The organism is Sphingomonas sp. LHG3443-2 (assembly GCF_049896405.1).
Taxonomy (GTDB): Bacteria; Pseudomonadota; Alphaproteobacteria; order Sphingomonadales; family Sphingomonadaceae; genus Sphingomicrobium.
Genome location: NZ_JAFCUG010000001.1, coordinates 2383483 through 2438437, shown reverse-complemented (window position 1 = coordinate 2438437; position 54955 = coordinate 2383483). Strand labels below are relative to the sequence as shown.

General features: G+C 66.5%; 58 protein-coding genes (2 of these 58 running past the window's edge). 31 read left to right on the top strand and 27 right to left on the bottom strand.

From position 1 onward, the window contains the following. Together ACP69Z_RS12200 and ACP69Z_RS12195 are read left to right on the top strand one after the other, a co-directional pair. On the top strand, positions 1-107 hold the final stretch of the coding sequence (locus ACP69Z_RS12200) for a ribonuclease J (protein WP_426267748.1). The gene continues 1528 nt to the left of window position 1, outside the view; only the last 107 of its 1635 coding nucleotides appear in the window; the start codon falls outside the window, past its left edge; its stop codon occupies positions 105-107. Further along, positions 104-364, top strand: coding sequence for a DUF1467 family protein (locus ACP69Z_RS12195; RefSeq protein ID WP_426267747.1), 261 nt, complete (start codon positions 104-106; stop codon positions 362-364). The genes ACP69Z_RS12200 and ACP69Z_RS12195 overlap by 4 nt, the downstream gene beginning before the upstream one ends. Positions 365-367: 3 nt before the next feature. Here ACP69Z_RS12195 and ACP69Z_RS12190 read toward each other — a convergent pair whose 3' ends face one another. Next, positions 368-2668, bottom strand: a complete 2301-nt coding sequence (locus tag ACP69Z_RS12190; RefSeq protein WP_426267746.1) for a hypothetical protein — start codon at positions 2666-2668, stop codon at positions 368-370. Between the two features lie 72 nt (positions 2669-2740). Between ACP69Z_RS12190 and ACP69Z_RS12185 the strand changes: the two genes are divergently transcribed. From ACP69Z_RS12185 to ACP69Z_RS12175, 3 genes are read left to right on the top strand one after another with little or no spacing between them, the layout of a single operon-like run. Then, positions 2741-3922 carry a hypothetical protein gene (locus ACP69Z_RS12185; RefSeq protein ID WP_426267745.1) on the top strand — a complete coding sequence of 394 codons (1182 nt, stop codon included), beginning with the start codon at positions 2741-2743 and terminating at the stop codon, positions 3920-3922. 13 nt (positions 3923-3935) lie between these two features. Further along, a complete protein-coding gene (locus ACP69Z_RS12180) occupies positions 3936-4982 on the top strand; it encodes a hypothetical protein (protein WP_426267744.1) in 1047 nt (348 codons plus the stop codon). Beyond that, positions 4975-6309 (top strand): ATP-binding protein, encoded by a 1335-nt coding sequence (locus ACP69Z_RS12175; RefSeq protein WP_426267743.1) that lies wholly within the window; start codon positions 4975-4977, stop codon positions 6307-6309. Before ACP69Z_RS12180 ends, ACP69Z_RS12175 begins: the two co-directional genes overlap by 8 nt. Here the strand turns inward: ACP69Z_RS12175 and ACP69Z_RS12170 are convergent. Next, a complete protein-coding gene (locus ACP69Z_RS12170; protein WP_426267742.1) occupies positions 6306-7589 on the bottom strand; it encodes a citrate synthase in 1284 nt (427 codons plus the stop codon). The two genes, ACP69Z_RS12175 and ACP69Z_RS12170, sit on opposite strands and share 4 nt — an antisense overlap. 29 nt (positions 7590-7618) lie before the next feature. Continuing rightward, entirely contained in the window at positions 7619-9076 is a 1458-nt protein-coding gene (gene gltX, locus ACP69Z_RS12165) for a glutamate--tRNA ligase (RefSeq protein WP_426267741.1), read from the bottom strand. Between gltX and ACP69Z_RS12160 the strand changes: the two genes are divergently transcribed. After that, the gene (locus ACP69Z_RS12160) at positions 9075-11183 is read left to right on the top strand and encodes a ComEC/Rec2 family competence protein (protein ID WP_426267740.1); all 2109 of its coding nucleotides are present in this window, start codon (positions 9075-9077) and stop codon (positions 11181-11183) included. The genes gltX and ACP69Z_RS12160 overlap by 2 nt on opposite strands. On the opposite strand, the gene ACP69Z_RS12155 is transcribed toward ACP69Z_RS12160, so the two are convergent. The 12 genes from ACP69Z_RS12155 to ACP69Z_RS12100 form a co-directional block, all read right to left on the bottom strand. After that, positions 11180-11521, bottom strand: a complete 342-nt coding sequence (locus tag ACP69Z_RS12155) for a VOC family protein (RefSeq protein ID WP_426267739.1) — start codon at positions 11519-11521, stop codon at positions 11180-11182. The genes ACP69Z_RS12160 and ACP69Z_RS12155 overlap by 4 nt on opposite strands. Further along, entirely contained in the window at positions 11518-12207 is a 690-nt protein-coding gene (locus ACP69Z_RS12150) for a cytochrome b/b6 domain-containing protein (RefSeq protein ID WP_426267738.1), read from the bottom strand. Before ACP69Z_RS12150 ends, ACP69Z_RS12155 begins: the two co-directional genes overlap by 4 nt. Then, positions 12200-12751, bottom strand: a complete 552-nt coding sequence (locus ACP69Z_RS12145) for a c-type cytochrome (protein WP_426267737.1) — start codon at positions 12749-12751, stop codon at positions 12200-12202. The genes ACP69Z_RS12150 and ACP69Z_RS12145 overlap by 8 nt, the downstream gene beginning before the upstream one ends. A 44-nt stretch (positions 12752-12795) precedes the next feature. Next, the gene (gene mmsB / locus ACP69Z_RS12140) at positions 12796-13698 is read right to left on the bottom strand and encodes a 3-hydroxyisobutyrate dehydrogenase (RefSeq protein ID WP_426267736.1); all 903 of its coding nucleotides are present in this window, start codon (positions 13696-13698) and stop codon (positions 12796-12798) included. 12 nt (positions 13699-13710) lie between these two features. Then, positions 13711-14487, bottom strand: a complete 777-nt coding sequence (locus ACP69Z_RS12135; protein WP_426267735.1) for an enoyl-CoA hydratase — start codon at positions 14485-14487, stop codon at positions 13711-13713. Further along, positions 14484-15539, bottom strand: a complete 1056-nt coding sequence (locus ACP69Z_RS12130; RefSeq protein WP_426267734.1) for an enoyl-CoA hydratase/isomerase family protein — start codon at positions 15537-15539, stop codon at positions 14484-14486. The genes ACP69Z_RS12135 and ACP69Z_RS12130 overlap by 4 nt, the downstream gene beginning before the upstream one ends. Then, on the bottom strand, positions 15536-16678 hold the full coding sequence (locus ACP69Z_RS12125) for an acyl-CoA dehydrogenase family protein (RefSeq protein WP_426267733.1): 1143 nt from the start codon (positions 16676-16678) through the stop codon (positions 15536-15538). The genes ACP69Z_RS12130 and ACP69Z_RS12125 overlap by 4 nt, the downstream gene beginning before the upstream one ends. A gap of 23 nt (positions 16679-16701) precedes the next feature. Then, a complete protein-coding gene (locus ACP69Z_RS12120; protein ID WP_426267732.1) occupies positions 16702-17256 on the bottom strand; it encodes a hypothetical protein in 555 nt (184 codons plus the stop codon). After that, positions 17256-17639 (bottom strand): RidA family protein, encoded by a 384-nt coding sequence (locus ACP69Z_RS12115; RefSeq protein WP_426267731.1) that lies wholly within the window; start codon positions 17637-17639, stop codon positions 17256-17258. The genes ACP69Z_RS12120 and ACP69Z_RS12115 overlap by 1 nt, the downstream gene beginning before the upstream one ends. Continuing rightward, on the bottom strand, positions 17636-18562 hold the full coding sequence (locus ACP69Z_RS12110; RefSeq protein ID WP_426267730.1) for a polysaccharide deacetylase family protein: 927 nt from the start codon (positions 18560-18562) through the stop codon (positions 17636-17638). The genes ACP69Z_RS12115 and ACP69Z_RS12110 overlap by 4 nt, the downstream gene beginning before the upstream one ends. Before the next feature lie 5 nt (positions 18563-18567). Next, complete coding sequence (locus ACP69Z_RS12105; RefSeq protein WP_426267729.1) at positions 18568-20070, bottom strand: CoA-acylating methylmalonate-semialdehyde dehydrogenase; 1503 nt, start codon at positions 20068-20070, stop codon at positions 18568-18570. Positions 20071-20144: 74 nt separating this feature from the next. Continuing rightward, positions 20145-22124: a M3 family metallopeptidase gene (locus ACP69Z_RS12100; RefSeq protein ID WP_426267728.1), complete on the bottom strand. Its 1980-nt coding sequence runs from the start codon at positions 22122-22124 to the stop codon at positions 20145-20147. Between the two features lie 93 nt (positions 22125-22217). On the opposite strand from ACP69Z_RS12100, the gene ACP69Z_RS12095 reads away from it, so the two are divergent. The 5 genes from ACP69Z_RS12095 (at position 22218) to ACP69Z_RS12075 (ending at position 27858) form a co-directional block, all read left to right on the top strand. Then, entirely contained in the window at positions 22218-23657 is a 1440-nt protein-coding gene (locus ACP69Z_RS12095; protein WP_426267727.1) for a M28 family peptidase, read from the top strand. Between the two features lie 19 nt (positions 23658-23676). Then, complete coding sequence (locus ACP69Z_RS12090; protein WP_426267726.1) at positions 23677-24606, top strand: DMT family transporter; 930 nt, start codon at positions 23677-23679, stop codon at positions 24604-24606. 8 nt (positions 24607-24614) lie between these two features. After that, entirely contained in the window at positions 24615-26888 is a 2274-nt protein-coding gene (rnr, locus tag ACP69Z_RS12085; RefSeq protein WP_426267725.1) for a ribonuclease R, read from the top strand. A 14-nt stretch (positions 26889-26902) separates the two neighbouring features. Then, on the top strand, positions 26903-27457 hold the full coding sequence (locus ACP69Z_RS12080) for an NADPH-dependent FMN reductase (RefSeq protein WP_426267724.1): 555 nt from the start codon (positions 26903-26905) through the stop codon (positions 27455-27457). An 83-nt stretch (positions 27458-27540) separates the two neighbouring features. Then, entirely contained in the window at positions 27541-27858 is a 318-nt protein-coding gene (locus ACP69Z_RS12075; RefSeq protein WP_426267723.1) for a hypothetical protein, read from the top strand. A 4-nt stretch (positions 27859-27862) separates the two neighbouring features. Here the strand turns inward: ACP69Z_RS12075 and dcd are convergent, their stop codons facing one another. Then, entirely contained in the window at positions 27863-28417 is a 555-nt protein-coding gene (gene dcd / locus ACP69Z_RS12070; RefSeq protein WP_426267722.1) for a dCTP deaminase, read from the bottom strand. Between the two features lie 127 nt (positions 28418-28544). On the opposite strand from dcd, the gene ACP69Z_RS12065 reads away from it, so the two are divergent. Continuing rightward, positions 28545-30035 carry a replicative DNA helicase gene (locus tag ACP69Z_RS12065; protein WP_426267721.1) on the top strand — a complete coding sequence of 497 codons (1491 nt, stop codon included), beginning with the start codon at positions 28545-28547 and terminating at the stop codon, positions 30033-30035. A 63-nt stretch (positions 30036-30098) separates the two neighbouring features. Here ACP69Z_RS12065 and astD read toward each other — a convergent pair whose 3' ends face one another. Then, positions 30099-31523: a succinylglutamate-semialdehyde dehydrogenase gene (gene astD / locus ACP69Z_RS12060; protein WP_426267720.1), complete on the bottom strand. Its 1425-nt coding sequence runs from the start codon at positions 31521-31523 to the stop codon at positions 30099-30101. Beyond that, positions 31520-32911: a protein adenylyltransferase SelO family protein gene (locus ACP69Z_RS12055; protein WP_426267719.1), complete on the bottom strand. Its 1392-nt coding sequence runs from the start codon at positions 32909-32911 to the stop codon at positions 31520-31522. The genes astD and ACP69Z_RS12055 overlap by 4 nt, the downstream gene beginning before the upstream one ends. Before the next feature lie 41 nt (positions 32912-32952). On the opposite strand from ACP69Z_RS12055, the gene ACP69Z_RS12050 reads away from it, so the two are divergent. Continuing rightward, positions 32953-33816 carry an alpha/beta fold hydrolase gene (locus ACP69Z_RS12050; protein WP_426267718.1) on the top strand — a complete coding sequence of 288 codons (864 nt, stop codon included), beginning with the start codon at positions 32953-32955 and terminating at the stop codon, positions 33814-33816. Between the two features lie 13 nt (positions 33817-33829). After that, entirely contained in the window at positions 33830-34372 is a 543-nt protein-coding gene (locus tag ACP69Z_RS12045) for a demethoxyubiquinone hydroxylase family protein (RefSeq protein ID WP_426267717.1), read from the top strand. Here ACP69Z_RS12045 and ACP69Z_RS12040 read toward each other — a convergent pair. From ACP69Z_RS12040 to ACP69Z_RS12020, 5 genes are read right to left on the bottom strand one after another with little or no spacing between them, the layout of a single operon-like run. Continuing rightward, entirely contained in the window at positions 34369-35010 is a 642-nt protein-coding gene (locus ACP69Z_RS12040) for an SCO family protein (RefSeq protein WP_426267716.1), read from the bottom strand. The genes ACP69Z_RS12045 and ACP69Z_RS12040 overlap by 4 nt on opposite strands. Next, on the bottom strand, positions 35000-35449 hold the full coding sequence (locus tag ACP69Z_RS12035) for a copper chaperone PCu(A)C (protein ID WP_426267715.1): 450 nt from the start codon (positions 35447-35449) through the stop codon (positions 35000-35002). The genes ACP69Z_RS12040 and ACP69Z_RS12035 overlap by 11 nt, the downstream gene beginning before the upstream one ends. A 43-nt stretch (positions 35450-35492) precedes the next feature. Continuing rightward, positions 35493-36071 carry a NifU family protein gene (locus ACP69Z_RS12030; protein ID WP_426268102.1) on the bottom strand — a complete coding sequence of 193 codons (579 nt, stop codon included), beginning with the start codon at positions 36069-36071 and terminating at the stop codon, positions 35493-35495. 46 nt (positions 36072-36117) lie between these two features. Continuing rightward, a complete protein-coding gene (locus ACP69Z_RS12025; RefSeq protein ID WP_426267714.1) occupies positions 36118-36492 on the bottom strand; it encodes an OmpA family protein in 375 nt (124 codons plus the stop codon). A gap of 56 nt (positions 36493-36548) precedes the next feature. Continuing rightward, the gene (locus tag ACP69Z_RS12020) at positions 36549-36710 is read right to left on the bottom strand and encodes a hypothetical protein (RefSeq protein ID WP_426267713.1); all 162 of its coding nucleotides are present in this window, start codon (positions 36708-36710) and stop codon (positions 36549-36551) included. A gap of 211 nt (positions 36711-36921) precedes the next feature. Between ACP69Z_RS12020 and ACP69Z_RS12015 the strand changes: the two genes are divergently transcribed. The 8 genes from ACP69Z_RS12015 to ACP69Z_RS11980 all read left to right on the top strand — a co-directional run bounded on the left by ACP69Z_RS12015 (position 36922) and on the right by ACP69Z_RS11980 (position 45315). Then, positions 36922-37167: a hypothetical protein gene (locus tag ACP69Z_RS12015; RefSeq protein ID WP_426267712.1), complete on the top strand. Its 246-nt coding sequence runs from the start codon at positions 36922-36924 to the stop codon at positions 37165-37167. Between the two features lie 39 nt (positions 37168-37206). Next, on the top strand, positions 37207-37527 hold the full coding sequence (locus ACP69Z_RS12010) for a hypothetical protein (RefSeq protein ID WP_426267711.1): 321 nt from the start codon (positions 37207-37209) through the stop codon (positions 37525-37527). A 430-nt stretch (positions 37528-37957) separates the two neighbouring features. Beyond that, a complete protein-coding gene (gene smpB / locus ACP69Z_RS12005; protein ID WP_338504807.1) occupies positions 37958-38446 on the top strand; it encodes an SsrA-binding protein SmpB in 489 nt (162 codons plus the stop codon). Further along, on the top strand, positions 38439-39011 hold the full coding sequence (locus ACP69Z_RS12000; RefSeq protein WP_426267710.1) for a DUF2062 domain-containing protein: 573 nt from the start codon (positions 38439-38441) through the stop codon (positions 39009-39011). Before smpB ends, ACP69Z_RS12000 begins: the two co-directional genes overlap by 8 nt. A gap of 19 nt (positions 39012-39030) precedes the next feature. Then, a complete protein-coding gene (locus tag ACP69Z_RS11995; RefSeq protein ID WP_426267709.1) occupies positions 39031-41106 on the top strand; it encodes a M13 family metallopeptidase in 2076 nt (691 codons plus the stop codon). Positions 41107-41110: 4 nt separating this feature from the next. Then, entirely contained in the window at positions 41111-43492 is a 2382-nt protein-coding gene (locus tag ACP69Z_RS11990) for a response regulator (protein WP_426267708.1), read from the top strand. A gap of 41 nt (positions 43493-43533) precedes the next feature. After that, positions 43534-43899, top strand: coding sequence for a response regulator (locus ACP69Z_RS11985; RefSeq protein WP_426267707.1), 366 nt, complete (start codon positions 43534-43536; stop codon positions 43897-43899). An 84-nt stretch (positions 43900-43983) separates the two neighbouring features. Further along, entirely contained in the window at positions 43984-45315 is a 1332-nt protein-coding gene (locus tag ACP69Z_RS11980; protein ID WP_426267706.1) for a L,D-transpeptidase family protein, read from the top strand. A gap of 197 nt (positions 45316-45512) precedes the next feature. On the opposite strand, the gene ACP69Z_RS11975 is transcribed toward ACP69Z_RS11980, so the two are convergent. Further along, positions 45513-46340, bottom strand: coding sequence for an outer membrane protein (locus ACP69Z_RS11975; RefSeq protein WP_426267705.1), 828 nt, complete (start codon positions 46338-46340; stop codon positions 45513-45515). A 402-nt stretch (positions 46341-46742) separates the two neighbouring features. Here ACP69Z_RS11975 and ACP69Z_RS11970 point away from each other — a divergent pair, with 402 nt between their 5' ends. Beyond that, the gene (locus tag ACP69Z_RS11970) at positions 46743-47288 is read left to right on the top strand and encodes a LuxR C-terminal-related transcriptional regulator (protein WP_426267704.1); all 546 of its coding nucleotides are present in this window, start codon (positions 46743-46745) and stop codon (positions 47286-47288) included. A 205-nt stretch (positions 47289-47493) separates the two neighbouring features. Here ACP69Z_RS11970 and ACP69Z_RS11965 read toward each other — a convergent pair whose 3' ends face one another. From ACP69Z_RS11965 to ACP69Z_RS11955, 3 genes are read right to left on the bottom strand one after another with little or no spacing between them, the layout of a single operon-like run. Beyond that, positions 47494-48678, bottom strand: a complete 1185-nt coding sequence (locus ACP69Z_RS11965; protein ID WP_426267703.1) for a CCA tRNA nucleotidyltransferase — start codon at positions 48676-48678, stop codon at positions 47494-47496. After that, positions 48675-49259, bottom strand: a complete 585-nt coding sequence (locus tag ACP69Z_RS11960) for a CoA pyrophosphatase (protein WP_426267702.1) — start codon at positions 49257-49259, stop codon at positions 48675-48677. The genes ACP69Z_RS11965 and ACP69Z_RS11960 overlap by 4 nt, the downstream gene beginning before the upstream one ends. Beyond that, positions 49256-49810 carry a DUF1285 domain-containing protein gene (locus tag ACP69Z_RS11955; protein ID WP_426267701.1) on the bottom strand — a complete coding sequence of 185 codons (555 nt, stop codon included), beginning with the start codon at positions 49808-49810 and terminating at the stop codon, positions 49256-49258. The genes ACP69Z_RS11960 and ACP69Z_RS11955 overlap by 4 nt, the downstream gene beginning before the upstream one ends. Positions 49811-49862: 52 nt before the next feature. Between ACP69Z_RS11955 and ACP69Z_RS11950 the strand changes: the two genes are divergently transcribed. From ACP69Z_RS11950 to ACP69Z_RS11915, 8 genes are all read left to right on the top strand, one after another. Continuing rightward, the gene (locus tag ACP69Z_RS11950; RefSeq protein WP_426267700.1) at positions 49863-50588 is read left to right on the top strand and encodes an SDR family oxidoreductase; all 726 of its coding nucleotides are present in this window, start codon (positions 49863-49865) and stop codon (positions 50586-50588) included. Then, positions 50588-51016: a dihydroneopterin aldolase gene (locus ACP69Z_RS11945; protein ID WP_426267699.1), complete on the top strand. Its 429-nt coding sequence runs from the start codon at positions 50588-50590 to the stop codon at positions 51014-51016. Before ACP69Z_RS11950 ends, ACP69Z_RS11945 begins: the two co-directional genes overlap by 1 nt. A 183-nt stretch (positions 51017-51199) precedes the next feature. After that, positions 51200-51892, top strand: coding sequence for a TonB family protein (locus tag ACP69Z_RS11940; protein WP_426267698.1), 693 nt, complete (start codon positions 51200-51202; stop codon positions 51890-51892). 65 nt (positions 51893-51957) lie between these two features. After that, entirely contained in the window at positions 51958-52818 is an 861-nt protein-coding gene (locus ACP69Z_RS11935; RefSeq protein ID WP_426268101.1) for a MotA/TolQ/ExbB proton channel family protein, read from the top strand. 93 nt (positions 52819-52911) lie between these two features. Further along, positions 52912-53400, top strand: a complete 489-nt coding sequence (locus tag ACP69Z_RS11930) for an ExbD/TolR family protein (protein WP_426267697.1) — start codon at positions 52912-52914, stop codon at positions 53398-53400. Between the two features lie 23 nt (positions 53401-53423). After that, complete coding sequence (locus tag ACP69Z_RS11925; RefSeq protein WP_426268100.1) at positions 53424-53849, top strand: ExbD/TolR family protein; 426 nt, start codon at positions 53424-53426, stop codon at positions 53847-53849. 135 nt (positions 53850-53984) lie between these two features. Beyond that, complete coding sequence (locus ACP69Z_RS11920; RefSeq protein WP_426267696.1) at positions 53985-54509, top strand: superoxide dismutase family protein; 525 nt, start codon at positions 53985-53987, stop codon at positions 54507-54509. Between the two features lie 125 nt (positions 54510-54634). Continuing rightward, a protein-coding gene (locus ACP69Z_RS11915; RefSeq protein WP_426267695.1) for a hypothetical protein crosses the window boundary here: on the top strand, positions 54635-54955 show its 5' portion. Its footprint extends 3 nt past the window's final position; the window shows 321 of its 324 coding nt (coding positions 1-321); its start codon is at positions 54635-54637; its stop codon lies beyond the right edge, outside the window.

Genomic DNA, 54955 nt, shown 5'->3' with positions numbered 1-54955 from the left:
GCGACGAGGACAAATTGCGCGAGACCATCCGCCTCGCCGTTCGCCGCTGCGCCACCCTGTGGACCGGCAAGAAGCCCAACGTGGAAGTGCTGGTAACCCGCCTGTGAACCCCGGAAGCGCTCTTGCCGTCTTCTTCCTGATCTTCGTCTTCACGGCGTTTCTGATGCTGCCGTTCGGGATGCGGACCGATGAAGAGGTAGGGGCGCCCCGGATCGCGGGGCAGGCGGACAGTGCCCCGCATCGCTTCGACCTGAAGCGGCACCTGCTGCGCGCGGGCCTGATCTCGCTCCTGTTGTTCGCCCTTTTCTACGCCAACTGGACGCAGGGGTGGATCACGGCCGAGACGCTGGACTTCTACAATTAGGTCCTAGCGCCGCCGCTCCAGCACCTGCGCGAGTGCGGTATAAAGCCGGCCCATGTCGCTCGACAGCAGGGTGACGGACATCATGCCGCCTTCCTGTTCGGCCGAGGCGCGGCGAAGCATTGCCTCGAAATCCTGGACGTAGCGGGTCACTGAGGCGGCGAAGTCCCGATCGTTGGCGACCTGCTGCTCGACAAGCCGAAGTTCGCCCGGATTGAGCAGCCGCACGGCCTTGCGTGTGAAGACGCCGCGATCGCCTTTGAGGTAGGCGGCCCAAGCCCTGTCGTCGACTTCGTCGCTGAGGATGCGCCCCACGTCGATCGAGGCGTTGTGCAGCGAATCGATCAGCGTTGCGGCGCGGCGGGCGAAAGCCTCGCTGTCCGCCAGCCGATCGTCCTCGCGGGTTTTGATGAGGTGCTGTTCGAGCGCCGTCGCGGTGCGGCCGATGTTGAGCATCTGCTGCGACAGCCCGCTCGACGCCGTTCGAGCTGCCTCCAGTGCACGGGCAGCGACCCGTTCGACTTCGCCCAGCTGCCCTGCGACGCTTTCCTCCACCGCCCGGGCGAGCGCCGTGCGCGCCTCGGTCGATAGTTGTTGCGTCGTCTCCGGCACGACTGCGGCAAGAGCCTCCCGCGCCCGCGTCGCGGCCTGCGAAGCGGCCTCACGGATCTGGACCATGGCCTGCACCAGGGCAGGACCGGTTTCGGCCTGCAGCCGGGTTGCCTCGTCACCCGCTTGCGCCAAGGCAGAACGAAGGTCGGCAAGCCGCTGCTCGGCGCCGCCGACGCCGCTCTCCACGCTCGCCAGAAGCCCTGCCAGGCGCTCCTGTTGCCCGGCGATCCCGGCCGTGCCCTGCTCGAGCCGCGCGGTCATGCCGGTTGCAGCCTCGCTCATCCATTCGACGTCCGGGCGGGCGGCCTGCACTGCGGCCAGCAGCCGCTCGGCACCTCCTTCGGCATGACCCAGCGCACCACTCAGTTCCTCACCGCACTCGCGCTGCAAGGAGGCGACCGTGTGACGAAGCTGCTCGGTACGGGAGCTGAGATCATCCAGCGTGCCGCCGCTCGCCGCCTGCTGCGCGCCAAGTCCGTCGAGCTCTCGCCGGACCCGGTCGATCGCGGCTGCCACCGCCTGCGCCCGCATGTCGCCTTCGGCTGCCAGGTCGACAAAGCGCTGGTCCACTTCGGCGAGCTGCCGCTCCAGGCCCGCCACCAGCGCAGTTACCGCGCGGTCCTGCTCCGCGACGCGCGCGGCAAGGCCGTCGAGCGCCTGTCCCGCGGTGCTGAGGCGTGAACCGAGCTGGATGGCAGCCTCCTGACCGGCCACGCCGAGCGCCGCCGCGCTCTGTTCGACCAGCCCGCGCACCGCCGAAGCCTGTTCGTCGACACCGGAGCGGATCAGCCCCAGCGCCTCCCCGGTGCGCTCCAGCAAGGCATCGACCTGCGCCGACGCCGTGGTGCCGGTCTCGCTGACCCGCATCGCGGCGGCTGCGCCTGCGCTCTCGATCTGGGTGAGATGGGCGACCAGCCGCTGCGACGCGCCGCCGACCTGATCCTCCGCTTCGCGCGCCCGCCCGCTGATCGCCGCCAGTTGCGCTTCCAGCGCAGCCGATTGCGCGCTCGCCTCGCGCCCGGCCGAACGCAGTTCCTCGCCCATGGCGCGGCTGCTTGCCTCAGCCCGCGGCAGATCTTCCATCAATACGCCGACATCGATCCGCGCGCTCTCCGCCGCGCGGTCGAGCGCAGCGGCGTGACGGGTCAGTGTTTCGCTTCCGGCAGCCAGCTCGCGCGTTACGGTGCCGAGCCGGTGACCGGCTTCGTCGCCCAGCCGCATCAGCCGCTCGGCGTGACCCGACAGCGCTGCTTGCTCTTCGTCCAGGCGCTGGCGAAGCACGCCCAGCAGCTGCTCCAGGCTGCGCGCTTCGGAACGCATTGCAGCCACGCTTTGAGTAAAGCGCTCCGCTTCGCGGCGACGGGTCCGGCCGAAGATCAGCCACGCAAGGCCCAGCAGCACCAGCGGCGCAGCGGCGATCGCCAGCCACTCGGCGAGCAACGCCGGCGAGGCCTGACCGCGAACCGATCCGCCCGCGCTCCACCCTGCAAACCCGATCCAGACGAGTGCCAGTACCGCCAGCGTCCAGCCGAGCACCTGGCGCCCGTCCGCTCCGGTTTCGGGCTGCTGCTCGGGCACATCCACCCACACGGGCTCTGGTCGCTGAATCTCGGCAGGAGCGGCACCGACCTGTTCCGTAAGATCGAGTGGTTCGTCGAAGTCGTCATGCGACGAGCGGGGGAGGGACGGCGTCATGGCACCATGTTTATCACCTTTGCTCGCCTACGGAAGCGTGCAAGAGGAAGTGGCCATGAGGAAGGGGTGGGAATGGCGCTCGGCGCGTTGATCGCTGCGCAGGATGAGGATGACCAGGGCGGACTTCACGCGCTGGCGCCGCTCGCGGGACGCACACTCATCGAATATCAGGCACGCTGTGCGGCGGCGATCGGCGCAGCGCCGATCGTTGTCATGGTCGAGCGCGTTCCGCCGACCCTTCAAACCGCGTTTGAACGGCTGCGCGCCGAAGGCATCTCCGTCGTGCCCGTGACCGACGCGATGGAGGCGGCGGCGCGGTTCGATCCTGAAATCGCCGTGCTGCAAATGGCTGACGGGGTCGCCCCCGCCGCATCCGTGCTGGCCGAGCTGGCGGAGGAGCCCCCCCCGGCGATCCTCACCGTTCCCGACGACGAACAGCACCGCTCGTTCGAGCGCATCGACAATGAGCGGCGCTGGGCCGGTCTCGCCATCATCTCCTCGGGCCTGCTGTCCGACACCGCACGAATGCTGGGCGACTGGGATCTTCATTCGACCCTCCTCCGCCGCGCCGTCCAGGAAGGCGCCAGGCTGGTGCCCGCACCCGAGGGGATGCGGCCGTTCCTCGCGGCGAGCGAGACCAGCGCCGCCGCGTTCGACCGGCACCTTGTCGACAGCAGCCGCCATCGCCGCCGCGACTGGCCGAGCCGCTTCATCCTGCCACCGGTCGAGGATTTCCTCACCCGCCAGCTGATGGGCGCCCCGATACGGCCGACCGCCCTGCTGTGGGCCGCTCTTGCCCTGGTACTTGGCGCCGCGCTGCTGTTCACTCGCGGCGAGCCGCTTTGGGCGGTGGGCCTGCTCATCGCGGCAAGCCCGCTCGACCGGCTGGCGGAACGGCTCGCAACCGTCCGGCTGCGGCCGTTCTCGCGTCATTCGGCGCTGTACCGCTTGCTGACGCCCGCGCACGGCCTCGCCCTGCTCGGACTCGCCTGGTACGAAACCTGGCATGGCGGCGGCTGGGGTGCCCTGGTCGCCGCTGCCGGCGCCATCGCCTTTGGTGAAGCAACCCGGGTCGAGCGGCGCGGGCGCGAGCTTGGGCCCGACCTGTGGCTGCTGAGCCCACGCAGCGCGGTGTTCCTGTCGCTGCCCTTTGCCCTGTTCGGAGCGTGGAGCCTGCTCACCGTTGCCCTCGCCGTTTATGCCGCGGCGAGCTTCTTCATCGTCCAGCAGCTGGTGCGGCCGGAACGCGATTGACGCGGCGTTAACGGTGGCTTTGCTAACACACAGCGACATGCCCGCCGAATGGCCCATCACCGCCGCCCCCTCGGGAGGGCGCGACAAGCAAGCTTCGACCGCCTTTGCCGCGGCCGGAGGGAGCCGGCTTGCGGCCATCGTGCAGGACTTGTTTCTCTCGCCGGACGCCCGGCTGACCGAGCAGGAACGCTCGCTGATGACGGCCATGCTCCACGGCCTGATCGAGCGCATTGCCGTCGAGATCCGCGCCCGCCTGTTGCCGGAAGCCGCGGCAAGCTGCGATGCCGGCGCGCCCGAGCTGATCGCCGACCTCACTCGCGCCGGGCTGGTGCAGGACCAGGCGCTCGTTGCGCTGCTGCTGCGGCGCGCCGACGTGCAGCGGATTGCCTCGTCGGGACGGGGCGGCCGCTCCACGCTGCAAGGGTGGACGGCCAGCCAGGATGCCGATGTAGCCGCTGCCGCCATGACCCTTGTCGCCGGGCGCGGGCGCGGACGCGATCGCTTTGGCCGTGTCTCGCTCGATCTGTCCGACTTGTCGGCCCCACTCGCGCATGGCCTCGTGGTCGCCGTTGCCGCTGCCCTTGGCCGCCGCTGCCAGGAACCGAGCGACGCCGAAGTCGCCGATGCTGCGCACGACCTGCTTAGCACGCTGGCCGAACTCTCCTCTCCAGAAGAGATGGAAATGGCGCTGGTGGAAGCGCTTGGCGCCGAGGGTCGTCGCGCGCCCGGACTGCTGGTCAGCCTCGCCGAGGAAGGCGATGCGCCGGTATTAGCTGCCGTTCTCGCCGCAGAAGCCTGTATCCCGTCCGGCGAGGCATGGGATGCTCTGCTTGGCGGCGCAGAGTCGCTGGCGCTGCTGCTGCGGCTTGCCGGGGTGCCTCGAGGAGAAGCGGCCGCGTTGCTTGCGTCGGCCGGGCCGGCACTCGGCATTGGCGATCCGGTGCGCGCGATCGAAGCTTTCGACGCGATGAGCGCGGAGCGGGTCGAGGAAGCCCGTGCAGAGCTTGTCCTTCCTTCAGCTTACCGCAACGCGCGGCGGATCATCGCACGTCATGGCTAGCTTGCCGATCCAGCCGCCGATCACGGCCCGCGTCGACCAGGCCGGCCGGCTGGTTGCCGCCGACCCGCCGCTCCTTGCCCTGCAGGAGCAGGCCGGGGCCAGGCTCGGCAGCGCCTTGCTCGTGCCGCAACTCGCCGGGCTGGCCCGTCTTGCGGCACGGCTAGGGGTTGGGATCACCCGCCCGGTCATGGCTGCGAGCGAAGAGGAAGACCTTGATCTTCTCGTCCGTGCCGAGCCCGACGGCGATGGCGTGACGCTGTCGATCGAGCGCTGGACTGCCCGTCCGCCTGCGCGATCCCGTTGGCTCGCCACCGGCAGGGGCGGCGAGGAAGCGGAAGCCGAGGCGCGGGCGGCAGCCGAGGATCTCGTCACCGACCAGACGCTCCGGATCACCACCATCAGTCTTGGCCTCGAACGCCGTCTCGGCAGCGCCGCGGCGGACATCATCGGCCAGCCGCTCGTCCGCCTGCTTCGTCCAGTGGAAGATGGCGACGGCAATCTTCCGCTCATCGAGGCGCTGGCCGGGCGCACCGCCTTCGCCGCGCAAGCCGCCGTGTTGCGCGCGGACGATGCCGCGGTGCTGCTCGACGGGATGCCGCGGACTGAGGATGGGCAATTCGTCGGCTATGCCATTCGCGTCCGCAATCCAGATAGCGTTGCGGCGGCCGAGCGACCGGCGCTTCCGCCGCTTGATGACCTGCTGCGCGAGCCGCTCGCCTCCATCATCGACCAAGCCGATGAGATTGCCGGGCGCAGCCAGGGGCCGCTCAAGACCGATTACGCCGGCTACGGGACCGACATTGCGGCTGCGGCACGCCACCTGCTGGAACTGCTTACCGCGCTTGGCGGCGGGGAGGGCGGCGAGAACGGCGGGTCTACCGGCGGCGAGGTGCTCGACCTTGCCGAACTGGTGCTCGACGCCGCCGGCCTCGTCCAGGCGGAAGCCTCGACCCGGGGCATCCTTCTCGACGTGGGCGGGGAAGGGAGCCTCCAGGTTCGCGGGCAATCGCGCTCGATCACCCAGATCCTGGTCAACCTGATCGGCAATGCTGTGCGCTTCTCCCCCGAGGGCGGCACGGTCGCGATCACACTCGAACGCGGCGACAAAGCTGCGGTGACGGTCTCCGACCAAGGACCTGGTGTTGCGCAGGCCGATCGTGCCCGCATCTTCGAGCGGTTCGAGCAGGGCGCGGAGTCCCGCGGCGGAAGCGCAGGCCTTGGCCTCGCCATCTCGCGCCGCTTGGCCCGCGACATGGGCGGAGAGGTCGAACTGCTCGACCCCTCCGGCTCTGGCGCCGCCTTCCGGCTGAACGTTCCGCTCGCTTAGCGGGCGCCGACGCCCACGTAATCGCGCTGCGTCGCGCCGGTATAGAGCTGGCGCGGACGGCCGATCTTCTGCTCGGGATCGGCGATCATCTCGTTCCACTGCGCGACCCAGCCGACGGTGCGGGCGAGGGCGAAGAGGGCCGTGAACATCTCGGTCGGGAAGCCGATCGCGTTCAGGATGACGCCCGAATAGAAATCGACGTTCGGATACAGCTTCTTCTCCACGAAATAGCTGTCGCTGAGCGCAATCCGCTCCAGCTCCTTGGCGACGTCGAGCACCGGATCGGAGATATTGAGCTCGCGCAGCACTTCGTCCGCGGTTTCCTTCATCACCTTCGCCCGCGGGTCGAAGTTCTTGTACACGCGGTGGCCGAAGCCCATCAGGCGGAAGGGGTCGTCCTTGTCCTTGGCGCGGGCGATATATTCCGGGATGCGGTCGACGTGCCCGATCTCGCGCAGCATGTTGAGCGCCGCTTCGTTGGCGCCGCCATGCGCCGGGCCCCACAGGCAGGCGATGCCCGCGGCGATGCAGGCGAACGGATTGGCGCCCGACGAACCGGCCAGGCGCACGGTCGAGGTCGACGCATTCTGCTCATGATCGGCGTGGAGGATGAAGATCCGGTCCATCGCCTTTTCGATGATCGGGTTCACCACATAATCCTCGGCCGGAACGCCGAAGGTCATGCGAAGGAAGTTGCCGGTGTAGGACAGCGAATTGTCCGGATACAGGAACGGCTGCCCAATGCTGTACTTGTAGGCCATCGCGGCGATGGTCGGCATCTTGGCGATCAGGCGGTGCGAAGCGATCTCGCGCTGCTTGGGATCGGTGATGTCGGTGCTGTCGTGATAGAAGGACGACAGGGCGCCAACGACGCCGCACATGATCGCCATCGGGTGCGCGTCACGGCGGAACCCGCGGAAGAAGGTCGCCAGCTGCTCGTGGAGCATGGTGTGGCGGCTGATCGTGTAGGTGAACTTGTCCAGCTCGTCCTTGTTAGGAAGCTCGCCGTGCAGAAGCAGCGCCGCGACTTCCATGAAGGTCGATTTCTCGGCCAGCTGATCGATCGGGTAGCCGCGGTGAAGCAGGATACCCTCTTCGCCATCGATATAGGTGATGGCGCTGCGGCAGCTGGCGGTCGAAGTGAACCCCGGATCGTAGGTGAACATGTCGGTCGCGCCGTACAGCTTGCGGATGTCGACCACGTCGGGTCCGACACTGCCGCTCAGAACCGGGAGTTCGAGGGCCTTGTCGTCCGTGGTCAGCTTGGCATTCGACATCAATTGCGCTCCTTGAGGTGCAACTTCTTGAGTTAGTGGTTCGACATCTGGTCGGCGATCCGGGCAAGGCTTTCCTCCTGCCCGAGCAGCACCAGCACGTCAAAGATGCCCGGGCTGGTGGCCCGCCCGGTCAGCGCCGCGCGAAGCGGCTGGGCAAGCTTGCCGAGCTTCAGCCCTTCCGCCTCGGCCAGCGCCTTGACCATGGCTTCGGTCCCGTCGTGCGTCCATTCGGCGCTTGCCAGCGCCGCATGGACCCGCCCGAGCAGCGCGCGCGCATCGTCGTCGAGCAGGCTCGCCGCCTTCTCGTCCAACGGCAGCGGCCGCGCCACGAACAGGAAATCGGCGTTGGCATTGAGCTCGTTCAGGTCCTTGGCGCGCGCCTTGAGCTCGGGCATCGCTCGCTCGAGCAGCGCCAATTCCTCCGCTTCCAGCCCGCCCCGCCGCGCCGCGACCAGCACTGCCAGCCGGCTGTCTTCCGCGTGCCGGAGGTAATGGCCGTTGACGTTCTCAAGCTTCTTCAGGTCCATCCGGCTCGGGCTCTTGCCGACATGGTCGATGTCGAACCATTCGATCGCCTGCTCGCGGCTGATGATCTCGTCGTCGCCATGGCCCCAGCCGAGGCGGAGGAGATAGTTGAAGAGGGCTTCGGGGAGGATTCCCATCTCGTCGCGATAGGCATCGACGCCGAGCGCGCCGTGGCGCTTGGACAGCTTGGCGCCGTCAGCGCCGTGGATCAGCGGAATGTGGCCGTAGGTCGGTTCGGGCCAATCCATCGCCTTGATGATCGCCAGCTGGCGGAAGGCGTTGTTGAGGTGGTCGTCGCCGCGGATGACGTGGGTGACGCCCATGTCATGGTCGTCGACCACCACCGCCAGCATATAGGTCGGCGTGCCGTCCGAACGGAGCAGGACGAAGTCGTCGAGCTCCTCGTTACGGACCACGACCCGGCCCTGGACCATGTCCTCGATCACCGTCTCACCTTGGCGCGGTGCCTTCAGGCGAACCACGAACGCCGCGTCGGGAGAAGGGGCGTCACCGCCGTCGCGCCACTCGCTGACGATGCGGAACGGCTTCTTCGCCGCCTGCGCTTCCTCGCGGCGGCGGGCGAGTTCTTCCGGGCTGAGATAGCAGCGATACGCCGCACCGCGCTCGATCAGCTGGTGCGCCACCTCGGCATGACGCGCTTCATATTGCGACTGGAAATGCGGCTCGCCGTCGCCCGCGATGTCGAGCCAGGCAAGGCCATCGAGGATTGCGTCGATCGCCTCCGGCGTCGAGCGGGCCCGATCGGTGTCTTCGATGCGAAGCAGATACTTGCCGCCGTGATGCCGCGCGAACAGCCAGTTGAACAAGGCCGTCCGCGCTCCCCCGATATGGAGATAGCCCGTCGGGCTCGGCGCAAAGCGCGTGACAATGGTGCTTGCGCTCAACCGCGCTTTCCTCTTTCCTCGGTCCGCCGGATCGCGCCTCTTGTTGGAAGGAGGCAGCATGAATGTTGCCGTTTCCACAGGCAGCGCGCCGGCAGCGCCGCACTGGCAAGCCAGAGCGTTCTTCGCAAGTGCGGAAAAACGCCTTGAGGCCGAACGTTCCCAGCTTGCGCCGTGGGCGGTGGTCGCTTTCGGCAGCGGAATTGCGCTTTGGCTGGTGCTCGCCGACCCCTTGGCGTGGGTGTCGCTGTTGTTGTTCACCGCCGGGTTGGGACTGCTGGGGCTCGTTCTCGGGGGGCGCTTGGGGCAGGTCGTCGGCACCGCCGCCCTGTGCGCGGCGGTCGGCTGCGCGCTCATCTGGTGGCGAAGCGAGGACGTTGCCGCACCGCGCCTCGACAAGCCTGGCATCGCTGCCTTCGAGGGCGAGGTGCTCCGGGCCGAACGACTGGTGGCAAAGGACAGCCTGCGCCTGACGCTGGCCCCGTCCGATCCGCTGTTACCGCCAAAGGTCAGGGTCTCGTTCCCACTTGCCGATGCCGAGTCGCTGGGGCTGACACTCGGGGTCGGCGCGGTGGTGAAGCTGCGTGCCCGGCTTGCTCCACCGATGACGATGGCCTTGCCAGGCACGCACGACTTCGCCCGCGATGCCTGGTTCATGGGGCTCGGCGCTACGGGCCGGGCGCTCGGCGACGTGACGGTCGTCAGCCCGGCCAAGGCCAGCGGGCTCGACCAGATCCGGAGCGGGCTCGACACCCACATCCGTGGACAACTCGACCCCTCTGCAGGCGGCATTGCCTCGGCGCTGGTCACCGGGGATCAAGGTTCGATCCCGGAAGCGGACGCCGAAGCGATGCGCCGTTCCGGCCTTGCCCACCTCCTTTCGGTCAGCGGCCTCCACATCGCGGCGGCGGTCGGGTTCTTCTACCTGCTGGTGTTGCGGATCCTTGGCCTGTTTCCGGCACTCGCTCTGCGCTGGAACCTGGTCGCAGTGGGCTTCGCCGCGGGCGCACTGGCGGGGATCGGCTACACGGTTCTCACCGGGATGCAGGTGCCGACCGTCAGAAGCTGCATTGCCGCGCTGCTGGTGCTCGTCGGCACCCTGCTGGGCCGCGAAGCCCTCAGCATTCGCCTGATCGCGACCGGCGGGCTCCTCGTGCTGCTGATCCGGCCCGAGTCGCTTGCAGGGGCGAGCTTCCAGCTGAGTTTCGCCGCCGTGACGACCCTTGTCACGCTCTACTCACTCCCCGCCTACAAGCGCTGGTTCGAGCGGCGGGAGGAAAGCTGGACAAGTGCGCGGCTGCGCTCGTTCGGCGCCATGATCGCAACCGGGCTTGCGATCGAGATCGCGCTGATGCCCTTCGCGCTGTACCATTTCCATCGTAGCGGCCTCTATGGCGTCGCCGCCAACCTCATCGCCATCCCGCTGACGACCTTCGTGATCATGCCGCTGGAGGCGAGCGCCCTGCTGCTCGACCTCATCGGCCTCGGTGCGCCCTTGTGGACGCTGACGGGCTGGTCGATCGGCTTCCTCCTCGACGTCGCGCACACCGTGGCCGCTGCGCCGGGCGCCACCGCCATCCTCCCCTCCATGCCGCGCACCGCTTTCGCGCTGATCGTCGGGGGTGGCTTGTGGTTCTGCCTGTGGACAGGACGCTGGCGACACTGGGGCATCGCACCCATCGTCGCGGGCGTCCTCCTCACGCTGGCCGAGCCGCTGCCCGACCTCCTTATCACCGGGGATGGAAAGCATCTGGCGGTTATCGACGAGGCAGGCACGCCGTGGCTGCTCCGCGATCGCGCTGGCGACTTCGTGCGCGACCTAATGGCCGAGAACGCCGGTTTCGACGGCGATCCGCCGCCGCTTGCCGCCTATCAGGCGCGGTGCAGCGCGGATGCGTGCGTCGCGAACCTCGGCAATAGCGGGCGCACCCTGCTGGCCTTGCGCTCGACCCAGTGGCTCGATTGGGGGGAGCTGACCCGCGCCTGTGCCGCTGCCGACATTGTGGTTGCCGACCGCCGCCTGCCGCGTGGTTGCCGGGCACGCTGGCTGACGCTCGACGCGCCGCGGCTGCGGGACACCGGCGGCCTCGTCATCGATGCGGAAGCGGGCAAGGTGGCAAGCGTCGCCGAGCGGCTGAAGCGGCTACCCTGGGCCGGCGGTGGGCCTTAGGCCGCCACCCAGACCGCGATCTCATTGCCGCCGGGATCGATGAAGTGGAATCGCCGGCCGCCCGGAAAGGCGAAGATCGGCTTGGCGATGTGCCCGCCTGCCTTGGTCACGGCATCGAACGCCGCATCAAGGTCATCGACCCGGACCACCGGCAGCGGCGCCGACAATGCTTCGTCCGGATCGCCCTGCAAGCCGACACTCACCGCGCCTTCAACCGCGCTGTAGGTCGGGCCGTAATCGGCGAAGGTCCAGCCGAACGCCTTCTGGTAGAAGGCCCGGGTCAGCTCGTGCGCGCTTGCGCTTGGCAGTTCGACATAATCGATATGGGCTCCGCTCACAGTCCCGGTACTCCATTTGCTATCCACCAAGTCAGCCCAGCGGCGATCGCCAGGCTGATCACCAGCCGGCCGATGCCGGCCTTGACCAACCCTTGCGTACCCGCCGGATAATCGTTGCTCGACCCCGTGACCATCGCCCGGACAAGGCGCCTGCCTTTCCAGCGATAATAGAGGATCGCGGCCACGTGCAGCACGATCAGCGCGAGCAAGATATTGAACAGCAACTCGTGAACCTCGTGCGCCCATTCGGCGAAGGCGAAGCTGACCAGCCGGTTGAGCGGTCCGGAGACGATACCGTCCTCATCCGATAGCGGCAGGCCGAAGGCGACCTGAAAGACGAGCACAAAGAGCAGCGCCACCACGCTCAAGGCACCGAGGGGCGTATGGCCGACCCTTGTCCAGCCGGCAGGATCACGAAGATAGCCGGCGATACGGGAAGGGCCCGCGACAAAGGCGCTGAAGCGGGCTGTGGAGCTGCCGAGGACTCCCCACACCAGCCGGAACAGCAGCAGGAACAGGATCGTGAGTCCGCTCCGGATATGCCACTCGATCTTCTCATTCTCCGCCGACCACCAGGAAAAAGCGACCAGCAGCGCAATGCTCCAGTGAACCAGCCGTACCGGCAAGTCCCATACAGGTACGGTCACCCCGGCTTCCGCCGCTGCCGCCTGCGCGTCGTCAATCATCCTTGAGACGGAAGCGGTCGTGGCAGGCAGCGCAGGTCTTGCCGAGATTGGCTTGCGCTTCCTTGATCGCGCCGAAATCACCGCCGCCGGTGGTCGCCTGGAACACCTTGGCGGCCTCGTTGAAGCGGGTCATGCCCTTGTCGAACTCGGCCTTCTGCTGCCAGATCTCGGCCTTGGCGTGGGTCTTGCCGGTGTCAGGGCCGGTGCCAGCGGGGAACCAGCCGATCGCCTGCGGAGCAAGGGTCGCGATCTGGTCGGCGGAGGCCCGGACGGCGTTCAGGTCCTGCTTGTCGATCGCCTGCTTGGCCGCGCGCATCGCCTTGCCGATCTTCTCATAGCCTTCGTGCCGCTCCTTCATCTTGGCAAGGGCGGCCTCGCGCTCGAGCGGGGTGTCGGCGGCGGCCATCGCGGTGTTGGTCACCGTAGCGCTGGCTTCAGCCCCGGTCGCATTGGCTTCGTTGAGAGCGGCGTTGGTATCCTCGCCGCCGCGGTTGCAGGCGGAAAGCGAAAGAACGGCGGCGGTCAGCAGAAAGAACGAACGCATCGGCAACTCCCTCGTGTCCGGGTCAGAACGCGGCTGGAACGAGCTTAATTGCTGCCGGCGGGCGGCGTCCAGCTATCGTCGATCATCTTGATCAGCGCCGAAAAATCCTTGGGACCGCCACCACGCTCGACGAACCGCTGGTAAAGCTCGGCCGCTTCGCCGCCCATCGGCGTGTAGGCTCCGGCGGCTTGCGCCGCTTCCATGGCTAGCGTCAGGTCCTTCAGCATCAGTTGCGCGGCAAAGCCGCCGTCATAGCCGCGATCCGCGGGCGTCTCGGGTCCGACGCCCGGCACCGGGCAATAAGAGGTCATCGACCAGCTTTGCCCGCTCGCCTTGCTGGAGATGTCGAAGAAGACCTGCGGATCGAGCCCGAGCTTTTGCGCCAGCACAAAGGCTTCGCAGGTGCCGGCCATGGTAACGCCGAGCAGCATGTTGTTGACGATCTTCGCCGCTTGGCCCGAGCCCGAGCCACCGGCATGAATGACCGCCTTGCCCATCTTGTCGAGGATCGGTCGGGCGCGCTCGAAGCCTGCGTCGGACCCACCGACCATGAAGGTCAGCGTCCCGCCTTCGGCAGCGGCGATGCCGCCGGATACCGGCGCATCGACCATCTCGTAACCTGCCGCGCGGGCTTCTTCCTCGACCGCGCGAGCCGTGGCGACGTCGATGGTCGAGCAATCAAGGAGGATGGCGCTGGTCGGCGCCTTGCCGAACACGGCCGAGCGGTAAACCTCGGCAACGTGCTTGCCCGCCGGAAGCATGGTGACAACCGCTTCCGCACCCTCGACCGCCGACGCCGCATCCGCCGCGCGGCTGCAGCCGCGCTCCTCAGCCTTGGCCAGCGCCGCTTCGCTAAGGTCGAAGGCGTGTACCTCATGCCCCGCCTTGGCCAGGTTCGCGGCCATTCCGCCGCCCATGTTGCCAAGCCCGATGAACGCGATCCGCATGCCCTTACGCTCCTACTTGCCCGTCCACTTGCCGGGACGCTTCTCGACAAAGGCGCTCATGCCTTCCTTCTGGTCCTCGGTCCCGAACAGGCCGTGGAACAGCCGCCGCTCGAAGCGGACGCCCTGCGCCAGCGGAAGCTCGAAGGCGGCATTGACCATTTCCTTGGCGGCAATCGCGGCAAGCGGAGGCATGGCGGCGATCTCGGCGGCGGTCTTCAGCGCTTCTTCGACCAGGCTTGCTGCGGGCACCACGCGGGCAACGAGACCGGCCTTTTCGGCTTCCTCGGCACCCATCATCCGCCCGGTCAGGCACATCTCCATCGCCTTGGCCTTGCCGACCGCGGCCGCAAGGCGCTGCGATCCGCCCATGCCGGGCGTCACGCCCAGCTTGATCTCCGGCTGGCCGAACTTCGCATTGTCGCCGGCGATGATGAAGTCCGCCATCATCGCCACTTCGCACCCGCCGCCCAGCGCAAAGCCGCTGACCGCCGCGATCCACGGCTTGCGGGTGTCGGTGACCCGCTCCCAGCCGGCGAAGAAATTGGCCGAATACATGTCGGCAAAGCCTTGGCTCTGCATCTCCTTGATGTCGGCGCCTGCGGCGAACGCCTTTTCGCTGCCGGTCAGCACCAGGCAATGCTGGCTGGCGTCCGCGTCGTAAGCGGCGAAAGCATCGATCAGCTCGGCCAGCACCTGGCTGTTCAGCGCATTCAGCGCCTGTGGGCGATTGAGGCGGACAAGCGTGACCGCGTCATGCTTTTCGACGAGGATGGTGGTGTAGTCGGTCATTTGGCCTCCGGAAACGGGGTCCACGCCTCTTCGGGCGGAAGGTCGACGAACAATTGATCGACGGTCTCGTCCAGCACCGCTTCAGGCACGGCCGGTTTCCAGTCGGGTCTGTTGTCCTTGTCGATCAGCAGCGCGCGGACGCCTTCGACGAAATCATGCGTCTGCACGACTCGGCACGCCAATGCATATTCGGCGCGCATTTCGTCTTCGAAACTCTCCCGCTCGGCGCCTTCGCGAAGGAGGCGCAACGAGACCTTGCACGACAGCGGGCTCTTGCTGCGGATGGTCGCAAGCTCGGAGCGCGCCCAATCACTGTCTTCGGCCTCAAGCCCTGCGATCACCTCTTCCAGCGTATCGGGCGCGAACAGGCGGGCGATGTCGATAAGGTTCTGCTCGATCCGTGCGGTCGGCGGAACACCCGCGAAATTGCCCGCCGCGCCTGCAGCCCGGCCCGGCGCGGCGGCAAGCCGCTCGATCAGATCAGGCAGCGCGGCTTGCGGCACATAGTGGGTCGCAAGGCCAAGGTAGCGGCATTCCGCACCGTCCAGGCGGGCACCGGTCAGGGCCATGAACTGGCCAACCCGTCCTTCCAAACGCGACAGATGCCAGCCGCCGCCGACGTCGGGGAAAAGGCCGATGCCTGTTTCCGGCATGGCGAGCCTGGTCGCCTCGGTAGCGACGCGGACCTGGCAGGGGAGGGCGATGCCGACACCGCCACCCATGGTGATCCCGTCCATGATGGCGATGGTCGGCTTGGGATAGGTGAAGAGCAGGTGGTTGAGGCGATATTCGGCGTGGAAAAAGGCGGCAGCCTCCGACCCGTCGCCCGCGCCCGAACGAGCCAGCGCAACGACGTCTCCGCCGGCGCAGAAGCCGCGACCCTCGGCATGGTCGATCAACACCGCATCAACGGCGGGATCGTCGCGCCACGCAAGCAGCGCAGCACTCATCGCTTCGCACATCTCGCGGTTCAGCGCATGGATCGCCCGGGGCCGATTGAGCCGGATGCGGCCAAGCCGCCCTTCAAGCGAGATCAGGACGTCGCTAGTCACTGGCGCAGCATTTCGCGTGCGGTGATCATGCGCATGACCTGATTGGTCCCCTCGAGAATCGAATGGACCCGAAGATCGCGCCAGAAACGCTCGATCGGATAATCCATCAGATAGCCGTAGCCACCATGCAGCTGCAACGCGCGGTCGGCGATGGTGGAGCCTGTGTCGGTCGCAAGCCGCTTGGCCATGGCGGCAAAGCGCGTCTTGTCGGGCGCGTTATCGGTGACCTTCACTGCGGCGAGATAAAGCAGCGCGCGCGCCGCCTCCAGTTCGGTCGCCATGTCGGCCAGCATGAACTGGGTGTTCTGGAAGTCGGCGATGGCCGTGCCGAATTGCTTGCGCTCCTTGGTATAGGCGACCGCTTCGTCCAGGCAGCGCTGCGCCCCGCCGAGGCTGCACGCGCCGATGTTGAGGCGCCCGCCATCAAGGCCCATCATCGCGATGCGGAAGCCTTCGCCCTCGCCGCCGACACGGTTCTCGATTGGCACGCGGACCTCGTCAAAATTGACCTGTGCGGTCGGCTGGCTGTGCCACCCAAGCTTGCGCTCCTGCGCGCCAAAGCTGACGCCGGGCATGTCCTTTTCGATCACCAGGCAGCTGATGCCCTTAGGCCCGTCCTCGCCGGTGCGGACCATGGTGACGTAGATCTCGTTCTCGCCGCCGCCCGAAATGAAGGCCTTGGAGCCCGACACGACATAATGATCGCCGTCCCGCACCGCGCGGGTCTTGAGCGCCGAAGCATCCGATCCGCTAGACGGTTCGGTCAGGCAATAGGAGCCCAATCGTTCCATCCCGATCATGCTCGGCAGATACTTGTCCTTGACCACCTGACTGCCGAAGCGATCGATCATCCACGCCGCCATGTTGTGGATCGAAATAAACGCGCTGGTCGACGGGCAGCCATAGCTCATCGCTTCGAAGATCAGCGCCGATTCGAGCCGGCCGAGCCCGATCCCACCGCTTTCTTCCGAAACATAGATGGCGCCGAAGCCGAGCTCGGCCGCCTTTTGCACGGTGGCCCGGGGGAAGTGATGCTTCTCGTCCCACTCGGCAGCGTTGGGCGTGATTTCGGCGGCGGTGAACTGGCGTGCCAGATCCTGGATCTGACGCTGGTCGTCGGTGAGGTCGAACTGGGACATGCCGCGCCGTTAGCGCAGGCGTATCAGGCCGGGCAAGCGGTGTAGGTGAGGTCGACCGGACCTTCATCGCCGCCCTTCTCCGTGCGGCGCAGCTTGGAGCCGTTGCGCTCCAGCGTGATTACCCGTTCCCAGGTCATGCCCTCGCCCGAAAAGCCGTAATTGGCGGTGAACCGATTGGCCGGGGTCCAGGCGTCGACCCGGGCGAGCGTCCCGCGGCTTTCATAGAAGGTCAGACGGCTGTCGTTGACCGTCATCAGTCCCTTGGCGGCGCTGGCGAACTCAGGCTTGCAGTCGTTGGCGGTAAGCGCCCAGCGGCCGTGAAACTGGTCCGGAATGGACGTCGGCTTGGCTACGGTCGCCGGCGCCGCCGCGTTGGTGACCGGCTCGACACCCTCGTCGATATTTTCGGGTATCGGTCCCTTCTCGGCACCCTTGGCGACGGGCTTGCCGACCCGGCCGGTCGGACCGGCTCCGACCCCGGCGCCGCGAGCAATCGTCTCGCCGGTGTCGGCCTTGTCCGCGGCGGGGGTGCAGGCGAGGAGGGGGAGGGCGGCAAACAGGGCAAGAATAATACGCATCACCGCACCAACGCCTCGGCCTCGATTTCGACCAACCATTCGCAGCGCAGCAGCGCTTTCACGACCACCATGGTCGCCGCCGGCCGCACCGCGCCGAAGATCTCGCCATGCACCTGGCCCACCGCATCGGCGTCGGCTGGGTCGACGATATACATGCGGGTGCGCACCACATCCGCCGTCGACCCGCCGAGCTCCTCGATCGCCTTGAGGATGATTGCAAAGCACCGCCGCGCCTGCGCCGCCGCATCACCGGGCGTGGACGAGCCGTCTGCTTCGACCGGCGCCGTGCCGGAAACGAGAATGCGTTTCCCCGCCCGGACGGCGCGAGAGAAGCCGTAGAGGTTCTCGTAGGGCGACGAGCCACTGGCTCGCTGACCGGTCATCGTTCGTGCAGCACCCGGGCGCGGAAGAGGGGATCGGCGACCTTGTTGTCGGCGCGCTCGTACCAACGCGGGGCGGGCAAGCCCTTATCCCAGGCCAGCGCCTCGGTCAGCGTGCCCTGCGCGGAAGGGACGTCGGGCTGAAGCTTGCCGATCGGGTCGGCGTAGGCCTCGTCGGCGGTGACGATTGTCCAGCCAGCCTTCTTGAGCGCCTTGACCAGGTCGGGGATGTAGAGGGCGGCGAGGTCGGTCTCATGCAGCAAGAGGACGTGCGGCGGGGAGCGGCCGATGGTGCGCCGCATCAGCGCCTCGTTATACTCCGCCGCGCCGACCATCGTCTCCACGTAAAGGTCGCGCAGCGCCTTCATGTCGATCGTCTTGCCGGCCTCCCGCGCGGACTTGGTCAGTCCCTCGATGTTCCAGTCGTAGCCGTCGGCGGTGACATAGCCGTTGCGAAGGCCGCGTTCGTCCAGCGCCCGGCGCACGGCATCGCGCTTGGCTTTGTCGGCACGGCCCTCGTTCAGATAGGGAAAGCGGAACCACGGGCGGTGCCCCGGCTGAGCTTTCAGCCACGCCTCGGCCCGGTCGATGTTGGCGATGTACTCAGTTGCCGACACCTCGGTCAGTGCCGGATGGCTCCAGCTATGATTGGCGATGACGTGCCCGGCCCGCACGTAGGCCGCGACCCGCTGCTCGCCGCCGACCCCATCGTTCTTCCCGAAGTTGCCGGGAATGACGAAGAAGGCGGCTTGCCGGACCTTGGCTTTGCGCAGGCCGGCAATCAGCCGTTTCGTCCGCTCGTCCGGGGTGAAGAACGCTCCGCGGTGCCGCGGCGCATCGTCGAAGGTGAGCGCGATGCGCTTCTCCGCCGCGGCCGCGGGCGCGCCCAGCAGGAGCAGCGCCAGCAGCAGCGAGACGGAGCGCAACGGCCTTAGCCCATGGTCGGGATGATGAAGGCGTTGCCGCCGTCACCGACGCCGCCGTCGGGCCAACGTGCGGTCACCGTCTTGACCTTGGTCCAGAACTTCACGCCTTCCATGCCGTGCTGGTTGGTGTCGCCGAAGCCCGACCGCTTCCACCCGCCGAAGGTGTGGTAGGCGACCGGCACCGGGATCGGCACGTTGATGCCGACCATGCCGACATTCACGCGCGCCGCAAATTCGCGGGCGGCATGGCCGTTGCGAGTGAAGATGGCGACGCCGTTGCCATATTGATGCTCGCTCGGCAGGCGCACCGCTTCGTTGAAGTCGGCAGCGCGGACGATCTGCAGGACGGGCCCGAAGATCTCCTCCTGGTATGAGCGGAAGTGCGGCTTCACATGGTCGAACAGGGTCGGGCCGACGAAATAGCCTTTCTCGTGACCTTGCAGGGTGAAGCCGCGGCCATCCACCACCAGTTCTCCGCCTTCGTCGACGCAGGTCTGGATCCAGTCCTCAACGCGCTTCTTGTGCGCTTCGTTGACGACCGGGCCATAATGCGCCTCGGGATCGGTCGACACGCCGACCCGCAGCGCCTCGATCGCCGGGATCAGCTTCTCGCGCAGCGCGTCGGCGGTCTTCTCGCCGACCGGCACGACGACCGGCAGCGCCATGCAGCGCTCGCCCGCCGAACCGAACGCCGCGCCGGTCAGATCGCTCACCACCTGGTCGAGGTCGGCGTCGGGCATGACGATGCCGTGGTTCTTGGCCCCGCCGAACGCCTGCACCCGCTTCCCGTTCGCGGTGCCGCGAGAGTAGATATACTGCGCGATATCGGAGGAGCCGACGAAGCTGATCGCCTTGACGTCGGGGTGGTCGAGGATCGCGTCGACCATTTCCTTGTCACCGTGGATGACGTTGAGGATGCCGTCGGGCAGGCCCGCTTCCTTCATCAGCTCGGCAAGGCGCACCGGCACGCTCGGATCGCGCTCGGAGGGCTTCAGGATAAATGCATTGCCGCAAGCGATGGCGACGCCGAACATCCACATCGGGATCATCGCCGGGAAGTTGAAGGGGGTGATGCCCACCCCGATGCCGAGCGGCTGGCGCATGGAATAAACGTCGATGCCGGGGCCGGCGCCTTGGGTGTACTCGCCCTTCAGCGCGTGGGGGATGCCGCAGGCGAACTCGATCACTTCGAGCCCCCGCTGGATGTCGCCCTTGGCGTCGGCAATCACCTTGCCATGCTCGCTGGCGAGCGTTGCGGCGAGCTCGTCCATGTTCTTCTCGACCAGGGCCTTGAAGTTGAACATGACGCGGGCGCGGCGCTGCGGGTTGGTGGCGGCCCAGCCGGGCAGGGCGGCGTTGGCAGCATCCACTGCCTTCTGGAGGTCGGCGGCGGTGCCGAGGCGAACGTTAGCCTGCACTTCACCCGCGGACGGGTTGAACACCTCGCCGCTGCGCTCCCCGGCCGCAACCGAGGTTCCTCCGATGAAATGGTCGATCTGACGAAGCATGGGCACGCGTCCTGACTAGGGAAGGGGGTTGCCGCTCCCCTAGACCCGGTCCGCGCCCCTTGCCAATGGGTCGGTCAGCGCGCGGCCTTGGCCATCTCCGCCTTGTAGGCGTCTGTGCTGATCGGTCGGCCGAGGAAATCCTGCACCAGCTCGGCCGCCGGCTTGGTGCCGCCGGGCGCCAGCACCAGCCGGCGGTAATCCGCCGCGGTCTTCTTGTTGCGCAGCCCTTCTTTGGCGAAGCGGGTGAACAGGTCGTCCGCGATCACCTTGGACCAGCGATAGGTGTAATAGCTCGCGCCATAACCGGCTAGGTGGGTGAAGCTCGCCTGTCCCTGCGACCAGTCGGCGACGGGGATCGGATCATAGGTGTTGCGAAGCTTGCGGTACGCGGCGCCGAGGTCGGCGGGGGCTGGCCCCTGGTACAAGCGCAACGCCACCTCGCTGAGCCCGAGCTGGCGCATGTCCTGCATGCCGACGTCGAAGTACCGGGCCCGGTTCATCTGGTCGACAAGCGCTTTCGGGATCGGCTTGCCCGCTTCGTCTGTCGCGAACTTGGCCAGCGTGTCATAGTCGAAGACCCATTCCTCCAGCATCTGGCTGGGGGCCTCTCCGAAATCGGACTCGGTTGCGATCCCGCTCTGCCCCGCCCAGCGCTGGTTCTGGCCGCCGAAGATGGCGTGCAGCAGATGGCCATATTCGTGGAGAAAGGTGACGACATCCTCATGCTCCATCAGGCCGTCGGGCGCGTTCATCACCAGCGCGGTCACCGGCACCTGCCGGCCGATACCCTGCCGCACCGGAACCACGTTGGCATGCTCGTACTTGCCCGCGCGTGGGTGCATGTCGAGGTAGAAGCGGCCGATCAGCTTGCCGCCTTCGAACATCTCGTAAGCTTCGGCTTTGGGATGCCACAGTGACGTCTGCCACGGCTTGATCTCGACCCCGAACAGATCCTCGCTCAGCTGCAACAGCCCGTCGCGCACCTTGGGATAGCTGAAGTAGCGCCGCGCTTCCTGCCGGTCGAAACCATAGGATTGTTTCTGCACGATCGGCGTCAGGTAGCTGTTGTCCCACGGCCGCAGCGCCGTTGCCTGCGGATCAATCTGGCGCAGCACGGCGAGCTTCTTGGCATAATCGCCGGCCGACGCGGGCCGGGCCGCCGCTGCCATCTCGCTCAGCAGCGCTTCGACCTTGGCCGGCGTATTGAGCATACGGCTTTCGAAATCGACCGTGGCGTAATCGGGCCGCCCGATCAGTCGCGCAAAAGCCAGCCGGGTATCGATCAGCTCGCGCAGCACAGGATCGTTGGCCGGGTGGCCCACCTGCCCATAAAGTCGCATGTAACGTTCCCGCAGGGCAGCGTTCTTGGCGTAGGTCATGACCGGGAAGTAATCGGGCCCATCGGTGCTGAGCGTGATCCGCCCGTCCGCGCCCGGCTTGTGAGCGGCAAGGTAGTCGGACGGAAGGCCGTCGAGCTCGGCCGGGGTGACCGAGATCGTCCGTCGGTCCTTCGGAATGTTGGCCTGGAAGGTGGTGGACAGCTCCGAAATGCGATCAGCGAGCTTGCGCGCTTCCGCCCTGTTGTCTCCGTCCAGTGCGACGCCTGACAGCTCAAAGGATTGAAGCGTGCGCTGCAGGAAAAAAGCGCTCGACCGGTCGTTAGGCTGCGGCAATGCCTTGAGCTTGTCGTATATCGGACGCGACAGGCTGACCGCGTTGAATTCCGTTCCGACCTTGACCTCGCAATCCTGCGCGGCGTTGCGGGCAGCGTCGTCGACCAGCACCTCGCGGTAGAGCCCGGCTTCGCCCGATGCTCCGATCAGCACCTCGAGCAGCTTGTCGAATTGCTGAAGGGCGGTGGCAGTCTGGCCCGGAGCCTCGAGCTGCTTGCGCAGGCCTGCGCTCAGCGTCAGCAGCTCGTTGCAGCGGGTGGTTACCGCCGCGGCGGTCGGTGCCCCGGTGAGGATCGGCGGCAGGGTCTGCGCACCGGCTGTCGCCGCCATGATCACGCTCAGCGACGCACCTGCCGCGAACGCCCACCGCACCTTTGTCATGTTACTGCCCCCAGTTATGAACCGCGGCAGCCTAGACCGGGTTCAGGTAAACACCTAATCCCTCCGCCGACCGCATGATCTTGGGAGTTTTCGATGCTGAAGCCGCTGGCGCTGACCGTCTCCACCTTCCTGCTTTGCACCGCGGCATCAGCTGCCACGCCCGAGCAGCAGATGATGGCCGCTGCCGGTAAGGTCAGCGAAGCGCGCCTGCGTGCCGACGTCGCCAAGCTGGTCAGCTTCGGCACGCGCCATACCCTGTCGAGCCAGACCGATCCCAGACGCGGGATCGGCGCGTCGGTGCGCTGGGCGGAAGCGGAGCTGAAGAAGCTTGGCCTTGAAACGCTGCAGACCTGCGACACGGTGACAGGTCGCCGCGTGCCGAGCCCGACCCGTGTCTGTAACGCGGTCGGTATCCAGCGTGGGACCGAGCGGCCCAACGACGTGGTGATCATCACCGGGCACATCGACAGCCGCGTCACCGACGTCATGGACGCGACCAGCGATGCGCCAGGTGCCAATGACGACGGGTCGGGCACCACCGCGGTCCTCGAAGCCGCCCGCGCGCTGCGTGGCGGCAAGTTCGGCGGGACCATCGTCTACGGCGTGCTGTCGGGCGAGGAACAGGGCCTGCTCGGCGGCAAGATCCTGTCCGACTATGCCAAGGCGCAGGGCTGGAACGTCGTCGCCAACTTGAACAACGACATCATCGGCAACAGCTGCGGCTCCGACGGCGTGTGCGACGCAAAAACCGTTCGCGTCTTCTCCGAAGGGCCGCGCTGGCAGGGCCGCGAGGCGCTCGCCGCTGCGCAGCGCAGCCTTGGCGGGGAGAACGACAGCCCGAGCCGCAACATCAGCCGCTTCCTTGATCGCCTCGCCGAACGGCTGCCGCAGATCGGGCTCGACGTTCGGCAGGTGTGGCGCAACGATCGCTTCGGCCGCGGCGGCGACCATACCGAATTCCTCAATGCCGGCTTCCCCGCCGTGCGCTTTTCGGTCTCGGTCGAGGATTACGATCACCAGCACCAGGACCTGCGCACCGAGAACGGCAAGAAGTATGGCGACACCATCGACGAGATGGATTTCCCCTATCTCGCCAAGATCGTCCGCCTTAACGTCGCCGCGCTGATGGCGATCGCCAATGCACCGCCGCCACCCGCGCCGGTCGCACAGGGCGCGGTGAGCACCGACACAACCATCAACTGGGCGCCGCTCGCCGGCGTGCCCACCTACAAGGTGCATTGGCGGCGGACCGACGAGAACAACTGGACCAAGAGCGGGGGCACGGTGACGGATGCCGTGATCGCTCCCGAGCAGCCGGCCGCCGGCGCGGCGTCCAACCCCAATCGCCCGTCGAACAATGCCACCATGGGCCGGGTTGAAGGGGCGCAGAAGCAATCGGTGCTGAAGGGCATCCGGGTCGACGACTGGGTGTTCGGCGTTTCTTCCGTCAGCAAGGATGGGTGGGAAAGCCCGGTCGCCAGTGCGGTGCCGGGCGGCGCGTTCAAGCCCTACGTCGCGCCGGAAACCAGGTGATCCACCCGCACCCGCCCGCATGAGGGCCCAGCAGACCGACCGTCCGGCAGCGCAGCGCCCGCTGGCCGGCGTGCTGCTGCGCCTGCTGACGGCGCTGCTGCTGGCGGTCATGTTCGCGCTGGTGAAGCTTGCCGGAACGCGCGGCGTGGGGGTGATCGAATCGCTCTTCTACCGGCAAATCGGTTCGGTGGTCTGTGCCGCCGGGCTGGTCATGGCCGGACCGGGGCTCGCCTCGCTGCGCACCAAGCGGGTGGGCGCGCATGTGGGACGAATGGCGCTCGGCCTCACGGCCATGGGAATGAACTTCCTCGCCATCCTGCTCTTGCCGCTCGCTGAAGCCACAGCGATCGGCTTCACCGTTCCGATCTTCTCCACCGTGCTGGCGGCGCTGGTGCTGGGCGAAGCGACCGGCCGCTGGCGCTGGAGCGCGGTCGTGGCCGGCTTCATCGGTGTGCTGCTGATCGTGCACCCGGGGACCAGCGCCGTTCCGCTTAACGGTGCCGCAGTGGCGCTGGTTGCCGCCGGCCTCACCGCGGCCGTCACCATTGTCATTCGCCAGCTTGGACGGACCGAGCGTGCGTCCACCACCGTTTTCTGGTTTGCCGCCAGCAGCCTGGTCCCACTCGGCCTCTTAATGCTCCACTTCGGGCGGCCGCATGACGCTGGGACCGTTGCGATCCTTGCCGGCATGGCGCTGGCCGGCGGCCTGGCACAGCTGACCCTCACCGCGAGCCTTCGCCTCGCACCCGTCGCGCTGGTGATGCCGATGGATTATACCAGCCTGCTCTGGGCGACCCTGCTTGGGCTGTGGCTCTTTGCCGAACTCCCGTCCGCTGCCGTCTGGCTCGGCGCGCCGATCATCATCGGAAGCGGCCTCGTCATCGTCTGGCGGGAACATCATCTCGCCCGGCGCGCTGCTCTTGCGGCTGAGGCCGCTACTTCCGCCTAAGGACCCGAATGCCCCGCAAGCCAGCCTCTACCGGCCTCCCGAGCCCCAAGCAGATCCTCGACTTCATCCAGCAGTCGGGCCAGCCCGCGGGAAAGCGCGAGATCGCCCGCGCCTTCGGTCTTCACGGCCATGACAAGATCGCGCTGAAAGCCTTGCTCAAGGACATGGCCGACGAAGGCCTGATCGACAGCGCCCCCGGACGCGCCTTCCACAAGGCGGGCGGCGTGCCGCGTGTCACCGTGCTGCGCATCGTCGCGGTCGAGGAGCAGGCGGTTGCCGTTCCCGACAACTGGCAGGGCGACGGACCACCTCCCAAGCTGCGCGTAATCGAGAAAGGCCGCCGCTCGGCGCTGGCGCTCAACGACCGCATCCTCGCCCGCACAGAGGAGCGGGGGCAGGGCCATGTCGCGCACCTGATGAAGAAGCTGCAGCGCTCAGCCGACCTCATCCTGGGCGTCGTCCACGAGGACGAGGACGGCAAGAAGTGGCTGAAGCCCGTCGACAAGCGCGAACGCCGCCAGCTTCCCTTGTCCGAACTTGGCGAGGCTGAGGTCGGCGACCTCGTGCTGGCCGAACCCTCCGGCCGTCCGCCGCGTGTCTCGGCGAAGGTCGATGCCGTTCTCGGCGACCCGTTCGCCCCGCGCAGCTTCAGCCTGATCGCCATCCACAAGCACGGGCTTCCCCACGAATTCGCCGCCGAGGTGATCGAGGAAGCGCAGGAGGTGTCGAAGACGCCGCTCGGAACCGACCGCGAAGACCTCCGCCACCTGCCGATCGTCGCCATCGACCCCGCCGATGCACGCGACCATGACGATGCCATCTGGGCCAGCCCGCGCGAGGATGGTGGGTGGGACGCCATCGTCGCCATTGCCGACGTCAGCTTCTACGTCCGCCCCGGCAGCGCGCTCGATCGCGAAGCTCGCCGCCGCGGCAACAGCGTCTATTTTCCCGATCGCGTCGTGCCGATGCTGCCGCACGAGCTCTCGTCGGACATCTGCTCGCTGAAGGAAGGGCAAGACCGCGCTGCGCTCGCCTGCCACCTCCACGTCGGGGCCGATGGCACGCTCAAGGCGCACCGCTTCACCCGCGCCTTGATCCGCGTCGCCGCCAACATCGCCTACGAGGACGCCCAGCGTGCGATCGACGCTACCAGTGAAGAGCGGGTCGAGGTTGCGTCCTCGCCCTGTTCGATGCCCGAGATCGAGGGTCCGGTCGCCGCCGAGCTGGTCGAGCAAGCGCTAAAGCCGCTGTGGAACTGCTGGGCCGCGCTCTACGCCGCCCGCCAGAAGCGCGAACCGCTCGAGCTCGACCTGCCCGAGCGGCAGGTCGTCCTCGACGAGAAGGGCCGCATCATGTCGGTCGCTCCGCGCGAACGCCTCGACGCGCACAAGCTGGTCGAAGACTTCATGATCGCGGCCAACGTTGCGGCGGCCAAGGCGCTGGAAGCCAGGAAGGCGCCCGTCATGTACCGCGTCCATGAGACGCCGGGCCGTGAGAAGTTGACCGCGCTCAAGGATTACCTCGCCACCTTCGATCTCGAATTTGCGCTGGGGCAGGTGGTGAAGCCGTCGACCTTCAACCGCATCATCGAGCGGGTGGGGGACAGCGACTTCCTGCCCGAGATCACCGAACAGATCCTCCGCACCCAGACCCAGGCGCGCTATTCGCCCGATCCGCTTGGTCACTTCGGGCTGGCGCTGCCCTCCTACGCCCACTTCACATCGCCGATCCGTCGCTACGCCGATCTTCTCGTCCACCGCGCTTTGGTCAGTCATTACTGGCTGGGGGACGGCGGCCTGCCACCCGAAGATGCGACGCGCTTTACCGAGATCGGCGAGCTCATCTCGATGCTCGAACGACGGGCGATGGAGGCCGAACGCGAGACCATCGATCGTTATGTCGCGGCCTATCTTGCAGACCACGTCGGGCAGCTGCTCGACTGCCGCATTTCGGGCGTCCAGCCGTTCGGCTTCTTCGCCACGGTGGAGGGACTCGGCGGCGACGGCCTGGTCCCGGCCGGGGAGCTCGGAAACGAATATTTCCGCTACGACGAAGCCTCACGGCAGCTGATCGGCGATGAGACCGGAGAAAGCTACCGCGTCGGTCAGCGCCTCAAGTTGCGCCTGACCGAAGCCAATCCGGTCAGCGGGGCGCTTCGCTTCGAGCTTCCGGAAGGCAGCTACAGCCGCGGCCCGACCGAACGCCGCGACCGGGTCCGCAAGCCGGTGATGGGCCGCCGTGGCCGCCCGTCCAACATCCGTCATCAATCCCGCAAGCGCTAGGAAGCCAGAATCCCATGCCCAAGACCATTGCCGTACTCCGCGGTTCGCCTCGCGCCGACAGCCTGACACAGAAACTCGCCCGCGGGATCGAGCTGGCGGTCGGCGATCGGCTGACCTTCAACGACATCGCGATCCACGACCTGCCGCTTTACAATCCCGACCTCGAGAAGCACGCGGCACATCCTGACTGGGACGCCTTCCGCGCGGCGGTGAAGGCCTGCGACGGGCTGCTGTTCGTCAGCCCCGAATGGAACCGCTCGGTGCCGGGCGGGCTCAAGAGCGCCATCGACATCGGCTCGCGGCCTTACGGAAAAGGCGTGTTCCAGAAGAAGGCTACCGCCGTGGTGACCCAGTCGACCGGCGGCACCGGCGGCTTCGGGTGCAACCACCACCTCCGCCAGAGCCTAGTCCACCTCGACGCCATCGTGCTCGGGCAGCCCGAAATGTATGTCGGCAACCTCTCGGCCGATAAGTTCGGGGAAGACGGCCGGGTCAGCGACAAGGGGCTTGCGAAGCTGATTGACGGATTCGCCGATACGTTCGTGGCGTGGGTTGACAAGCAGTCCTGATCCGCGTGCGGCTGGCGCTTGCATAACCGCCAATTCCGATTCACTCTCCCGTAGCCACTAGGCGCGCGGGGAAGGGAGCGGACATGGCAACGCCAGCAGCAGCCTTGGCAGCGCGGGCACGGCGCCACATCCAGCATAGCTTCTTCGCGGCCGAAGCGGTCCGGCCCGACCGCTCCATCGCGTTCCGGCCGGCCAATCGCTTCGAGGAACGGCAGTTCGCCCGCCTTCACGCCGCCGGAGCCATCCACGAGGAGCAGCCGGGCCACTATTGCATCGACCTGCCGGCCTATGACCAGCTGCTCCACCAGCGCTTCGAGCGGCTTCGCAACTTGCTGCTAGTCTTTGTTCTCGCCTTGGCCGCGATTGCACTGATCGGAGGCCTCAGCGGCTTTTTCAACTAAGCGGCTACAGCCGCGGGAGCGTGACGCCCTTCTGCCCCTGATACTTGCCCGCACGGTCGGCATAGCTGACCTCGCAGGGCTCGTTGCCCTGCAGAAACAGGAACTGGCAGGCGCCTTCATTGGCATAGATCTTGGCGGGCAGGGGCGTCGTGTTGCTGAATTCCAGCGTGACATGGCCTTCCCAACCGGGCTCCAGCGGGGTCACGTTCACGATGATCCCGCACCGGGCGTAGGTCGATTTGCCGAGGCAGATCACCAGCACGTCGCGCGGCACCCTGAAATATTCCACCGTGCGGGCCAGCGCGAAACTGTTGGGCGGGATGATGCACACGTCGGTCTTGCGGTCGACAAAGCTGTTGGCGGCGAAATCCTTGGGGTCGACCACTGCCGAATCGACGTTGGTGAAAATCTTGAAGTCGTCGGCGACGCGGGCGTCATAACCGTAGCTCGACAAGCCATAGCTGATGCACCCGTCGCGGCGCTGTGCCTCGACGAAGGGTTCGATCATGCGGTGGCTCTGTGCCTGCTCGCGGATCCAGCGGTCGGATAGGATGCTCATGGGTAACGGCTTAGCCGTGCGCCCAACGGTTCGTCGATTCCCGCCGCGCGGTTTTCCGCGGACCCCACGATATCCACGTTATCCACAGCTTGGCGGCATCACGGAAAGGCGTATCAGCGGCTGCGACATGGCCGAAATCCTTCTCCACCCTGGCGCAGGCGCCCCGGAAGCGCCGGTGCAGCAGCTACCACACAACGTTGAGGCCGAAGCCGCGCTGCTGGGCGCGCTGCTGATGGACAACCGGCTGGTCGAGGACGTGCAGCTGAAGCTCCGTGCGGACCACTTCTTCGAGCCGCTGCATGGCCGCATCTACGAAGCGATCCTTCGCCTGACCGACCGCAACATGGTCGCCAACCCGGTCACGCTGAAGCCCCTGTTCGAGGCCGACGAGGCGATGCGGCAGGTTGGCGGTCCGTCCTATCTCGCGCAGCTGACCGGCTCGGGCGCGGCGCTGATCGCGGCGCGCGATTTTGCCGCTCAGATCTACGACCTTGCGCTGCTCCGCAGCCTGGTCGCGGTCGGCCGCGATCTCGTCACCGGCGCGCTTGATACGTCGGAGGACGTCAAGCCGCTCGAACAGATCGAACGGGCGGAAACCGAGCTCTACAAGGTCGCGGAGCAGGGCGGGGGCGAAGGCAAGGTCAAGACCTTCGCCGATGCGTCCAAGGAAGCGCTGCTGATCGCCGAGGCCGCGCTCAATTCGGGCGGCGCGCTGTCGGGCATCACCACCGGCTTCACCGACGTCAATGCGCGGATGGGCGGTATGCATCGCTCCGACCTCATCATCCTCGCCGGGCGGCCGGGCATGGGCAAGACCTCGCTTGCCACCAACATCGCCTTCAACGCCGCACGGCGGATGTTGCAGGATCTCGCCGACGGAATCGCGCCCGAGCGTTCGGCCGGCGCTGCGGTCGCCTTCTTCAGCCTCGAAATGTCGGCCGACCAGCTCGCCACCCGCGTGCTTGCCGAGCAGAGCAACATTCCCGGCACGCAGATCCGTACCGGCAACATGAACATCAACGAGTTTCGCGAATTCGCGCGGGTCGCGGCGGAACTGAACAGCCTGCCGCTCTACATCGACGATACGCCCGGCCTGACCATCGCCGCTCTTCGCGCCCGCGCTCGGCGCTTGAAGCGGCAGAAGAACATCGGCCTGGTCATCGTCGACTATCTCCAGCTGCTGTCGGGTGGCGGCAAGTCGAACGACGGCAATCGCGTGCAGGAAATTTCCGAGATCAGCCGCGGCCTCAAGAGCCTGGCCAAGGAGCTTCACGTGCCCGTTGTCGCGCTGTCGCAGCTCAGCCGTGCGGTCGAGCAGCGCGAGGACAAGCGCCCGCAGCTTTCCGACCTTCGCGAATCGGGCTCGATCGAGCAGGACGCCGACATGGTGTGGTTCATCTATCGCGGCGACTATTATCTGATGGCCAAGCAGCCGCCCGACGACCATCCAGACCTGCCGTCGTGGCAGGAGGAGATGGCCAAGATCTACGGCACGGCCGAGCTGATCATCGCCAAGCAGCGCCACGGCGCGACCGGCAAGGTGAAGCTCAAGTTCGACGCGCGCATCACCAAGTTCACCGATTTGGTGGAAGAGGGCCACGCGCCCGAATTCCACTGATCGCCGCCCGGGGGTGGGCCGCGGGCCGGACGCGCTTGCTTGCGCTCCGGCCCGCCTGGGCCTTTAGTCTTCCAGCATGTTGGGGTCGCTCAGACCCTCGGTGATGGACGCGCGGGCAATCTCGCTTTCGCTGCTGGTCACCGGATAAGCGCAGTAATCGGCCGCATACGCCGCGCTCGGCCGGTGGTTTCCGCTAAGACCGACGCCGCCGAAGGGAGCATTGGACGGCGCCCCGTTGGTGGGCTTGTTCCAGTTGATGACCCCGGCGCGCACCTCGTTCCAGAAGCGGTCGAACTGCGACGGCGATCCGCCGACCAGGCTCGCAGCAAGGCCAAAACGCGTGTTGTTGGCTTCGGCAATCGCCTCCTCGAAGCTGCCGACCCGGATCAGCTGCAGCGCCGGCCCGAAGATTTCCTCGTCTGGGCGGCCCGACACGTCGGTCACGTCGATCAGCGCCGGCGTCAGGAATGGCTTGTCCTCCTGCGGGCGGTCTAGGCGCCGGATCACCCGCCCGCCCTTGATCATCAGGTCAAGGAATTGAGACTGCACATGATCGGCGGCGGCATTGTCGATGACCGGACCCATGAACGGCTGCGGCGTGGCGAAGGGCTCGCCAACGATCAACCGATTGATCAGCTTCAGCATCGCCTTGACCAACGCGTCGCCGGCGACGCCGTCGCGAACGATCAGCCGCCGGGCCGCGGTGCAGCGCTGGCCGGCTGAAAGATAGGCGGACTGCACCGCGATGGTCGCGGCCGCCTGGACATCGGCCGCGTCCCACACGACCAGTGGATTGTTCCCGCCAAGCTCCAGCGCAAGGATCTTGTGCGGCATGTCGGCAAACTGCCGGTGCAACGCCTGACCCGCCCGGGCCGAACCGGTGAACAGCAGCCCATCGATGCCCTCCTGTCCGGCGAGCGCACGGCCTTCCTCCGGGCCCCCTACCAGCAGCCGCACAGCGGCCTCGGGCACGCCGGCTTCATGGTAGAGCCGGACCAGCATCTCGCCGACGGCGGGCGTCTTTTCGGATGGCTTGAACACAACGGTATTGCCGGCCAGCAACGCCGGCACGATGTGCCCGTTCGGCAGATGCGCCGGGAAGTTGTAGGGGCCTAGCACCGCCAGCACTCCGTGCGGCTTGTGCCGAACCGCGATCTTGGAACCCAGCGCCGCTTCCTGCCGCGTGGTGCCGGTGCGGTCCATATACGCGTTGATCGAAATCTCGACCTTGTTCACCACCGCGCCGACTTCCGTCTTCGCTTCCCACAAGGGCTTGCCGGTTTCCGCCGCGATCAGCCGGGCGAACTCCGCTTCTCGCGCCCGCACCGCATTGGCGAAGCGGCGCAGGGTCTCCGCGCGATACGTGATCGGCTGCGCGGCCCAGGCAGGAAAGGTCTCGCGGGCGGCGGCGACTTCCGCCGCGGCATCGCCGGGCTCGCCGGTCCAGAGGGCGGTTCCGGTGGCCGGCTCGAAGGATGTGAGTGTCATGCGGGGTGGGAAGAAGCCGAGGGCGCGTTCGCCGTCAAGGCGTCGCCCATTCGCCGTATTGCGGCAATCTTGGTTTCGTACAGCTCCCAATCGTCCTTTTCGGCGATGGCGGCCCAGATGTCTTCCACCTCGTCGATCAGCATCGAACAGGGCTCCGCATCCGACCAGTAGGCATGACTGCGATCACCGCGCCGCGCGCCGATCGCATGCTCCAGCGCATCGAAGGCAGGACCGGCATAGGCGTCCCCCGCCGGCCTCCCGCCTCCGCGCCAGTCGAAGAAGAAGCGGTCGATGCTGACTTGCCGGGTGGCCACGGCCTTCACCGCCGCCCGCGCGATGGCGCGATCCTCGTCTTCGCCGACCGGTGGCAGCCCCAGCCGCCGCACCATTCCCGCCGCCAGCGCAGCATGGAAGTGCCCGGCAAAGCCCTCCAGGCTCGACTGCAAGGCCTCGTGCCCGTCTGTCAGCAGCGCCAGACAGCCGGCAAGCTGCGCTACATTCCACTGGATGGCCTCTGGCTGCCGCCCGAACGCGTACAGCCCCGCATGGTCGAAGTAGGCGGCGGTGAACGCTGGATCCCACTCCGGTGCGAACCGCCATGGGCCGTAGTCGAAGCTTTCGCCCGTGATGTTGATGTTGTCGGTGTTGAGCACCCCGTGCACGAAGCCCGCCACCATATAGCTCGCCGCAAGCTTGGCAGTTCGCTCGACCACAAGCGCGAACAAGCGCTCCGGCCCGGCATCGGCTGGCTCGCCGTAAAGATGCTTGAGGCAGTAGCGGACCAGCTTCTCCAGCCCTTCCACGTCTTCGCCGAACGCCAGCCGCTGAAAGGTGCCGATCCGGATATGGCCGTGGCTGAGCCGTGTCAGCACTGCCGACCGGGTAGGGGAGGGCTCATCGTTGCGCTCCAGTTCCTCGCCCGTTTCGAACAGAGCGAAACTACGGCTCGTCGCCACGCCCAGTGCCTGCAGCATCTCGGTTGCCAGCACCTCGCGCACCCCGCCTTTCAAGGTCAGCCGACCGTCGCCGAAGCGGCTCCACGGGGTCTGACCTGACCCTTTGGTGCCGAGGTCCATCAGCCGCCCACGTGCGTCGCGCAGTTGCGCGAGGAGGAATCCGCGACCGTCGCCGAGATCCGGATTGTACGAACGGAACTGATGCCCGTGGTACCGTAGCGCCAAGGGCTGATCGAGATTGCCCTCGAGCGGCTCGAACCGGCAGAAATGCCGCGCCCAGTCCGTCTCCTCCAGCCCTACTTCCGCAGCCGCGCGTGTATTCAGGAATCGCGCTGTGCACGCCGGAAAGTTTGCCGCGCGCACAGGATCATAGAAGCTTGTTCCCAGTTCCAAGATGCGAGGATCGGGTCGGTAGGGTTGCACAGGCGTCATCTTGTCCGGATAGAGGCAGGCGAAAAGATAGGGAGCGGCGAGTGGCTCGGTACGAGGACCGGAACTACAACAGCACGGACGGCCTTCGGCTCCATTACCGCGATTATGCGGGGGGAGATCCCGACCAGCCGCCGATCCTGTGCCTCCCGGGCCTGACCCGCAATGCCCGCGATTTCGAGCCGGTGGCCGAACGCTTCGCCGGCGAATGGCGCGTCCTCGCGCTCGATTTCCGCGGCCGCGGTGGCAGCGCGCCCGATCCCGATCCCTCGCGCTATATGCCGGCAACTTACGCTCGCGACGTGATCAAGCTGCTCGATCAGCTTGGCATTGCCGATGCGGTGTTCATCGGCACCTCGCTCGGTGGTCTTGTCACCATGCTGATCGCGGCGATGGAGAATGAACGGATCGCCGGCGCGCTTCTCAACGACATCGGGCCGGAGGTCTCTCCAGAAGGGATCGAGCGCATCCGCACCTATGTCGGTAAGCCCGTCACTTGGGGAAGCTTTGCCGAGGCCGGCACCGCGATGATGAGCCGCATGGGCGACGTCTACCCGCGCTGGGGCGCCGAAGAGTGGGAGCGTTTCGCCCGCCGCTGCTGCCGCGAGGAAGGCGCTCACGTGGTCTACGACTATGACATGCGCATCGCCGAGCCGTTCGCTGAAGCCAATGACGCGACGCAGCCCAACCTGTGGCCGTGGCTCGATCACCTGAAGGGCCGGCCGGTCACGATTCTGCGTGGAGCATCCAGCGATCTCTTCTCCGCTGAAACTGCCGACCGCATGCTCCGCGAGCTTGGCGACAATGCCGAGCTGGTGACGATCGAAGACGTCGGTCACGCGCCGAGCTTCGACGAACCCGAGAGCATCGCCGCGGTTGAGCGATTGCTTGCGCGGGTAGGGCGCTAGAGCAGAGACGTCCTTGGCAGTCGCGGCGCGCCTCAAGCTTGGCGAAAGCCTCGCCGACCGGGTGATGAAGGTCGATCATGCCGGCGAGCATGGCGCGGTCTGCATCTATTCCGCCCAGATCGCAGCCGCCCGCTGGCGCGCGCCGGACCTCGTCGACGAACTCCGGCACTTCCGCGACCATGAGCGGGGCCACCGGACCCGCTTTCTCGCCGAGCTCGAGGCACGGGGTGTCGCCCGGTGCCGCAGCTATCACCTGTGCGGGACGGGAGGAGCGATCCTGGGGTTCGTCACCGGCTTGCTCGGCCGCCATGCCATCGCGGCGACAACCGTCGCGGTCGAGCGAGTGGTTCTGCGCCACCTCCACGAGCAGGTTGCGGCGCTCGACGGCAAGGATGCCGCCGCGCTGGCCGCGCTGCGGTTCATCCTCGCGGAAGAGCAGGAGCACCACGACACTTCCGCCGGGCATCTGGTGGCGGGATCGTGGTGGACCCGGATCATCGATCCCGTTGTCGCCGCGTCGACCGAAGCGGTGATCTGGCTCGGGATGCGCCTCTAGGCGGTGATCCGCCGCAGCTTGTCGAGCGCGACCGCGTCGCCTTCTTCCTGCGCGATGGTCGAGACGAACTTGCCGTCCTTCCCGAACAGCAACACCTGGCTGCCGTGATCCACGGTATAGCCGCCCGGCGCTTCCTTGTTGGGCGTGCGGGCCTGGTAGATGGCGTGGCTCTTCGCCACTGCCGCAACCTGTTCCTCGCTTCCGGTCAGGCCGATCATTGGGGTTCCAAACAGGCCGACATAGTCGCGCACCACCGCCGGCGTATCCCGCTTGGGGTCGACCGACACGAACACGATGTCGAACGCCTTGTCGCCTTGGCCGAGCTCGCCGCGCAGCTTGGCAAGCTTGCCGAGCGTGTTGGGACACACATCCGGGCAGTTGGTGAAGCCGAAGAACATCGCATAGGGCCGCCCCGCCAGCGCCTGCGCGCTGCTGAACGGCTTGCCGTCCGTGCCCGTCAGTGTGAAGGGGGCGCCGATGGTGAAGCCCGGCATGCCGGGATCGGCCCTGCTTGACGTTTGCGGCCCCTCAGGACGCATCAGCAGCAGCCCGGCAAAGCCCAGCGCCGCCAAACCGACCAGCGACCACAGGATCAGGCGAAGCATCTTCACCCGCGACGCAGGCGCTTCAGTGGCCATGATGACCTCCGGCCGCCGGACCCTGCGCGCCCGGCGGCAGCACCGGGAGGCTTGCCCGCACCAGGCCGGCTTTCTCGAACCGCATGGTAAGCGGAAGCGTGGTGCCGGGCTTGAGCGGCGCCTTAAGGCCGCTCAGCATTATGTGAAGACCGCCCGGCTTCATGGCGATCATCCCGCCGCTAGCGACAGAAACCGCACCTGCCGCGCGCATCCGCATCACGCCGCCGCTGTTCTGGCTGTCATGGATCGTCACACTCGCCGCAGCCGGGCTGCTCGCGCCGATCAGCCGGTCCGCCGCGCCGCTATTGTGCACGCTGACATAAGCGGCGCTGCTGCCGACGCCCGCGCGGGCCCACCCGCTGACGTGGAGGGCAGGAGCCTTGGCCGCGGCCGGAGCGACAAGCGCAAGCGAAGCGACAAGAAAGGAGAAGCTCTTCATCCGCGGCCATTTAGAGCGCGGCGGCGGCTTCCACAACGCCGGCCTAGACCGCTTCCACCGTCTCCACCTCGGGCACGTAATGGCGAATGAGGTTCTCGACCCCCCGCTTCAGCGTGACCGCCGAGCTCGGGCAGCCGGCGCAGGCGCCCTGCATGGCAAGGAACAGGGTGCCGCCCTTGTAGCCGCGGTAGACGATGTCGCCGCCGTCCTGCGCCACCGCAGGCCGGACCCGGGTCTCGAGCAGGTCCTTGATCTGGGCGACGATCTCGGCATCGGCCGGATCTTCGTCGAAGGTCGCATTCTCGTCCGCGGCAACATAAATGCCGCCCGCGCTGCCGGCGCGGAACAGCGGCGCGCCTGAAACGAAATGATCGAGCAGGATCTGCACGACGTCGATTTCCAGCCCGGCCCAGTCGACGTCGGCCGCGGCCGTCACCGACACGAAATCGCGCCCGAAGAACACGCCCTCGACGTCGCCGGTGGCGAACAGCGCTTCGGCCAGCGGGCTCGCCGCCGCGCTTTCGGCATCGGGAAAGTCGCGGCTGCCCGCTTCCATGACGGTGGAGCCCGGCAGGAACTTGCGGGTCGACGGATTGGGGGTCTGTTCGGTGGTGATCAGCATGGGGGTCATGTGGCGCAGGACCCGCCTGGCTTCAACCGCAGGTGCGTCACTCAGGACGGATATCAACCCGCCGGTTCTGGATTTCGCGAACACCATCGGCGGTCGGAACGAACGGATTGTCCTCACCCTCGCTGTCGACCGTCAGCGATGATCGGGGAACCCCGCGCGCGACCAGCGCGTCAGCGACGACCTGCGCCCGGCCAAGCGCGAAGCGGCGATTGACTGCGGCGCTACCCGGACGATCGCTATGCCCGGTGACCCGCAGGCGAGTGCCGCCTGCCGCAGCCTTGGCCGCCTCGTCGAGCACCGGTTCCCATTCATGGCGGATTTCCCGCCCTCCACTGTCGAAGAAGATCATCATCGGCGCCGGAGCGGCGCTCGCCTGCGCGGAAGCCAGAAAGACGGAAAGCGTAATCAGCATGGCCGGGGTGTATGTCAGACCCGAAACGGCCTTGCTATCGGAAAGGTGAGGGCGCCTCAGGCGGCGGTTGCAGTGGCGTCGCAAGCGGCGGCGGCACGGGCGGCAAACTGGAGCGCGAGCTTGGCATGCCACTCGCGCGCCGCGGCCGTCATCGAGCGGCTCGCAGCAGCCCGCTCTTCCGCTGCCCGCCGGGCATAATAGCGCTGGTTCGACTCCATTCTTCTGGCTCCACGAACAGGGCAGACCGCCTTTCACGTGAGAGTGGCGGGAGAATGGTGGAGAAAGGGTTAATATCCACAATCGTGCCATCACGGAACAAGTCGTTGCAGATGGGTGACAGGTTCCGTGGTTTCGCGGATCATCGCTGAAACCGAACGACTCGCCGCTCGTTACTCACCTGAACTTAACTTTTGGAGCGAGGGGGCAGCCATGCTGACTTCGAGCATTTCGACGATGAGAAACTACAATCCCACCCTTCGCGGCTACCACGCCGTTTACCGCGAGAATGCGGTCAATCATTGCCCCGGCTGCGGCCGAACGCACTGGCTGATCGGTCGAATGCTGGCCGAATGCGGCTTCTGCGGCACCGCGTTGCCGCTTTCCGAAAGCTATTCGCGTAGCGCCGCGGCACCGATGTTCCGTCATGGGACGGGAGGCCTCAGCCGCGCTGCCTGATCACTCGCGACTCCGGCCGGTTTCTGCTAAGGGGAAACCATGGTCGGAGCCGCACTCCTGCTTGCCGCCGCGCTCAGCACGCCCGGCCCCTTCGCGCTGGTGAACGGCACCGGCACTACCCTCACGACATTGTCGATCCGTGCCGCCGATGGGCGAGGCAACTGGCGCGCTCTGGGCGGTCCGCTCGTCTCTGGCCAGCGCAGCGCCATGCCAGCTCAAGGTGGTGAGCTCTGTGCGTTCGATATTCGCGGCCGCGTCGACGGCGCCGAATTCACCTGGTCGTCGGTCAATCTGTGCGACGTGCGAAGCGTAACCCTGAACCGGCGTCCCGACGGAACGCTCTGGGTCGACTACGACTGATTGGCCGCAGCCGCCGCTGAGTGGTTGTCCGAGCAGGAGCGGGGCGCAGCTTGGCCGACGCCTTGGGCGTCGCGTCGAGCAGCTTGGCGCCCGCTACGAACACGACCAGGCAGCAAATCCCGAAGAACATCCACCCAATCGCACCGGGGTAGAGCGTAAGGTAATGCTTGCCACGCTCGGCGGCGCCCAACGCAATCGCCCAGGTGACGGCCCAGGCCTCCCATCGTGTCTTGATCACGAACAAGCGGCCAACCCGCTGTGCAAAGCCATCCGCCTTCATGCTCATGGTTAAGCAACGGGCGTGCCACCCGCCATGTTCCGCCCTTTTTCCGTTAAGGATGATAGTTACCTGTCAATTAACCCGACTCTTTTGGGCTGGGGTGGCTTTCACCCGGCGGGCGCAGCGCCTAGATGCGGCTTGGAACAATCCATGTCCAAGACCGCACCGCCCTCTCCAGAGTTCGACAAGAAGAAGATCGTGGCTGAAAACCGCCGCGTTCGCTTCGACTATTTCATCGAGCAGAAGTTCGAAGCAGGGATCGCGCTCCAGGGAACCGAGGTGAAGGCACTTCGCAACGGCGAAGGCTCCATCGCGGAAAGCTATGCCACCGTCGAGGACGAGGAAGTGGTGCTGATCAACAGCCACATCCCCGAATACAAAAACGGCAGCTGGATGAACCACGAGCCGCGTCGCAAACGCCGGCTCCTGCTCAAGAAGCGCGAGATCGGGCGGCTGATGGGCGCGATCAACCGGCAGGGCCTGACCCTCGTGCCCTTGTCGATCTACTTCAACGGCAAGGGCAAGGCGAAGGTCGAACTCGCGCTCGCCCGCGGCAAGAAGGTCCACGACAAGCGCGAGACGATCAAGGAGCGCGACTGGAAGCGTGAGCAGCAGCGGCTGATGAAGTCGAATGGCTAATCCGCCCGGCTTCTTCCGCCGGCTCGCCGATAAGGCGACGCCCAGCCGCGAGGAAGTGCTGGAAAGCCGCTGGCTGAAGCCCTTCGGATCGCGGGTCCGCCAGTCCGACCTGTGGCGCTTCACCCGCCGTTCGGTCCCTCGCGGAGTGGCCGCCGGACTGTTTGTCGGTATCTTCCTGATGGTTCCAGGGCTCCAGATCGTCGGGGCTGCCCTGCTGTCGGTGCCGCTACGTGCCAACATTCCGATCGCTGCGGCAATGACCTTCCTCTCCAACCCGGCGACGACGCCCTTCTTCCTCGTCGCGGCCATCGCGCTTGGAAACGAGCTCGGCTTTCATGCCGACCTCGCCGCCTTCAACGCCCTTTACAGTAGCGGCGCCGGTCTTAGCCAGTGGACGACCTGGCTGCTATCCGATGCGGCCCCTGCAATGATCACCGGCCTGTTCTTTATCGCCGTGGCATGTGCGTTCGTCGGCTATGGAGTGTCGATTGTCGTCTGGCGCTGGTGGATCGGCCGCAAGTGGCGCAGGCGCGTGCGTCCCGAGTTATTTCATCGCCAATCCTGAGCTGAAAGAGCGTAAGTCCATGAAGCAATTGCTTGTTTGCCTTGCCGCCACCACCGCCCTCGCTGGATGCGCCGTCACTCCGGTGTCGGTCGAATCCGCCGCCGTTGATCCCGCGCCGACTGCCGTTGCTGTCGCCGCCACCCCGGACCGTCCCAAGCCGGAGCTGGGCACGTACGGCTTCGACGCCGCCGGCATGGACAATGCGGTCAAGCCCGGTGACAATTTCTTCGAGTATGCCAACGGCACCTGGCTGCGCGACACGGCGATCCCGGCCGACAAGAGCGGATACGGCATGTTCGCCAAGCTTGACGATATTTCCAAGCAGCGCACCCGTGAGCTGATCGAGGAAGCCGCCAAGGATCCGAACAGCCGGATCGGCGCGGTCTACGCCAGCTTCACCGACCAGGCGGCGATCGACGCCAAGGGCCTGGCTCCGATCCAGCCCTGGCTTGCCCAGATCAAGGCGCTCAACAACCGCGCCGCCCTGCCGGCGCTCTACGCCGCCGCTGCTCGCAACGGCGTCCGCACCCCGTTGGGCGCCGGAGTTGGTCAGGACGACAAGAACCCCGACAGTTATATCTTCTCGATGTATCAGGGCGGCCTCGGGCTCCCGGACCGCGATTATTACCTCAAGGACGACGCCAAGATCACCGAGATCCGGGCCAAGTACCTTCAGCACCTGACCAACATGCTGACGCTGGCCGGCGAATCGAACGCCGCCGCCCGCGCCCAGGCGATCCTCGCGTTCGAGACGGACATCGCCAAGGTTCACTGGACCCGCGTCGACAGCCGCGACGCGACCAAGACCTATAACAAGATGACGGTGGCTGAGCTCACCCGCAGCGCGCCCGGCTTCGACTTCGCCCGCATGATCCGCGAAAGCGGCGCCAACGGGGTCACCGACATCCTCGTCGCGCAGCCGAGCGCGATCACCGGTGAAGCCCGGATCCTCGGCCGTGCGCCGCTGGCCGTGATCCGCGATCAGCTCATCGTGCGGTCGCTCAGCGCCTATGCGCCGGTCCTGCCGACCGCGATCGACAAGGAACAGTTCGCTTTCTACGGCACCGCCTTGAGCGGCACGCCCGAGCAGGAAGTGCGCTGGAAGCGCGGCGTGTCCTTCACCACCGGCGTGCTGCAGGACGACGTCAGTAAGCTTTATGTCGCCAAATACTTCCCGCCGGAAACCAAGGCTGCGGCCGACGAACTGGTGAAGAACGTCGTCGAAGCAATGGGCCGCCGGATCGACGGTCTGACCTGGATGGCGCCCGCCACCAAGCAGCGCGCGCGCGCCAAGCTGGCGAATTTCACCACCAAGATCGGTTACCCCGATCAGTGGCGTGACATGAGCGGGCTGGAAGTGTCGCGCGACGACGCGTTCGGCAATGCGCTGCGCTCAAACCAGTTCGACTACGCCTACAACATCAACAAGCTCGGCAAGCCGATCTACCGCTGGGAATGGGGCATGACCCCCATGACCATCAATGCTTATGCGAACTTCTCGATGAGCGAGATCGTGTTCCCGGCCGCGATCCTGCAGCCGCCGTTCTTCGATCCCAACGCCGATCCGGCGCTCAACTATGGCGGCATCGGCGCCGTCATTGGGCACGAGATCAGCCACCACTTCGACGATCAGGGCTCGAAGTATGACGAGAACGGCCGTCTCGCCGACTGGTGGACGCCGGCCGACGTGACCGCGTTCAAGGCGGCGACCGACAAGCTCGTCGCGCAGTACGACGCTTACGAACCGTTCCCGGGAACCAAGGTCAACGGCCGCCTGACGCTCGGCGAGAACATCGGCGATCTCGCCGGTCTCACGGTTGCTTACGACGCTTACAAGCACTCGCTGAACGGCGCGCAGGCGCCGGTGCTCGACGGCACCACCGGCGACCAGCGCTTCTATCTTGGCTGGGCGCAGGTGTGGCGGGCCAAGTATCGCGAAGCGGCCGCTCGCCAGCGCCTGCTGACCGATCCGCACAGCCCGTCCGAACAGCGCGTGTCGGTGGTTCGCAACCTCGACCCCTGGTACCAGGCGTACAACGTGCAGGCTGGCCAGAAGCTTTATCTGGCGCCCGAGCAGCGCGTCCGCGTATGGTAAGCTGATGCTCCACGCCAGGCTCGCCGCGATCGACGCTGAACCCGTCCCTCGCGGCGAGCCCTGGCTAGTGCCGCTCATCCTTGCCGCTCTGCTGAGTGGTCTGGCGCTTGTTGCCACAACCACCGCCATGCCGATTGCAGCCATCCCGCTCGGGATCGCGGCGGCCGCGCTGGCGCTGGTCGGCGCTTTCCGCAAGCCGCGCGCGTTCCCTGCTGCCGAGCTTGCCGCTGCGACCACGCCCGACTTCGCCTTGATCTCGGCCGGGCTGAACCTGTGCCATGATCCGGCCGTCCTGACCGATGCGGACGGTGAGGTTCTCAGCGTCAATCGCTCCTATCGGCACCGCTTCCCGACGCTGGCCAATCCGCTTGCCCTTGGGCTTGGTGACGAGGCGACTGCTGCGCTTTCCGAAGCACGGGCCACCGCGTTGCGCGACGGGGCAGGGCACGTGGTCGATCTTCCCGCCGACGGCGCTCCGCTCACCGTATCGGTCGAGCGCGTAGGCGTCGGACGCGATCTCCTGCTTTGGCGGTTCCCACGGCCGCGCCGTTCCCCCATCGGCGTACTCGCCGCGCGGGTCTCCGGCACGGAAGGAGAGGTGTTGGGCGAGGCCGGCGTCCTTGCCGCGGTGGTCGATTCCGATGGCTTGGTAATCGCGGCCAACCCCTTATTCACTCGTCGCACGCAAGCCACGATCGACGGTGGCCAAAGCCTCGAAAGCCTGCTTGCAGGCGCTGGCGACGGGAGGGTGCGCCTCGCCTCCGAAGGTGCCGCCGGTCCGCTACTGCGCCTTCTCCACATTCCGGCCGAACCCGGCACCGGCCAACCAGCTGGCCTCGCGCTTCTCTTCGCCACCGGGGAGTCGCCGGGCATCGCCGAGCCGGCGAGCCTGCAGGCCCTGCTCGACCTCATGCCGCTCGGCCTCGCCCTGGTCGATCGGGACGGCCGCTTTCTCACCAGCAACGGGGCTTTCCGCCGTGCCGCGTCGCTGGACGAGGACAAGGTGCTGCCCGCCTTCCCGAGCGACCTTGTGGTCAAGGAAGACAAGGCGGCCGTCGCCGATGCTGTCCGCCGCAACAGCCGTGGCCCTGCGATGTCGGGCGACCTTGCCGTGCGCCTTCCGCACCAGCCGACGGAGCCGGTCGCGCTGACCATCGCGGGCCTCCGCAACCTCGGCGAAGCCAGCGTCCTCCTCCTGCTCAAGGACAATAGCGAGGAAGCCAAACTCAAGCGCCAGGTCGCACAGGCGACGAAGATGCAGGCGGTCGGCCAGCTCGCCGGCGGCGTTGCGCATGATTTCAACAACATCCTGACAGCGATCATCGGCCACTGCGACCTCATGCTGATGCGCCACACGCCGGGTGACAGCGATTACGATGACATCCAGCAGATCAAGTCCAATTCAAACCGTGCCGCGGGTCTGACCCGGCAGCTGCTCGCCTTCTCGCGCCAGCAAACCCTGCGCCCGCAGGTGCTTCAGCTTCCCGACGTGGTGAGCGAAGTCAGTCATCTTCTGAAGCGCCTGCTGGGCGAAACGGTGGTGCTGCAGGTGAAGCACGGCCGTGAACTGGGCGCCGTTCGCGCCGATCCTGGCCAGCTCGAACAGGTAATCGTCAACCTCGCTGTCAACGCCCGCGACGCGATGCTTGGCAGCGGCGGCGGCAAGCTCATCATCCAGACTTATGCGGTCAGCGCCGACCAGGTCGCCGAACTCGGCTCCGACATCCTGCCCATCGCCGACTATACCGCGCTCAGCATCTCCGACACCGGCTGCGGCATCCCGCCGTCGGTGCTGGGCAAGATCTTCGAACCCTTTTTCACCACCAAGGAAGTGGGCAAGGGCACTGGCCTTGGCCTTTCCACGGTGTACGGCATCGTGAAGCAATCTGGCGGCTTCATCTTCGCAGACAGCAAGGTGGGCGAGGGCACCTCCTTCGTCATCTACCTCCCCGTCCACGAGGAAGAGCGCAAAGCGCCGGCCAAGCCTGCCGCGCCGCAGCCCAAGGCCGAAGAAACCTGGGGCACCGGCGTCGTACTGCTGGTCGAGGACGAAGCCATGGTCCGCACCGTCGCCGAGCGCGCGCTTACCCGCCAGGGCTATACCGTGCTGACCGCCGCCAATGGCGAGGAAGCGCTCGAGATCGTTGCGCGGGGTGAACCAATCGATCTCATGGTCACCGACGTCGTCATGCCGATCATGGACGGCCCGACCATGGCCCGCGAAGCCCGCCTCACCCGGCCCGAACTGCCGATCCTCTTCATGTCCGGCTATGCCGAGGAACAGCTCCGCCGCTCGATCGACTTCGAGAACGTCGCTTTTCTGCCCAAGCCCTTCTCCGTTCAGCAACTTTCGGAAGCGGCCCGGCGGATCCTCGCAAGCCGCTGAAAAGTATTGCCTTACCGTTCCGGACCTGCAAAGGCCGTCGCGTGAGCACGGGGCGTTCCATTCTCGTCGTTGAAGACGAACCATTGATCGCGATGATGCTCGAGGACTTCCTCGAGACCCTGGGTCACGCGATCCACGCCAGCTGCGACAATCTCGCGGATGCGATGGAAGCGTGTGAGCAGGGCGGCTTCGACGTCGCCATCCTCGACGTGAACCTCAAGGGCGAGCTGGTGTGGCCCGTCGCCGAAGCGCTCAGCGCGCGCGGCATCCCTTTCGTGATCGCCAGCGGTGGCCATGTCGAACCGCCGCCCGCCAGCTTCGCGGATGCGCCTTTGCTGGAAAAGCCCTATACCATCGATCGAATTAGCCCGGTCCTCGAACAGGCTGTCGGTCAGCGCACGAATTAAGTGCGGTTGGGCGCTCGGTTCACTTGCCCGACAGTCCATCACCGGTAAAAGGCTGAGGAAACCATCGGTTAACGGGGATCCTCGGTGAACAAGCTCCTCCTTTCGACAACTATTCTGGCGCTGCTGGCCGTCCCTGGCGCTGCCGAAGCCCGCAAGAAGCCCAAGTCTGCTCCTCCCGCCCCGGCGGTGGTGCGGGTTGCGCCGACCGATCCGGTCGAGCTCTACTATTTCCAGCGCGGCGACGCGCCCATCTGGCTGCGTAGCGATGCGACCCGGGCGGCCGCTTCGCGATTGTCGACCCTGCTCCGCCGTGCGCCGATCGACGGCTTTGCGGCAGGCCCGGCGCTTGCCGCCGATGTCGATGCGGCGCTTGCCGCGGCTGTTCCCGGCAATGCCGCTGCCATGCGCGATGCCGAGCTCCGGCTGAGCAAGGCGTGGGTCGCCTATGTCCAGTACCTTCGCACCCCGCCCAAGGGCATGGTCTACGGTTATGAGATGCTGGCGCCGCACAGCCGGCCCGATCAGATCCTGCTGACTACCGCCGCCTCGCCGGACCTCGGCGCCGCGCTTACCCGCATGTCGGACGTGAACCCCGTCTACCGTTCGCTCCGCGATGCGGCGCTCGCCAGCGGCATGACCAGCGCAGACCCGGCCCTGCTGTCCAACCTCGAGCGCGCGCGCGTGCTTCCGTCGTCGGGCCGCTACGCGCTCATCGATGCCGGCAATGCCATGCTTACCATGTACGAGAATGGCCAGGCCGTGGACCGGATGAAGGTCATCGTCGGCATGCCCGACACGCCCACGCCGATGATCGCGAGCATCATCCACTACGCGTATCTCAATCCTTATTGGGAAGTGCCGCCTGCGCTCACCAAGCGGATCATCGCACCGGGCGTGCTGAAGGGCGGCGACGCCTACCTCAAGCGCAACGGCTACGAGGTGATGACCAACTGGACCAACGAGGCGACCGTGGTCCCGGCCAGCGAAGTCAACTGGGCCGCGCTGGCCAAGGATCCGGGCCTTGTCCGCGTTCGCCAGCGTCCGGGGCCGCTCAACAGCCTCGCCGGCATGAAGATTCCCTTCCCGAGCGGGCAGGACATCTTCCTCCACGATACGCTGGACAAGTCGAAGTTCGCCAAGACCGATCGTCACCTGTCGAACGGCTGTGTGCGGCTTGAAGATGCGCAGCGCTTTTATCGCTGGCTGCACGGCAACGCGCCCGCGCCTCAGACCAAGGAAGCCGACGTCCTCGTCAAGCTGCCGCAAGGCGTGCCGATCTACCTGACCTACATCACGCAGGAAGCGGACGCCGGCGGCAAGCTTGCGTCGCGTGGCGACCCTTATGGCTGGGACGGCCGACCGGATCGGCAGCTTGCCGCGTCGACCTACACCAGCCCGACCCGCGGGGCGCCGTAAGCGCGTCTGGGACGCCGCTCAGGCACTGACATGAGACGGGCGGGGCACCGGTAGGCGCCTCGCCCTTTTTCGTGCCGGAGGCGCCGCAGAGAGCCGCGCACGGCACAAAGAAAAACGGGGCGGAGCGATGAGCTCCACCCCGTCTTCTTTTGCGTCACCGCAAGTTGCAGGCCCCCGGAAGGGCCTGCGCCTTGAGCTTAGCCGCGGACCGGAGCAACCGGCGGCGGCGGCGGCGGCGGCGGCGGCACCGGGCACGCGTCGGTCGCCAGGATCACCGAACCATCCGGGCAGGTCTGCGTCGGCGGGGGCGGCGGGGGAGGCGGCGGCGGCGGCGGCGGCGGGGGCGGCGGAGGCGGCGGGGCCGCACCACCGAGGTTGAACGACAGGCTGGCCATCAGCGAGTGCGACCGGAAACGCGATTCCGATTCACCGGCGACGGTGGTCACCGGAGCAAACGAGATGTCGTCATCGAGATCATGGTTGAAGAAGCGATACTTCAGACCGAAATCGATGTTGTCGCTGACCGGATAGCGAACGCCGGCAAGGACCTGCCAAGCGAAGCCGCTGTCCTTGAGTTCGCGGCCGCTGAGAGCCGCGGTCGACAGGCGAACCTTGGTACGAGCATAGCCGGCGCCACCGCCGACAAAGCCCTGCCAACCATCGTCAGCGCCGAAGTCGAGGAGCAGGTTGCCCATCACCGACAGCGAGGTCGAACGGCCGTTGGCCTCGACAATGGTGCCGTTGAGGTTGTACTCGTCGTGCTTCGCACGCTTGTAGGCCACTTCGGCTTCAGCGCGGATCAGACCGAAGTCGTAACCAGCGTTGACGCCGACATCGTAACCGTACTTGTGGTCGCCGATGGCATAATCGTTAAAAGTCGTGCCGGCTGCATTGGTGACGTCGATGTTGATGTCTTCAACAATCATCGCACCCAGGTCTACGCCGACGTAGCCCGCACCATCGCGGGCCATTGCCGGCGAGGTGATGGCTGCCGCTGCGACGGCTGCCAGGAGGTATTTGCGCATGCTTTCCCCTTCTCGCTCGAGAGTTAGTGTTGATGGCGCCCCGAACCTGTAGAGCAGCCAATTAGTTTCGCTCAAGCGAAAGCTGAACGGGCATCGGCCGTGAACTGTGTCATTCCTGCAACGGTGGAAAGCGGGCCAGAATGCTCCTCGCAGCACTCAAGATACGGATGTGAAACAAGATTTTCGACTGGCGGGCACCGACCGGAAGAGATGGTCTTGGCACAAAACCGGTTCCCGTCCAGTTTGACGTGATGGTGCCGGCAGACGGGTTGAGCTTGGCTCTCGCCACCGTCACTGGAGAGGTGTAGTGCCTTGCGGAAGGGAAGCGGAGGAGCTGTGCTGGCTTCGGTTGATGATGAACGTCTGATCGAAACGGTGGGATTCAGTCCCATCGCGACCGTTTTGAGCAATCCTCGCAAGCCGGATAATCCGCTGGAGGTCGCCAATCAGGCCTTTTGCGATCTTACCGGCTATGCAGAGGGCGAGATCCTCGGGCGCAACTGCCGCTTCCTGTCAGGGCTCGGAACGGAACCCTGGCTGACCGAGCGCATCCGCGAAGGCGTCCGCACCCGCTCGTCGGTGCTGGTCGACATTCTGAACTACAAAAAGGATGGAACTCCGTTTCGCAACGCGGTTCTGGTGACGCCCCTGTTCGACGCGGAGGGCGATCTCACCTGGTTCCTCGGCAGCCAGGTCGAGCTTGGCTCTGAAAGCACGTCGATCTTCATCGGCCGGCGTGAAAAGGCGGTGATTGCCGTCAACAGCCTCCCGCCGCGTCAGCGCCAGGTGCTGGAACTGATCGCCAAGGGCCTGCTCAACAAGCAAATTGCCTGGGAACTCAAGATTAGCGAGAAGACGGTAAAGATGCACCGGGCCCTGCTGATGGAGCGGCTCGGCGTGCCAACCAGCGCGGATCTCATCCGTCTTGCGGTGGAGGCAGGTCTCTGACCCTTGGCGGGTTGGTACCTTCCTAAGCCCATCTGTCGCACACCAATTCGCGGCCTATTCTGATCATCCCCGCTTCGGTGCACCGCTTCCCCTTGGCAGCACCGGGACGACGTTGCCGGAGCTCTACGGAGCCCGGACAAGACATGTGCCGGCCGCGGTGCCCGCCCGCCGCGACCGGCACATCGTTGCATCGCTTGGCCGGCGATCAGTGGCGCGTGGCGGCCATTTCGTCCGCCACCAACTGCTCCAGGCGCGCCTCGTCCGGGAAGCCCTCCGCCACCCAGCGCTGTTCGATCCGTTTGAGCGTCTTCGCTACCTCGGGGCCCGGCGTGATTCCTCGCGCGATGAGCTGCCCGCCGCCGAGCGGCAGACGCGGCGGGGTCCAGCCCCTGAGTGCCGCTGCCGCCGCTGCGTCTCCCCCCAGCAGCAAACGGTCCTGCGTCTCGGCAACGCCGATCGCATACGCGAGCGCCCGTGGCGGCTCTCCTGCATAAGGCGCGGCGGCCAGGGCCATCCGCTTGCGGACCTTGTTGCTGAGCTTCAGCCGCGCAGCGACCTTTTCGGCCACCAGCGGCTCCGCCGGAAGCAGCGCGGAGAAGCGACGGAGGGGCTCGGGAGCGACATCGGCCGCCCTCTCGGTCTCGACCAGCGCGGCCAGCCGTGAAGGCGCCTCAGACGCAATCTCGGGCAGCACGGGCGCTAGCAGGCCATGCTCCAGCATCAGCGTCACCGTCGGCACCGGGTCGGGGAGGGCGAGCAGCTTCAGCCACTCGTCCGCGATACGTTCCCGCGACAGCGCCATCAGATCATTGGCGCGCTCGGCACAAGCGGCGAGGCCGGCCTCGTCCACCCCGCGCCCGAACCGCGCCGTGAAGCGGAAAAAGCGCAAGATCCGAAGATGGTCCTCGGCGATCCGTTGCAGCGGCTCGCCGATGAACCGCACGGCCCGTGCCTCGAGATCGGCAAGCCCGCCGAAATAATCCTGCACCTCGTTCGTGGCCGGGTCGAAGTTGAGCGCGTTGATGGTGAAATCGCGCCGCGCGGCGTCCTCCCGCCAGTCCTCCGTGAAGCCAACGGTCGCATGACGCCCGTCGGTCGCCAGGTCGGTGCGAAGGGTAGTGACCTCGATCGTCTCGCCTTTGCTCACCGCAGTGACGGTGCCGTGCGCAATGCCGGTCGGGATGGTGCGGATACCGGCCGCGCCGCAGCGCCGCATCACCTCATACGGGCTGAGCACAGTCGCCACATCGACATCGGCGACCTCGACCCCGAGCAGCCCGTCCCGGACCGCGCCACCGACCAGCCGCGCTTCGCCGGAGCCCAGCGCCGCAAACAGCGCAGCGACTCCCGGCCGCTCGACGATCGCCTGAAGCGCGCTCGTGTCGGTCATGCTTCGAGCCGCCGCGTCAGGTTGACCAGCATGGCGGCGGTCGCGCCCCAGATTCGGCGGCCGTTCCAGTCGATCTCGTAATAATGGCGGCGCGCGCCGCGAAACTCAGCAGACATGCGGCGCTGATTGGCGGGGTCGAGAAGAAAGGCAAGCGGCGCCTCGAACAGGTCGGCCACCTCCTGCTCCTGCGCGAGAAGCGGCAGATCGGCATCGACCTCACCGACGACCGGCACCACCTGATAGCCTGTCACGGTGCGATAAGGGTCGGCATTGCCCCAAAGGGTCACCGCGGCGCGGGGAAGGCCGATCTCCTCTTCCGCCTCGCGCAAGGCGGCGGCGGCGATGTCCGCATCCTCGGGATCGACCCGGCCACCCGGAAAGGCAACTTGACCGGCATGGGTGCGCAGATGCTCACGCCGAACGGTGAGGAGCACCCCTGGCTCGGCCCGGCGGGTGATCGCCACCAGCACGGCCGCCGGCACCGCCGCTGCCACTTCCTCACCGTCGAGGAGATCGCCGGCAAGCAAAGTCGGCGGGGCCGGACGATCCAGCGCGGCGCGCAGCCGCTCGGTCAGCGTCACGAGGTGGGGAAGGGGAAGAACGTGCCCGCGCTCCACACGCCCGGCGGATTTTCGGCCAGGGCCAGCTCGGCCAGCTCGTACCAGACCGGTCGCTCCAGGCTGGCTTCGATCCCGTGGCGCACCCCGACGAGAGGCAGGTCGTCGACAAAGCGCAACGGGTGATCAGGCCCCAGGATCACCGCGCCGCCATCGCTGAGCTGGAAGGCGATCCGCCTCGCCTCGCCTATGCCCTCGTGACTCATGGCCGTGACCCGCAGCGCCGCCAGCTCGACCTCGATGTCGAGCTTCTCGACCGGAGTGACCAGCACATGGCGGCCGTCGGGCTCACGCCGCAGAACCGAAGCGAACAAGCGCACCAGTGCTTCGCGCTCGATCCTTTTGCCCTCGTGGAACCAGCGCCCTTCGCGGTCGATCCGCATCCCGCTGTTGCCGCAATGCGAAGGGTTCCAGCGATCCACCGGCGGGCCGCCGCGGGCCGACGCGGCGGCCGCGATCTCGTCGAGGCTGCGCCCGGCAAGCTCAAGCGGGGGACGGGTCTCCGGCATCGGCATCGCAGATAGGCCAGCTGTTTGTTTAGGCAAGGCCAGCCGCTAGGACGAGCTTATGAGCAAGGTCGCGATCGTCACCGGAGCCGGCAAACGAGTAGGGCGGGTGCTGGCGCAAGGGTTGCTGGCCGATGGTTGGCAAGTCATCGCCCACGTCCGCAGCAAAGAGGACGAGGTGCCGGCCGGTGCGATCCGCGCAGCGGCCGATCTGAGCGATGGCAAGCAGGCAGTCGAAGCCATCCTCGCCGCTTGCCCTGCGCCGCCCGGCTTGCTGGTCAACAATGCCGCGCGCTTCGCCGCCGACAGCCTGCACGATTTTTCCGCCGACGAGCTCTCCGCGCACATGGCCGTCAATGTTGCAGCGCCGGCGCTGCTGACCGCTGCCTTTGCCGCGGCAGGCGGGGAAGGGGACCGGCTGGTGGTCAACATCCTTGACGCCAAACTTGCCGCGCCCAACCCCGATTTCCTCAGCTACACCCTATCCAAGGCAGCGCTAGCGACGCTCACAGACCTCAGTGCTCGGGCGCTGAGCGGGCAGCGCATCCGCGTCAACGCCATCGCTCCGGCGCTGATGCTGCTTTCCGAAGGGCAAAGCGAAGACAATTTCGCCGCAACCCACGCCTTCAATCCCCTCGGCCGCGGGGTCGAGCCAGCGGACGTGCTCGCTGCCCTGCGATTCCTGGTGGACTCGCCCACGCTCACCGGCGAGACGCTCACGCTTGATGGCGGGCAGCGCTTCTGGCGGCTGCCCCGCGACGTGCAATTTCTGGAGCCCAAGCCTTGATGACCGACGTTGCCGAGTTCACCCCCCGTCTCGACGGGCTGGTGCCGCCCGCGCTGGCGGTGCGCTCTGCCAAGATCCACCTCGACGGTCTGGCGGTGATGACCGACATCGGCTTCCACGATTTCGAGATCGGCACGCCCCAGCGCCTGCTGATCAGCGTCGAGGTCTGGCTCGACGAGACGGCCGCGCCCGACGGCGACCTCGCGGCCAAGGCATGGAACTACGATCACCTCCGGCTCGAGATCGAACGAATCGCTTCGTCGCGGCGATTCAATCTGCAGGAGACGGTTGCCCGCGAAATCTACGATTGGATCGCCGCACGAGCCGGTGTGAAAGGACTTCGCGTCGCGACCTCGAAGCCGGACGTCTATCCGAACGCCCGAGGGGTGGGCGTTGAAATCGCCAGCTTTTCTGGTTCAGCCCCGTAATGAAATCGGCATACGGTTGAAGAGGCGGAACAATATGATTGCACCGCCATTGAGGCCACATTAAGGAAGCGCGCCGACCCCGCCGATGATATGTTGAACCATCGGCCCATCAGATCGGAACCGCTTGCCCTTGGGCGGCTCCGGACCTGAAGGAAGGTCACCCCTGAGGAGAATTGCGGCAGGATGTCTTACGCCAATCGCAGGCAGATGAGCGGGAACAGGACGGTTTCGATCGTCATTGTCGCCTTGCTGCATGTGCTGCTCGGATATGCGATCATCACCGGCCTCGCGTACAATGTCGTGAAGAAGGCCGCTGAGGATTTGAAGACCTTCGACGTCGAGGAGGAGCCGCCGCCCCCGCCGGAAGAGCCACCGCCCCCGCCGCCGGAGAAGCAAGTTGAAACCCCGCCGCCGCCGGTGGTGTCGCCGCCGCCTCTGGTGCGCACCAACACCCCGCCGCCGCCGGTCAGCACGGTGAATGTCGCGCCGCCGCCGGTCATTACGACCACGGCGCCGCCGATCCCGCCGGCTCCGCCTGCGCCGCCCGCTCCGCCTCCGCCGCCGCCGCCGGCAGTGAAGGTGCAGCCGGCCAAGGCTCGCGCGAACCTCGCTTCCTATTTCTCGGACGACGATTATCCGCAGGACGCGATCCGCAACGAGCAGCAGGGCACCACGGGTGTTCGGCTGGAGATCGGCCCGGACGGCCGTGTTACCAACTGCACCGTGACCAGCTCGTCGGGGTCCAGTTCGCTGGACAGCACGACCTGCCGCCTGCTTCGCAGCCGGGCCCGGTTCACCCCGGCGACGGACAGCAGCGGTGCACGGACCAGCGACACCACAAGCACGCGAATCGTCTGGCGCCTGCCTGCGGACTGATTGTCACCGACCTTTCATCTAACGGTTTCCACTTAAGGATACGCACTATGACCTTCGTCTCTCTGATGGCCGCCGCGGCCGCCGCTCCGGCGGGTGACAACCCCTACGGCCTTCTACAGGCGCTGAATGAGGGTGGTCTGATCTCCTGGGCTACCTTTGTCATCCTGGTCGCCATGTCGATCGGCACCTTCTACATCCTGTTCACCAAATTCTTCGAGCAGCAGAAGATCATCAGCCAGGGCAACAAGGTCCGGGCCAGCTTCTGGAACTCGCCGAACCTCAAGGACGCTTCGGGCAAGCTCGACGCCAAGAGCGCCTACCGGGCGATCGTCGACGACACGCTCGTCGCTCAGGAGCAGCACGGAAAGCTGACCAACCCGGTCGACCAGCATGACTGGATGGCCAACAGCCTCGCCCGCTCGCAGGGTGGCATTGGCGCCCGTCTCGGCGAAGGCCTGGCCTTCCTCGCCACCGTCGGTTCGACCGCGCCGTTCATCGGTCTGTTCGGTACCGTGGTCGGCATCTACCGCGCGCTGATCAAGATCGGTGCGTCGGGCCAGGCCTCGATCAGCACCGTCGCCGGCCCGGTCGGTGAAGCGCTCATCATGACCGCGCTCGGCCTCGTCGTCGCCGTTCCGGCCGTGCTTGCCTACAACTGGCTGATCCGCCGCAACAAGTCGATCATGGAAGACCTCGCGGCCTTCACCAACGACCTGCACGGCTACGTCATGAGCGAAGGCAAGGTTAAGCCTGCCGCCGTCGCCGGTGGCGCTGCCAACGCCGGTTCGGCTTCGGTCGCCAAGGGTGCGCAAACCCGTTCGGGCGCTGCTCCGACCCCAGCCGGCACCCAGCCGCTGACCGCCGGTCAGACCTCGACCGGCCAGCAGGCCGGCGGCACTGGCACCACCACGGTGGACCGCCGCTAAGCCACGGTTCAGGGAGCCGGGCGCTTGTGTGGCGTCCGGCTCCTACCTCCGGGCCAGCGTGCCAACCACTTCTAAAGAGGGAAGTATCCTCCCATGGCAATGAGTGTCGGCAAGGAAGACGGCGAAGACGTCCCGATGTCCGACATCAACACCACGCCCCTCGTGGACGTGATGCTGGTGCTCCTGATCATCTTCCTCATCGCGGTTCCGGTCGTGGTGGAAACCGTTCCGATCGCGCTTCCGGCAACTGCCTATGAAGCGCGTGAGACCAAGCCCGAAAACGTTGAGCTGACCATCCGCGGCGGCCCTGGCGGGACCTGTGAAGTCTATTGGGGGATGACCCCGATCGACAGCCAGACCCTGCTCGACCGCTCGGTCAAGTCGCTCGAGGATGCCATCGCCAAGGTCGGCGGGGCGGAAAACCTCACCGATGAAACCATGCCTGAAGCCCATCTGCGCGGCGACGTGAACACGCCGTACAAGTGCATCGGCGGGGCCATCTTCACCATGCAGCGGGCCGGTTTTGCCCGTGTTGGTTTCGTGTCCGAACCGCCGCCCGGTTCAACCGTTACCCGGCTGTAAAAGAAGGAATTCGCCCCATGGCGATGCAGACGACTTCGAATAACTCCGAAGGCGAACCGATGATGGAGATGAATACCACTCCGCTCATCGACGTCATGCTGGTGCTGATCATCATGCTGATCATCACCATCCCGCCGCAGACCCACGCCGTGAAGCTTGACCTCCCGCAGGGTGACAACCCGCAGCAGGAGATTATCGACCCGGTCAAGAACAAGATCGTGGTTACCCAAGGCAATGCCATCCTGTGGAATGGCGCCCCGGTGAACCAGGTTCAGCTGCGCCAGTATCTCGACATCACCCAGCAGATGAACCCGGTCCCCGAACTGCACCTGCAGCCGGAGCCGGAAGCGCGCTACGACCTCGTCGATCAGGTGCTCGTCGTGACCAAGCAGGCGAACGTGTCCAAGATGGGCTTCGTCGGTAACGAGGCCTACGGCAAGGCCTTCTAAGGCCCGCAAGCCACCAGGTTCGGGAACCATCCCGAATGATCCTGGGCGGCCCTCCTGAACAAGGAGGGTCGCCCTTTTTTCGTGGTGGCGCGTTCAGGCGGAACCAGACATTCGTTTCCAGGAGAAGTTCGCCCCATGTGCCAGATGTCCAGCCTTTGCCTGATCCTTGCCGGCGCGGCGTCGCTTGCCGCGTGCGCCACCCCCAGCGACGCGCCGTCCAGCGCCAAGTCGGTGCCGCTTGTCGGCGCCAGCGGACAGGCGATCGGCACCGTCCGCATGTGGGAGACACCGGGCGCGGTCAGCTTCCGGGTCGAAGGCAACGGCCTCGCGGTCGGCCGCAAGGGCATTCACGTCCATGCTGTCGGCCGCTGTGACGCGCCGGCCTTCACCACCGCCGGCGCGCACTGGAACCCCGCGTCGCGAAAGCACGGCCTGTCCAACCCGCAAGGGCCGCATGCGGGTGACCTTGCCAATGTGCCGGTCGCTGCCAACGGCACCCTGCGCGAGACCGTGGTGCTGACCGGTGCCAGCCTTGCTGCCTTGCGCGATGCCGACGGATCGGCGCTGGTGCTGCACGCGGGCGAGGACGACAATGTCACCGATCCTTCGGGCAACAGCGGCGACCGCATCGCCTGCGCCGTGCTCAGCCCCGCCGGCTGATCGTTGCGCCGTTGGAGGTTCCGCTGAACCTCCTGCCCAATAAGCCGTAGCGGCCTTTGAACGCAGGCTTCGTTGAGGGGGTGGCGGGTCCAACACCGCCGCCCAGTCAACAGGAGCTTCACCACATGCCGCAGCGTTTCGTCGCCACCGAGAATGCCTTCGACAAGGGCATTGAGAACACCACACCCAAGGCCGGCGCCAAGCTTGCGGGCGAGTGGGCCGAAGCCGTCTGCAAGGCCGATTTCACCGGCGCCAAGGGCCTCGCTTCCGAGCTCGAGCGGCTGGAGAAGCTGCTGAGCGCCGACGAGCCCGACACCGACAAGCTCAAGACCCTGCTCGAAAAGATCGGCCAGGACACCGCCAAGGCTGCCGACCGGGCCGAGGATCCCAAGGTCGCCGACAAGGTCCGCAAGCTTGCCGAAGCGATGGGCGCCAAACAGACCGGC

Bases quoted from the DNA above. Each gene is read 5' to 3' on its own strand.
- ACP69Z_RS12190 (WP_426267746.1), bottom strand. From the start codon at position 2,668: ATGACGCCGTCCCTCCCCCGCTCGTCGCATGACGACTTCGACGAACCA.
- ACP69Z_RS12185 (WP_426267745.1), top strand. From the start codon at position 2,741: ATGGCGCTCGGCGCGTTGATCGCTGCGCAGGATGAGGATGACCAGGGC.
- ACP69Z_RS12175 (WP_426267743.1), top strand. From the start codon at position 4,975: ATGGCTAGCTTGCCGATCCAGCCGCCGATCACGGCCCGCGTCGACCAG.
- ACP69Z_RS12160 (WP_426267740.1), top strand. From the start codon at position 9,075: ATGAATGTTGCCGTTTCCACAGGCAGCGCGCCGGCAGCGCCGCACTGG.
- gltX (WP_426267741.1), bottom strand. From the start codon at position 9,076: ATGCTGCCTCCTTCCAACAAGAGGCGCGATCCGGCGGACCGAGGAAAG.
- ACP69Z_RS12150 (WP_426267738.1), bottom strand. From the start codon at position 12,207: ATGATTGACGACGCGCAGGCGGCAGCGGCGGAAGCCGGGGTGACCGTA.
- ACP69Z_RS12145 (WP_426267737.1), bottom strand. From the start codon at position 12,751: ATGCGTTCGTTCTTTCTGCTGACCGCCGCCGTTCTTTCGCTTTCCGCC.
- mmsB (WP_426267736.1), bottom strand. From the start codon at position 13,698: ATGCGGATCGCGTTCATCGGGCTTGGCAACATGGGCGGCGGAATGGCC.
- ACP69Z_RS12135 (WP_426267735.1), bottom strand. From the start codon at position 14,487: ATGACCGACTACACCACCATCCTCGTCGAAAAGCATGACGCGGTCACG.
- ACP69Z_RS12125 (WP_426267733.1), bottom strand. From the start codon at position 16,678: ATGTCCCAGTTCGACCTCACCGACGACCAGCGTCAGATCCAGGATCTG.
- ACP69Z_RS12120 (WP_426267732.1), bottom strand. From the start codon at position 17,256: ATGCGTATTATTCTTGCCCTGTTTGCCGCCCTCCCCCTCCTCGCCTGC.
- ACP69Z_RS12115 (WP_426267731.1), bottom strand. From the start codon at position 17,639: ATGACCGGTCAGCGAGCCAGTGGCTCGTCGCCCTACGAGAACCTCTAC.
- ACP69Z_RS12105 (WP_426267729.1), bottom strand. From the start codon at position 20,070: ATGCTTCGTCAGATCGACCATTTCATCGGAGGAACCTCGGTTGCGGCC.
- ACP69Z_RS12100 (WP_426267728.1), bottom strand. From the start codon at position 22,124: ATGACAAAGGTGCGGTGGGCGTTCGCGGCAGGTGCGTCGCTGAGCGTG.
- ACP69Z_RS12095 (WP_426267727.1), top strand. From the start codon at position 22,218: ATGCTGAAGCCGCTGGCGCTGACCGTCTCCACCTTCCTGCTTTGCACC.
- ACP69Z_RS12090 (WP_426267726.1), top strand. From the start codon at position 23,677: ATGAGGGCCCAGCAGACCGACCGTCCGGCAGCGCAGCGCCCGCTGGCC.
- rnr (WP_426267725.1), top strand. From the start codon at position 24,615: ATGCCCCGCAAGCCAGCCTCTACCGGCCTCCCGAGCCCCAAGCAGATC.
- ACP69Z_RS12080 (WP_426267724.1), top strand. From the start codon at position 26,903: ATGCCCAAGACCATTGCCGTACTCCGCGGTTCGCCTCGCGCCGACAGC.
- ACP69Z_RS12075 (WP_426267723.1), top strand. From the start codon at position 27,541: ATGGCAACGCCAGCAGCAGCCTTGGCAGCGCGGGCACGGCGCCACATC.
- dcd (WP_426267722.1), bottom strand. From the start codon at position 28,417: ATGAGCATCCTATCCGACCGCTGGATCCGCGAGCAGGCACAGAGCCAC.
- ACP69Z_RS12065 (WP_426267721.1), top strand. From the start codon at position 28,545: ATGGCCGAAATCCTTCTCCACCCTGGCGCAGGCGCCCCGGAAGCGCCG.
- astD (WP_426267720.1), bottom strand. From the start codon at position 31,523: ATGACACTCACATCCTTCGAGCCGGCCACCGGAACCGCCCTCTGGACC.
- ACP69Z_RS12055 (WP_426267719.1), bottom strand. From the start codon at position 32,911: ATGACGCCTGTGCAACCCTACCGACCCGATCCTCGCATCTTGGAACTG.
- ACP69Z_RS12040 (WP_426267716.1), bottom strand. From the start codon at position 35,010: ATGGCCACTGAAGCGCCTGCGTCGCGGGTGAAGATGCTTCGCCTGATC.
- ACP69Z_RS12035 (WP_426267715.1), bottom strand. From the start codon at position 35,449: ATGAAGAGCTTCTCCTTTCTTGTCGCTTCGCTTGCGCTTGTCGCTCCG.
- ACP69Z_RS12030 (WP_426268102.1), bottom strand. From the start codon at position 36,071: ATGCTGATCACCACCGAACAGACCCCCAATCCGTCGACCCGCAAGTTC.
- ACP69Z_RS12025 (WP_426267714.1), bottom strand. From the start codon at position 36,492: ATGCTGATTACGCTTTCCGTCTTTCTGGCTTCCGCGCAGGCGAGCGCC.
- ACP69Z_RS12020 (WP_426267713.1), bottom strand. From the start codon at position 36,710: ATGGAGTCGAACCAGCGCTATTATGCCCGGCGGGCAGCGGAAGAGCGG.
- ACP69Z_RS12015 (WP_426267712.1), top strand. From the start codon at position 36,922: ATGCTGACTTCGAGCATTTCGACGATGAGAAACTACAATCCCACCCTT.
- ACP69Z_RS12010 (WP_426267711.1), top strand. From the start codon at position 37,207: ATGGTCGGAGCCGCACTCCTGCTTGCCGCCGCGCTCAGCACGCCCGGC.
- smpB (WP_338504807.1), top strand. From the start codon at position 37,958: ATGTCCAAGACCGCACCGCCCTCTCCAGAGTTCGACAAGAAGAAGATC.
- ACP69Z_RS12000 (WP_426267710.1), top strand. From the start codon at position 38,439: ATGGCTAATCCGCCCGGCTTCTTCCGCCGGCTCGCCGATAAGGCGACG.
- ACP69Z_RS11995 (WP_426267709.1), top strand. From the start codon at position 39,031: ATGAAGCAATTGCTTGTTTGCCTTGCCGCCACCACCGCCCTCGCTGGA.
- ACP69Z_RS11990 (WP_426267708.1), top strand. From the start codon at position 41,111: ATGCTCCACGCCAGGCTCGCCGCGATCGACGCTGAACCCGTCCCTCGC.
- ACP69Z_RS11975 (WP_426267705.1), bottom strand. From the start codon at position 46,340: ATGCGCAAATACCTCCTGGCAGCCGTCGCAGCGGCAGCCATCACCTCG.
- ACP69Z_RS11965 (WP_426267703.1), bottom strand. From the start codon at position 48,678: ATGACCGACACGAGCGCGCTTCAGGCGATCGTCGAGCGGCCGGGAGTC.
- ACP69Z_RS11955 (WP_426267701.1), bottom strand. From the start codon at position 49,810: ATGCCGATGCCGGAGACCCGTCCCCCGCTTGAGCTTGCCGGGCGCAGC.
- ACP69Z_RS11950 (WP_426267700.1), top strand. From the start codon at position 49,863: ATGAGCAAGGTCGCGATCGTCACCGGAGCCGGCAAACGAGTAGGGCGG.
- ACP69Z_RS11945 (WP_426267699.1), top strand. From the start codon at position 50,588: ATGACCGACGTTGCCGAGTTCACCCCCCGTCTCGACGGGCTGGTGCCG.
- ACP69Z_RS11940 (WP_426267698.1), top strand. From the start codon at position 51,200: ATGTCTTACGCCAATCGCAGGCAGATGAGCGGGAACAGGACGGTTTCG.
- ACP69Z_RS11935 (WP_426268101.1), top strand. From the start codon at position 51,958: ATGGCCGCCGCGGCCGCCGCTCCGGCGGGTGACAACCCCTACGGCCTT.
- ACP69Z_RS11930 (WP_426267697.1), top strand. From the start codon at position 52,912: ATGGCAATGAGTGTCGGCAAGGAAGACGGCGAAGACGTCCCGATGTCC.
- ACP69Z_RS11925 (WP_426268100.1), top strand. From the start codon at position 53,424: ATGCAGACGACTTCGAATAACTCCGAAGGCGAACCGATGATGGAGATG.
- ACP69Z_RS11920 (WP_426267696.1), top strand. From the start codon at position 53,985: ATGTGCCAGATGTCCAGCCTTTGCCTGATCCTTGCCGGCGCGGCGTCG.